At 68.4% G+C, this 54355-nt stretch carries 56 protein-coding genes (1 of these 56 cut by a window edge); 26 read left to right on the top strand and 30 right to left on the bottom strand.

Annotation, left to right across the window (positions count from 1 at the left end; translation table 11 throughout):
* The 4 genes from ACFPN9_RS24705 to ACFPN9_RS24690 all read right to left on the bottom strand — a co-directional run.
* Positions 1-670, bottom strand: the 5' portion of a protein-coding gene (locus ACFPN9_RS24705) for a 3-hydroxyacyl-CoA dehydrogenase (protein WP_066721268.1). The gene continues 272 nt to the left of window position 1, outside the view; the window shows 670 of its 942 coding nt (coding positions 1-670); it begins with the start codon at positions 668-670; its stop codon lies off the left edge, out of view.
* 175 nt (positions 671-845) lie between these two features.
* Positions 846-3371: a branched-chain amino acid ABC transporter ATP-binding protein/permease gene (locus ACFPN9_RS24700; RefSeq protein WP_377817805.1), complete on the bottom strand. Its 2526-nt coding sequence runs from the start codon at positions 3369-3371 to the stop codon at positions 846-848.
* 7 nt (positions 3372-3378) lie between these two features.
* Positions 3379-4254: a branched-chain amino acid ABC transporter permease gene (locus ACFPN9_RS24695; RefSeq protein ID WP_066721272.1), complete on the bottom strand. Its 876-nt coding sequence runs from the start codon at positions 4252-4254 to the stop codon at positions 3379-3381.
* A 157-nt stretch (positions 4255-4411) separates the two neighbouring features.
* Entirely contained in the window at positions 4412-5674 is a 1263-nt protein-coding gene (locus ACFPN9_RS24690; RefSeq protein ID WP_066721274.1) for an ABC transporter substrate-binding protein, read from the bottom strand.
* Positions 5675-5781: 107 nt separating this feature from the next.
* Between ACFPN9_RS24690 and ACFPN9_RS24685 the strand changes: the two genes are divergently transcribed.
* Both ACFPN9_RS24685 and ACFPN9_RS24680 read left to right on the top strand, forming a co-directional pair.
* The gene (locus tag ACFPN9_RS24685) at positions 5782-6537 is read left to right on the top strand and encodes a GntR family transcriptional regulator (RefSeq protein ID WP_082735101.1); all 756 of its coding nucleotides are present in this window, start codon (positions 5782-5784) and stop codon (positions 6535-6537) included.
* Positions 6538-6551: 14 nt separating this feature from the next.
* Entirely contained in the window at positions 6552-7328 is a 777-nt protein-coding gene (locus tag ACFPN9_RS24680; RefSeq protein ID WP_066721276.1) for an SDR family oxidoreductase, read from the top strand.
* Positions 7329-7349: 21 nt separating this feature from the next.
* Here ACFPN9_RS24680 and ACFPN9_RS24675 read toward each other — a convergent pair whose 3' ends face one another.
* Positions 7350-8672 (bottom strand): Zn-dependent hydrolase, encoded by a 1323-nt coding sequence (locus tag ACFPN9_RS24675; RefSeq protein ID WP_066721278.1) that lies wholly within the window; start codon positions 8670-8672, stop codon positions 7350-7352.
* Between the two features lie 376 nt (positions 8673-9048).
* Between ACFPN9_RS24675 and ACFPN9_RS24670 the strand changes: the two genes are divergently transcribed.
* The 7 genes from ACFPN9_RS24670 (at position 9049) to ACFPN9_RS24640 (ending at position 16548) form a co-directional block, all read left to right on the top strand.
* On the top strand, positions 9049-10155 hold the full coding sequence (locus tag ACFPN9_RS24670) for an ABC transporter ATP-binding protein (protein WP_066721280.1): 1107 nt from the start codon (positions 9049-9051) through the stop codon (positions 10153-10155).
* A gap of 16 nt (positions 10156-10171) precedes the next feature.
* The gene (locus ACFPN9_RS24665; protein WP_066721282.1) at positions 10172-11200 is read left to right on the top strand and encodes an extracellular solute-binding protein; all 1029 of its coding nucleotides are present in this window, start codon (positions 10172-10174) and stop codon (positions 11198-11200) included.
* A gap of 18 nt (positions 11201-11218) precedes the next feature.
* On the top strand, positions 11219-12082 hold the full coding sequence (locus tag ACFPN9_RS24660; protein WP_066721335.1) for an ABC transporter permease: 864 nt from the start codon (positions 11219-11221) through the stop codon (positions 12080-12082).
* A gap of 10 nt (positions 12083-12092) precedes the next feature.
* Positions 12093-12911, top strand: coding sequence for an ABC transporter permease (locus ACFPN9_RS24655; protein ID WP_066721285.1), 819 nt, complete (start codon positions 12093-12095; stop codon positions 12909-12911).
* A gap of 133 nt (positions 12912-13044) precedes the next feature.
* The gene (locus ACFPN9_RS24650; protein ID WP_066721291.1) at positions 13045-13953 is read left to right on the top strand and encodes an allantoinase PuuE; all 909 of its coding nucleotides are present in this window, start codon (positions 13045-13047) and stop codon (positions 13951-13953) included.
* A gap of 178 nt (positions 13954-14131) precedes the next feature.
* Complete coding sequence (locus ACFPN9_RS24645; RefSeq protein ID WP_066721293.1) at positions 14132-15007, top strand: NHL repeat-containing protein; 876 nt, start codon at positions 14132-14134, stop codon at positions 15005-15007.
* A 2-nt stretch (positions 15008-15009) separates the two neighbouring features.
* Positions 15010-16548: an amidohydrolase family protein gene (locus ACFPN9_RS24640; RefSeq protein WP_066721295.1), complete on the top strand. Its 1539-nt coding sequence runs from the start codon at positions 15010-15012 to the stop codon at positions 16546-16548.
* Positions 16549-16724: 176 nt separating this feature from the next.
* Here the strand turns inward: ACFPN9_RS24640 and ACFPN9_RS24635 are convergent, their stop codons facing one another.
* The 7 genes from ACFPN9_RS24635 to ACFPN9_RS24605 are packed head-to-tail and all read right to left on the bottom strand — an operon-like array spanning position 16725 to position 22981.
* On the bottom strand, positions 16725-17381 hold the full coding sequence (locus ACFPN9_RS24635) for an aspartate/glutamate racemase family protein (protein WP_066721297.1): 657 nt from the start codon (positions 17379-17381) through the stop codon (positions 16725-16727).
* A complete protein-coding gene (locus tag ACFPN9_RS24630; RefSeq protein ID WP_066721298.1) occupies positions 17381-18289 on the bottom strand; it encodes a polysaccharide deacetylase family protein in 909 nt (302 codons plus the stop codon). The genes ACFPN9_RS24635 and ACFPN9_RS24630 overlap by 1 nt, the downstream gene beginning before the upstream one ends.
* Before the next feature lie 34 nt (positions 18290-18323).
* Positions 18324-19229 carry an allantoinase PuuE gene (locus ACFPN9_RS24625; protein WP_082735100.1) on the bottom strand — a complete coding sequence of 302 codons (906 nt, stop codon included), beginning with the start codon at positions 19227-19229 and terminating at the stop codon, positions 18324-18326.
* Positions 19229-20029: an ABC transporter permease gene (locus ACFPN9_RS24620; protein ID WP_066721302.1), complete on the bottom strand. Its 801-nt coding sequence runs from the start codon at positions 20027-20029 to the stop codon at positions 19229-19231. Before ACFPN9_RS24620 ends, ACFPN9_RS24625 begins: the two co-directional genes overlap by 1 nt.
* Positions 20026-20862, bottom strand: coding sequence for an ABC transporter permease (locus ACFPN9_RS24615; protein WP_066721303.1), 837 nt, complete (start codon positions 20860-20862; stop codon positions 20026-20028). Before ACFPN9_RS24615 ends, ACFPN9_RS24620 begins: the two co-directional genes overlap by 4 nt.
* Positions 20859-21929 carry an ABC transporter ATP-binding protein gene (locus ACFPN9_RS24610; protein WP_377817804.1) on the bottom strand — a complete coding sequence of 357 codons (1071 nt, stop codon included), beginning with the start codon at positions 21927-21929 and terminating at the stop codon, positions 20859-20861. The genes ACFPN9_RS24615 and ACFPN9_RS24610 overlap by 4 nt, the downstream gene beginning before the upstream one ends.
* Positions 21930-21931: 2 nt before the next feature.
* Positions 21932-22981, bottom strand: coding sequence for an ABC transporter substrate-binding protein (locus ACFPN9_RS24605; protein WP_066721310.1), 1050 nt, complete (start codon positions 22979-22981; stop codon positions 21932-21934).
* Positions 22982-23283: 302 nt separating this feature from the next.
* Between ACFPN9_RS24605 and ACFPN9_RS24600 the strand changes: the two genes are divergently transcribed.
* The 6 genes from ACFPN9_RS24600 to ACFPN9_RS24575 all read left to right on the top strand — a co-directional run bounded on the left by ACFPN9_RS24600 (position 23284) and on the right by ACFPN9_RS24575 (position 28073).
* Entirely contained in the window at positions 23284-24024 is a 741-nt protein-coding gene (locus ACFPN9_RS24600) for a GntR family transcriptional regulator (RefSeq protein ID WP_066721312.1), read from the top strand.
* Between the two features lie 117 nt (positions 24025-24141).
* Entirely contained in the window at positions 24142-24849 is a 708-nt protein-coding gene (locus tag ACFPN9_RS24595; RefSeq protein ID WP_066721314.1) for a glutathione S-transferase N-terminal domain-containing protein, read from the top strand.
* 11 nt (positions 24850-24860) lie between these two features.
* Positions 24861-25217, top strand: a complete 357-nt coding sequence (locus ACFPN9_RS24590) for an ArsC family reductase (RefSeq protein ID WP_066721316.1) — start codon at positions 24861-24863, stop codon at positions 25215-25217.
* Positions 25218-25299: 82 nt separating this feature from the next.
* Positions 25300-26058, top strand: a complete 759-nt coding sequence (locus ACFPN9_RS24585; RefSeq protein ID WP_066721318.1) for a hypothetical protein — start codon at positions 25300-25302, stop codon at positions 26056-26058.
* 60 nt (positions 26059-26118) lie between these two features.
* Entirely contained in the window at positions 26119-27291 is a 1173-nt protein-coding gene (gene tgt / locus ACFPN9_RS24580; RefSeq protein ID WP_066721320.1) for a tRNA guanosine(34) transglycosylase Tgt, read from the top strand.
* The gene (locus ACFPN9_RS24575) at positions 27288-28073 is read left to right on the top strand and encodes a hypothetical protein (RefSeq protein ID WP_245289748.1); all 786 of its coding nucleotides are present in this window, start codon (positions 27288-27290) and stop codon (positions 28071-28073) included. The genes tgt and ACFPN9_RS24575 overlap by 4 nt, the downstream gene beginning before the upstream one ends.
* On the opposite strand, the gene ACFPN9_RS24570 is transcribed toward ACFPN9_RS24575, so the two are convergent.
* On the bottom strand, positions 28053-28985 hold the full coding sequence (locus ACFPN9_RS24570; RefSeq protein WP_066716583.1) for a DMT family transporter: 933 nt from the start codon (positions 28983-28985) through the stop codon (positions 28053-28055). The genes ACFPN9_RS24575 and ACFPN9_RS24570 overlap by 21 nt on opposite strands.
* 199 nt (positions 28986-29184) lie before the next feature.
* Here ACFPN9_RS24570 and ACFPN9_RS24565 point away from each other — a divergent pair, with 199 nt between their 5' ends.
* Positions 29185-29847 carry a hypothetical protein gene (locus tag ACFPN9_RS24565; protein ID WP_066716580.1) on the top strand — a complete coding sequence of 221 codons (663 nt, stop codon included), beginning with the start codon at positions 29185-29187 and terminating at the stop codon, positions 29845-29847.
* 4 nt (positions 29848-29851) lie between these two features.
* Here the strand turns inward: ACFPN9_RS24565 and eno are convergent, their stop codons facing one another.
* Positions 29852-31135, bottom strand: a complete 1284-nt coding sequence (gene eno / locus ACFPN9_RS24560; RefSeq protein ID WP_066716571.1) for a phosphopyruvate hydratase — start codon at positions 31133-31135, stop codon at positions 29852-29854.
* 196 nt (positions 31136-31331) lie between these two features.
* Here eno and ACFPN9_RS24555 point away from each other — a divergent pair, with 196 nt between their 5' ends.
* Together ACFPN9_RS24555 and queF are read left to right on the top strand one after the other, a co-directional pair.
* Entirely contained in the window at positions 31332-31457 is a 126-nt protein-coding gene (locus ACFPN9_RS24555) for a hypothetical protein (RefSeq protein ID WP_280939914.1), read from the top strand.
* An 84-nt stretch (positions 31458-31541) separates the two neighbouring features.
* The gene (gene queF / locus ACFPN9_RS24550) at positions 31542-31997 is read left to right on the top strand and encodes a preQ(1) synthase (protein ID WP_066716567.1); all 456 of its coding nucleotides are present in this window, start codon (positions 31542-31544) and stop codon (positions 31995-31997) included.
* A 28-nt stretch (positions 31998-32025) separates the two neighbouring features.
* On the opposite strand, the gene ACFPN9_RS24545 is transcribed toward queF, so the two are convergent.
* From ACFPN9_RS24545 to kdsA, 3 genes are all read right to left on the bottom strand, one after another.
* Positions 32026-33525 carry a vWA domain-containing protein gene (locus ACFPN9_RS24545; protein ID WP_066716564.1) on the bottom strand — a complete coding sequence of 500 codons (1500 nt, stop codon included), beginning with the start codon at positions 33523-33525 and terminating at the stop codon, positions 32026-32028.
* Positions 33526-33677: 152 nt separating this feature from the next.
* A complete protein-coding gene (locus ACFPN9_RS24540) occupies positions 33678-34892 on the bottom strand; it encodes an MFS transporter (RefSeq protein ID WP_066716562.1) in 1215 nt (404 codons plus the stop codon).
* Positions 34885-35757, bottom strand: coding sequence for a 3-deoxy-8-phosphooctulonate synthase (gene kdsA, locus ACFPN9_RS24535; protein WP_066716559.1), 873 nt, complete (start codon positions 35755-35757; stop codon positions 34885-34887). Before kdsA ends, ACFPN9_RS24540 begins: the two co-directional genes overlap by 8 nt.
* A 278-nt stretch (positions 35758-36035) precedes the next feature.
* Here kdsA and clpS point away from each other — a divergent pair, with 278 nt between their 5' ends.
* The 5 genes from clpS (at position 36036) to ACFPN9_RS24510 (ending at position 40516) form a co-directional block, all read left to right on the top strand.
* Positions 36036-36377: an ATP-dependent Clp protease adapter ClpS gene (gene clpS, locus ACFPN9_RS24530; RefSeq protein ID WP_066716606.1), complete on the top strand. Its 342-nt coding sequence runs from the start codon at positions 36036-36038 to the stop codon at positions 36375-36377.
* Positions 36378-36425: 48 nt separating this feature from the next.
* Complete coding sequence (gene clpA / locus ACFPN9_RS24525) at positions 36426-38978, top strand: ATP-dependent Clp protease ATP-binding subunit ClpA (RefSeq protein WP_066716550.1); 2553 nt, start codon at positions 36426-36428, stop codon at positions 38976-38978.
* A 7-nt stretch (positions 38979-38985) separates the two neighbouring features.
* Complete coding sequence (locus ACFPN9_RS24520) at positions 38986-39261, top strand: hypothetical protein (protein WP_066716547.1); 276 nt, start codon at positions 38986-38988, stop codon at positions 39259-39261.
* Positions 39262-39422: 161 nt separating this feature from the next.
* On the top strand, positions 39423-40145 hold the full coding sequence (locus ACFPN9_RS24515) for an AzlC family ABC transporter permease (protein WP_066716544.1): 723 nt from the start codon (positions 39423-39425) through the stop codon (positions 40143-40145).
* Positions 40142-40516 (top strand): AzlD domain-containing protein, encoded by a 375-nt coding sequence (locus tag ACFPN9_RS24510; protein WP_066716542.1) that lies wholly within the window; start codon positions 40142-40144, stop codon positions 40514-40516. Before ACFPN9_RS24515 ends, ACFPN9_RS24510 begins: the two co-directional genes overlap by 4 nt.
* Positions 40517-40525: 9 nt before the next feature.
* Here ACFPN9_RS24510 and ACFPN9_RS24505 read toward each other — a convergent pair whose 3' ends face one another.
* Genes ACFPN9_RS24505 through ACFPN9_RS24485 form a run of 5 tightly spaced genes read right to left on the bottom strand, consistent with a single transcriptional unit; the run spans position 40526 to position 44271 of the window.
* Positions 40526-40954, bottom strand: a complete 429-nt coding sequence (locus ACFPN9_RS24505; protein WP_066716540.1) for an HIT family protein — start codon at positions 40952-40954, stop codon at positions 40526-40528.
* 57 nt (positions 40955-41011) lie between these two features.
* Positions 41012-41821 carry a hypothetical protein gene (locus tag ACFPN9_RS24500; RefSeq protein ID WP_066716537.1) on the bottom strand — a complete coding sequence of 270 codons (810 nt, stop codon included), beginning with the start codon at positions 41819-41821 and terminating at the stop codon, positions 41012-41014.
* Positions 41814-43025: a GNAT family N-acetyltransferase gene (locus tag ACFPN9_RS24495; protein ID WP_066716527.1), complete on the bottom strand. Its 1212-nt coding sequence runs from the start codon at positions 43023-43025 to the stop codon at positions 41814-41816. Before ACFPN9_RS24495 ends, ACFPN9_RS24500 begins: the two co-directional genes overlap by 8 nt.
* Positions 43022-43798, bottom strand: a complete 777-nt coding sequence (locus ACFPN9_RS24490; RefSeq protein ID WP_066716525.1) for a glycerophosphodiester phosphodiesterase family protein — start codon at positions 43796-43798, stop codon at positions 43022-43024. Before ACFPN9_RS24490 ends, ACFPN9_RS24495 begins: the two co-directional genes overlap by 4 nt.
* On the bottom strand, positions 43798-44271 hold the full coding sequence (locus ACFPN9_RS24485; RefSeq protein ID WP_066716524.1) for a RidA family protein: 474 nt from the start codon (positions 44269-44271) through the stop codon (positions 43798-43800). Before ACFPN9_RS24485 ends, ACFPN9_RS24490 begins: the two co-directional genes overlap by 1 nt.
* Before the next feature lie 248 nt (positions 44272-44519).
* Between ACFPN9_RS24485 and ACFPN9_RS24480 the strand changes: the two genes are divergently transcribed.
* Positions 44520-45356 carry a cell envelope integrity EipB family protein gene (locus ACFPN9_RS24480; protein WP_066716522.1) on the top strand — a complete coding sequence of 279 codons (837 nt, stop codon included), beginning with the start codon at positions 44520-44522 and terminating at the stop codon, positions 45354-45356.
* On the opposite strand, the gene ACFPN9_RS24475 is transcribed toward ACFPN9_RS24480, so the two are convergent.
* Positions 45313-46671, bottom strand: coding sequence for a DNA polymerase IV (locus ACFPN9_RS24475; protein ID WP_377817803.1), 1359 nt, complete (start codon positions 46669-46671; stop codon positions 45313-45315). The two genes, ACFPN9_RS24480 and ACFPN9_RS24475, sit on opposite strands and share 44 nt — an antisense overlap.
* The gene (locus tag ACFPN9_RS24470) at positions 46668-46958 is read right to left on the bottom strand and encodes a DUF3572 domain-containing protein (protein WP_066716517.1); all 291 of its coding nucleotides are present in this window, start codon (positions 46956-46958) and stop codon (positions 46668-46670) included. The genes ACFPN9_RS24475 and ACFPN9_RS24470 overlap by 4 nt, the downstream gene beginning before the upstream one ends.
* A gap of 144 nt (positions 46959-47102) precedes the next feature.
* On the opposite strand from ACFPN9_RS24470, the gene ACFPN9_RS24465 reads away from it, so the two are divergent.
* Both ACFPN9_RS24465 and ACFPN9_RS24460 read left to right on the top strand, forming a co-directional pair.
* A complete protein-coding gene (locus ACFPN9_RS24465) occupies positions 47103-47474 on the top strand; it encodes a response regulator (RefSeq protein ID WP_066716603.1) in 372 nt (123 codons plus the stop codon).
* An 18-nt stretch (positions 47475-47492) separates the two neighbouring features.
* Positions 47493-48869 carry a PleD family two-component system response regulator gene (locus ACFPN9_RS24460; RefSeq protein ID WP_066716514.1) on the top strand — a complete coding sequence of 459 codons (1377 nt, stop codon included), beginning with the start codon at positions 47493-47495 and terminating at the stop codon, positions 48867-48869.
* A gap of 246 nt (positions 48870-49115) precedes the next feature.
* Here ACFPN9_RS24460 and ACFPN9_RS24455 read toward each other — a convergent pair whose 3' ends face one another.
* The 6 genes from ACFPN9_RS24455 to rnr form a co-directional block, all read right to left on the bottom strand.
* Positions 49116-49316 (bottom strand): hypothetical protein, encoded by a 201-nt coding sequence (locus tag ACFPN9_RS24455; RefSeq protein WP_066716511.1) that lies wholly within the window; start codon positions 49314-49316, stop codon positions 49116-49118.
* A 212-nt stretch (positions 49317-49528) separates the two neighbouring features.
* Positions 49529-49762: a BrnA antitoxin family protein gene (locus tag ACFPN9_RS24450; protein ID WP_066716498.1), complete on the bottom strand. Its 234-nt coding sequence runs from the start codon at positions 49760-49762 to the stop codon at positions 49529-49531.
* A gap of 151 nt (positions 49763-49913) precedes the next feature.
* On the bottom strand, positions 49914-50081 hold the full coding sequence (gene rpmG, locus ACFPN9_RS24445; RefSeq protein ID WP_066716495.1) for a 50S ribosomal protein L33: 168 nt from the start codon (positions 50079-50081) through the stop codon (positions 49914-49916).
* A gap of 154 nt (positions 50082-50235) precedes the next feature.
* A complete protein-coding gene (locus tag ACFPN9_RS24440) occupies positions 50236-50970 on the bottom strand; it encodes an NUDIX hydrolase (RefSeq protein ID WP_066716492.1) in 735 nt (244 codons plus the stop codon).
* Entirely contained in the window at positions 50967-51413 is a 447-nt protein-coding gene (locus ACFPN9_RS24435) for a DUF983 domain-containing protein (protein ID WP_066716491.1), read from the bottom strand. The genes ACFPN9_RS24440 and ACFPN9_RS24435 overlap by 4 nt, the downstream gene beginning before the upstream one ends.
* Positions 51413-53755, bottom strand: a complete 2343-nt coding sequence (gene rnr / locus ACFPN9_RS24430; RefSeq protein ID WP_377817802.1) for a ribonuclease R — start codon at positions 53753-53755, stop codon at positions 51413-51415. Before rnr ends, ACFPN9_RS24435 begins: the two co-directional genes overlap by 1 nt.
* Positions 53756-54355: the final 600 nt, after the last annotated feature.

The following is a 54355-nucleotide window of genomic DNA, read 5'->3' as shown; positions in this document are numbered from 1 at the left end:
AGCGCAGACCGAGGCCGTCGCGGATCGTCTTGTCGACATCCTCGGCGCTGGCGACCCCCTCGCCGACGATCCGGAAGGCCTCGGCCAGCAGCACGGCCTGCAGACGATTCAGCACGAAGCCGGGCTTTTCCTTGCGCAGCACGATCGGCACCTGGCCGGCCTGCTCGTAGATCGCCCGCGCCCGCTCGACCACCGCCGGGTCGGTCCAGGGCGCCGGCGCCAGCTCGACGATGGGCACGAGATGGGGCGGGTTGACCGGATGCGCGACGAGGCAGCGCGCCCGGCCTGCGAGAGCCTCGCTGAACACCGAGGCCATGATAAAGGAGGTCGAGGAGGCCAGGATGGTCGAGGGCGGACAGATCGCATCCATCTCGGCGAAGAGCTGCTGCTTCGCCGCGACGGTTTCAGGCCCGTTTTCCTGCACGAGGTCGGCACCCGTCAGGACATCGGCGAGGTCGCCGGCAACGCGGATGCGGGCCAGCGATCCCTTCGGGTCCTCGACCAGCCCATGGCCGGCAAGCTCATCGAGATTGGTGCCGATATGCGCTCGAGCGGCCTCCGCGGCGCCGGGCGCGACGTCATGCAGCGCGACCGAACAGCCATGGCTGGCGAAGACGGTGGCCCAGGCGCGGCCGATCAGGCCTGAACCGACGATGGCGATGTGGGTCATGACGCGGCGTTCCGTTGGACGATGCAAGGTCGGTCAAGTGATCCGTCATGCTCGCCCTTGTGGCGAGCATCCACGTCTTCGGCGTAGCGCTCGATGGCGGAAGATGTGGATGGTCGGGACAAGCCCGACCATGACGCGGAGGGTGCGGCGCTCCCGCCGAAAGGCCGGCGATCCATCACAGCCACAACACCTGCCGCCGGAGCGCGAGATCCTGGCTCAGCGCCCGCGACGGGCCGGTATGGACCACGCTGCCGCGCTCCAGCACCACGGCCCGGTCGGAGAGGGCGAGCGCGAGGTCGAGATGGTGGTCGACGATGACGATCCCGATCTCCTGGCGGAGCTTGTCGAAGGCCTCGAACAGCTCCTCGACGACGGCCGGCGCCAGCCCCTCGAAGGGCTCGTCGAGCAGCAGCACGCGGGTGTCGCCCGAGAGCGCGCGCGCCACCGCCACCATCTGCTGCTCCCCGCCCGAGAGATAATCGGCGGGCGAATGCCAGCGCTGCTTGATGCGCGGGAAGAAGGCGAAGATCTTCTCGTCGTCCCAATGCGTGCCGTTGCCGGTGACGCGCTTGAGCCGCCCGAGTTCCATATTGTCCTTGACGCTCATGCCCGCGAAAAGCCCGCGGCCCTGCGGCACATAGGCGATGCCGGCGCGCGCGATCGCGGCGGGCGGCTGCCCGGCGATGTCCCGGCCCGCGAGCGTGATCGTGCCGCTCGCCGGCGGGGCGATGCCGGTGATGGTCTTCAGTAGGGTCGACTTGCCGGCGCCGTTGCGGCCGAGCAGCGCGACGATCTCGTTCTCATGCACGTCGAGCGAGACCTGCCGCAGGATGTGGCTCTTGCCGTAGAAGGTATCGACCTTGTCGAGGCCGAGCAGGACGGGGCTGCGCGCGGCGCTCTGGCGCGGTTTCTCGGCCAGCGCATGCGCGCCCGAGCCGATATAGACCTCCTGCACCCGCGGCGAGGAGCGCGCATCCTCGACCGTGCCGTCGACCAGAACCGAGCCCTCGTTCATCACGGTGACATGGTCGGCGATGGCAAAAACGCGGTCGATATCGTGCTCGACCAGCAGCACCGGCAGGTCGGTCGAAATCGACTTGATCAGGTTGCCGACACGCTCGCGCTCGGCGGCCGCCAGACCCGCCAAGGGCTCGTCGAGCAGCAGCACGCGCGGCTTCGTCGCGAGTGCGAGGCTCATGTCGAGCAGGCGCTGGCCGCCATAGCTCAGCGATCCGGCCTCCGCCGTCTCGATGCCGCGCAGGCCCATCGTATCGATCACGGTCGCGGTCTGCGCGTTGACCTCGGCGAGCGCGCCGGCCGGCCACCAGAAGCCGAAGCGCGCCTCGGCACGGGCCTGGACGGCGAGCCGCACATTCTCCTCGACCGACAGGGTCGGGAAGAGGTTGGTGATCTGGAAGGCGCGGCCGATCCCGGCTTGCGTGATTGCCTCGGGCGACATCCCGCCGATCGCGCGCTCGCGCAGCCTGACCTCGCCGCGATCGGGCGGAAACAGCCCCGAGATCAGGTTGAAGGCCGTGGTCTTGCCCGCGCCATTGGGGCCGATCAGCGCATGCAGCTTGCGGTCGGCCATGGTGATGTCCACGCCCTCGACCGCCTTGATCCCCCCGAAGCTCTTCGCGAGACCGCGCGCCGTCAGGATCGTGCCATCGGTCGGGTCGGCCGGCCTCATGAAGGCGGGCAGCGTCACGGTGCCGGCCTTGCGCTCCGCCATCGCAGCATCGCCCACGACCGACTTGCGGAAGGGTCGCAGGAGCCGCTCGCCGAAGCCGACGATGCCGGTCGGCGAGAACACGATGAAGCCGACGAAGAGCAGGCCGAACCAGAACAGCCAGTTCGGCGTGAGGCTGGAGAGATAGTCGCGGAAGATCACGAAGAACAGCGCACCCAGCGCCGGCCCGAGAAACGAGCGCATGCCGCCGATCACGACCATCGCCAGCAATTCGCCGGAGAACGCGACCGAAATCGGCTCGGCCGAGGTCATCCGGTTGTTGAACAGCAGCAGCGAGCCGGCGAGTCCCGTCAGCGCCGCCGAGAGCGTGAAGGCGATCAGCTTGTAGCGGTCGGTGGCGTAGCCGAGGAAACGCGCCCGCTGCTCGTTCTCGCGGATCGCCACCAGCACGGTGCCGACAGGCGAGCGATGAAAGCGCCAGAGACCATAGACGACGGCCAAGCCGATCAGCGCGACGAGGACATAGAAGCGCGACGCCTCCTCGAAATCGATGCCGAGGAAGAGCGGCCGCGTGATGCCGCCGAGCCCGTCCTCGCCGCCCGTCACCGCCGTCCAGCGGAAGGCGACGGAGTAGGTCATCGCGGCGAGTGCCAGCGTCAGCAGCGAGAAATAGACGCCCTTGCGCCGCAGAATCAGCGCCCCGAAAGCAAACGCGATCAGCCCGACGAAGAGCACGGCCAGCAGGATCGGCAGGGCGAATTGGCCCGGCAGCCAGTTGCGCTGGATCAGCCCTGCGGCATAGGCGGCGAGCCCGAACCAGGCGCCATGGCCGAAGGAGACCAGACCCGTGGTGCCGACGAGGATGTTCAGCGCCATGCAGGCGATGGCGAAGACGACGATCTCGGTCGCCGAGGTCGTGCCGAGCCCGATGACATCCATCAGGAAGGGCAGGGCGACGAGGCCGGTCGCTGCGATGAGGAGAGGCGCGTGATCGCGCTGAAGGGGAGTCATCGCGGCCTCACTCGAAACGCTGGATGCGTTCGCCGAACAGGCCGCGGGGCCGGAACAGCAGGACGAGCAGCATCATCAGGTAGATCACGGCCGTCGACCACTGCGTGTAGCCAAGCCCGATGGTGATGCCCTTCACCAGCCCGACCATCAGCGCGGCCACCACCACGCCCCAGAAGGAGCCCAGGCCTCCGATGACGACGACGACGAAGGCCGGCGTGATGATCTCCTGCCCCATGGCGGGATGGATCGAATAGATCGGCGCCAGCAGCACGCCGGCCAGGCCCGCGAGCCCGATGCCGATGCCGGCGACCGCGACCATGTAGGGCTGCAAGGAGATCCCGAGCGCGCCGACCATGTCGGGGTTCTGCACGCCGGCGCGCACGACGCGGCCGAAGGCAGTGCGCTGCAGCAGGAACCACAGGCCCAGCACACAGCCGGCCGCGATCAGGAGCAGCATCGCCCGGTAGCGCGAATAGATGAAGTCGCCGATGAAGATCTGGCCGCGCAGCTCACGCGGGATCGAGAAGGAGAGCGGCGGCGCTCCGAAGATCATCCGCAGCGACTGCTCCGCCACCATGGCGAGCCCGAAAGTGAGCAGCAGCGAGAGAATTGGATCGGATCTGTAAAATCGCTGAAAGAGCCCGCGCTCGACGACGATGCCGATCAGCGCGACCAGCACGGGCGAGGCCACCATCGCGCCGCCGAAGCCGATATGCGGGGCCAGCACGATCGTGAGATAGGCGCCGATCGCGTAGAAGGCGCCATGCGCCAGGTTCACGATGCCGCCCAGCGAGAAGATCAGCGACAGGCCGAGCGCGATCAGGAGGTAATAGACCCCGTCGAGCAGCCCGTTCAGCACCTGCTGGATGAAGAGGGTGAGCAAGGATTGGCCTTTATCGGAATGCGCGCTGCAGGAAGAGGCCTTCAGCGTGGCGCGTCATGGTCGGGCTTGACCCGACCATCTCGGAGACCCGGAGCTTCTCTCGTCATGAGATTCCCGGGTCGGCGCTGCGCGCCGCCCGAGAATGACGGATGGACCCTCAGCTCATCTTGCAGACGGCCTCGTCGCCGCTGGTGGCGATGACCTCCATGTCCTCGTTCGGGCCGGGCACGGCGGGTGAGGAGGTGAAGAGGTCCCATGGGTTCTTGACCTGGGCCGGCGGCAGCGCGGTGATCGTGTACATCTCGCTGATGAGCTGGTGGTCCGAGGCGCGGAAATAGCCGGGCCGGCCCTTGAGCACGTCGAACTTGGCGCCCTTTTCCCAATGCTCCAGGATCTTGGCCGTCTCCGTCGATTTCAGCTCGTTCATCGACTGCGCCATGATCTTCACGGCCATGTAGTCGCCCCAGGCCTGGTTCTCGGGCGGCTTGCCGTACTTCTTGGTGAAGGCGGCGACAAAGGCCTTTGTGCCGGGGGTGTCGATCAGATGGTGCCAGACGCAGGGCCAGATGCCGGCGAAATTGTCCTTGCCCGCGGCCCAGGCCAGCGCCGTGTCGAAGCCGAAGCCGGCGACCGGGAAGGTCAGTCCGAACTCGGCATATTGCTTGAGGAAGTTGGTGATCTGGTTGCCGGCGAGGTTCGAGATCACGAGGTCGGGCTTGGCGGCGCGGATTTCCAGCAGCAGCGCCGAGAAGTCGGTCGCGTCCGTCGGCACCAGCTTGTCGGCGGCGAACTGGCCGCCATTGGCCTCCATGAAGCGCTTGGCGACCTTGAGCAGGTCATGGCCGAAGGCGTAGTCGGCGGTGAGCGAGAACCACTTCTTGCCCTTCACCAGCCCCTGCGCCATCAGCGAGCGGCCGCAGCTCTTCACATACATCGAGTTCTGGTGCTCGACATGGAACATGTAGCGGTTGCAGCTCTCGCCGCGCAGTGCGTCCGAATTGCCGCCGGTGTTGACGAAGAGCGTCTTGTTGCGCGCCGCGACCTGCGAGATCGTCAGGCAGGAGGCCGAGGAGATTTCGCCGAGGATGCAGGTGACCTTGTCGCGCTCGATCATGCGCTCGGCCTTGGTCGAGGCCGTCTGCGGATTGACCGAATCCTCCTTCAGCGCCTCGAGCTTGCGGCCGTTGACGCCGCCGGCCGCATTGATCTCCTCGACCGCGAGATCGACCGCCATGACGCCATACTCGCCGAGCGGGCCGAGAAAGCCCGTCCGTGGCGTCAGATGGCCGAAACGGATCGCGTCAGGCGTCTGCGCCAGGATGATCGAGGGGCTGGCGATCAGGCCGGCGGCGGTGCCGGCACCGAGGCCGGCGAGCGCCTGCCGGCGCGAGAGTCGGTTCGTCTTCGACAGGTCTGACATGAGCGTTCCTCCCAGAACGGATGCCGCACCGTTGGGGCGTCGGCGGATGTTGATCAGCGGTCTGACGCCGCTTGTCGTGATCTGTGATCACAGTTAGGTTGGCAGACATGACCGCCGCTGTCCAGCCCTTGCGAAGCGCCACCGAGCGCCCGGCTTCCCCGGGCGACGCAGACTCATCCGCGCTCGATGCCATCGGCGCCTTGGCGCGTGAGACGCTCGGCGAGCGCGTCACGGGCGAATTGCGTGCGCTGCTGGTTGCGGGCCGTCTGGCGCCCGGCGAGAAACTCTCGCTGCGCCGCGTCGCCGAAGCGCTCGGCGTCTCGATGATGCCGGTGCGCGAGGCGGTCAGCCGGCTCGCGGCCGATGGCGCGCTCGAAGTGTTGCCCGGGCGGGCGGTGCGCGTGCCCGTGCTCTCGCTGGCGCAGTTTCGCGAACTGACGCGGCTGCGCCTCGTCGTCGAGGGCTTTGCGGCTGAGGAGGCGGCGCGGCAGGCGAGGCCCGCCGACATAGACCGGATCGCAGCCTTCGATGCGGCTTTCCGCCAGGCGGCGAGCGCCGATCCGCCCGACAGCGCCGCGGCCGTCGCCGCCAATCGCGACCTGCATTTCGCGCTCTATGAGGCGGCCGCGATGCCGAGCCTGATCGAGATGATCGAGCGGCTCTGGCTCAAGGCCGGGCCGATCCTCAATCTCGACATGCGCCACGAGCCGCGGAGGCTCGAGGGCGGCAGCGCGATGCAGGCCCATGCCCGACTGCTGGAGGCCGTGCGCCGCCGGGACGCGCCGGCCGCCCGCGCGGCGCTGGAAGACGACATCGCGGCCGCCGCCGCCCATATCGAGGAAACGGGCCAGCTTCGGGCCTGACGGGGAGACACGGAATGGATCTGCAGATCGAGGGGCTGCGCGTGCTGGTGACGGCCGGCGCCAACGGCATCGGCCGCGCCACGGCGCGTGCCTTCGCGGCCGAGGGCGCGAAGGTCCATATCTGCGACGTCGACCATGCCGCGCTCGCCGACATGGCAAAGAGCGACCCGGCGATGACGCAGTCGGTCTGCGACGTCTCGGACCGGGCCGCCGTCGCGCGGTTGATGGAGGAGGCGCTGGCGGCGCTGGGCGGGCTCGACTGCCTGGTCAACAATGCCGGCATCGCGGGCCCGACGGGACGCGTCGACGAGATCGCGCCGGAAGACTGGGATTCGTGCGTCGCGATCGATCTGACCGGGCAGTTCAACTGCACGCGGCTCGCGGTCCCGCATCTCAAGCAGTCGAAGAACGCCTCGATCGTCAATCTCTCCAGCCAGGCCGGCAAGCACGGCTTCCCGCTGCGCTCGCCCTATGCGGCGGCGAAATGGGGCGTGATAGGCTTCACCAAGGCGCTCTCCGCCGAATTGGGCGAATTCGGCATCCGCGCCAATGCGATCTGCCCCGGCCTCGTCGAGGGGCCGCGCATCCAGAGCGTCATCGCCAACAAGGCGCGCAGCTTCAACGTCTCGCATGAGGAGATGACGCAGCGCCTCTTCGCCGGCGTCTCGATCAAGCAATTTGTCGATCCCGCCGACATCGCGAAGCAGATCGTCTTCCTCGCCTCGCCCTTCGCGAAGACGATCTCGGGGCAGGAGATCTCGGTCTGCGGCGACACGCGCATGCTGGCCTGACGGCCGGCCCGGCGCGGCCGCTCAGCCGGCGTTGTCGGCGACCCATTGCGCGAGCACGGTAGCCGCGGCCATGAAATCGTCGATCGCCATCGCCTCCAGCGGGTTGTGGCTGCCGTGCTCGTTGCGCACGAACAACATCGCCACGGGCACGCCCGCAGTGGCAAACGCGGCGGAATCATGCGAGGCCGGGCTGCCCAGCGGCATGGCGGGAATGCCGAGCCGCTCCGCCGCATCCGTCAGCGCCGTCCGGATACCGGGATCGACCGGCCCGACCGCAGCCGAGGCGCGCGTTCCCAGGTCGAACACGACGCTGCGCTCGGCCTCGATCCGCGCGATCGCCTCATGCATCCGCGCCTCCACGCGGGCGAGCACCGCCTCGTCATAGGCGCGCACGTCGAGGCTGAAGCGGAATTCGCCCGGAACGGTGGTCATGCCGTGCTTGTCGGCATCGGTGTGGAAGCGCCCGAAGGTCACGGCCATTCCCTCACCGCGCGCCTCGTGCTCGGCCCAGATCGCATCGAGTTCCGCCGCCAGCGCCATGCCGGCCATGGCCGCGTCGCGGCGGAAGCGCCGGGGCGTGCCGACATGATCGTAGCGGCCGAGAATGCGCGCATTCGGATGGCGGAAATTGCCGGGGATGCCGGTGCAGATCGCGATCGGGAATCCGGCCTCGACCAGGCTCGGTGCCTGCTCGATATGGACTTCCAGAAAGGCCCGGATCCGGCCGGGATCGAGGCTGCGCTCGCGGCGCCGCATCGCCTCGGGGTCGCCGCCGCAGTCCCGGATATGGTCGGCGAGGGGGCGGCCGGTATCGATGCGCTTGGCCTCCAGCGCGCCCTCGGGCAGCGTTCCGAGCGCGCCGCGGCTGCCGATATAGGACACCTGGAACCAGACGCTCTCCTCCGCGCGGACACCCATCACCGTCAGGTCGCGTCGCGGAGCCACGCCCAGAGTCCGGAGCGCAGCCAGCGTGACGAGACCCGCCACCACGCCGGCGGCGCCGTCGAAATTGCCGCCGTGGGGCACGCTGTCGAGATGCGATCCCATCAGGATCGCCGGGGCTGACGGATCGCTGCCGCGCCAGGTCGCATAGGTGTTGAGCGCGGCGTCGGTGGTCACCGCGAGCCCCGCCGCTGCGGCGGCCTCCGCGAAGACGCGATGGCCGAAATCCTCGCCCGCGCCATAGGTGTCGCGCATGATGCCGGGGTTTCCGGGGCTGCCCTCGGCCAGTCTCGCAAAGAGGCGCTCGGCGAGGCCGCGCTGCGCCGCGACGGCGGCCGCCAGTCGCTCCGGAGAGATCGCAAGCACCGGCTGCTCCGTCTCTGGCGCGGGGGTCAACGACATGGAGCCATCCTGGTAGGCGCTACGAGGTTCGTATCCGGCGGGACCGCCGGCTCGGGCGAGACAGTGCTGGAGCCGCCGGGCACAGGCAATGACCTCGGTCCGCCGGGGAGCGGCTGGGCCATTCACCGCGGGCATGCCCGCCATGTCGCGCTGCCCATCCGCACCGGCGCGCGGCGGGCGCCGGCCGCGACTGCCGCGCAAACAGGCAGATGGCGCGCAAGCATGCGCCGCCGCCGCAGAAGGCCGGCCCGCGTCCGCCCGCTGCACGAATCGGGGGGCGTCGGACGGCCGCGTTCGCCGGAACGAGGCCGGCTGCGGTTGGCACGGCTGTTGCTGGCTTGTGGCGCCCCACCGGCCGAGGAATGTCGTCATCACAATGGCTGCGCCTGCCTCCGACGCTTCGATCTCCGCCCAGCCGCTCACGCTGGACGGCATCACGCACAGCTATGGCGGCGGGCTGGCGGTCGACAACGTCACGCTCGAGGTCAAGGGCGGCGAACTCGTCGCGCTGCTCGGCCCCTCCGGCTGCGGCAAGACCACCCTGTTGCGGATCGTCGCCGGCTTCATCCAGCAGGGCAACGGCAAGGTCCTGATCGATGGCCGCCCGATCGACACCCTGCCGCCCAACCGCCGCGAGATCGGCATCGTCTTCCAGAACTACGCGCTGTTCCCGCACATGACGGTGGCCGAGAACATCGCCTATGGGCTGGCCGCCCGCGGCGAGAGCCGCAGCGTGCAGGCCCAGCGCGTCGAGGAGATGCTCGCCACCGTCCAGATGGCGGGCTTCGCCGACCGCAAGCCCAAGCAGCTCTCCGGCGGGCAGCAGCAGCGCGTTGCGCTGGCGCGGGCACTCGCCATGCGGCCGCGCATCCTGCTGCTCGACGAGCCCTTCGCGGCCCTCGACAAGAACCTGCGGCTCGACATGCAGATCGAGATCAAGCGGCTGCAGCGCCAATTCGCCCTGACCGCGATCATGGTCACGCACGACCAGGACGAAGCGATGGCGATCGCCGACCGCATCGCCGTGATGAGCCAGGGGAAGATCGAGCAGCTCGGCACGCCGGTTCAGGTCTATGACGAGCCCGCCACGCTGTTCGTCAACAGCTTCATCGGCTCCAGCAACCTCCTCAGCGGGCAGATCGCGGCGCCTGTCGAGGGCGGCTACGCGGTGACGCTCGGCAACGGTGCCGCCTGGACGGTGCCGTCCGCCGCCCGCTTCGCACCCGGCCAGCCGGTTCTCGTCTCGGTCCGCCCCGAGCAGATGCGGCTCGCCGACGAGGCCGGGGAGGGCCGCTTCCCGGTCGAGCTCAAGCTCAGCCTGCCGATCGGCGGTGAGCTGATCCACGACGTCACCAGTGCCGACGGCGCCTCGCTGAAGATCGCGATGCCGCGCCGTCCCGGCATGGCCTCGGGCCGCTCGGGCACGACCTTCTGCGGCCTCGCCGACCATGCCCGCCCCGTCCTCTTTGCCGCCCAACCCTGAACCGGAGCCCCTGCCGATGACACAGATGAACCGTCGAGATCTCCTGGCCGGCGCGGGCGCGCTCGGCCTGGCGTCGCTCCTGCCGCTGCGCGCCAGCGCCTCCGGCAGCCTCACCGCCGCGATCTATCCCGGCACCTGGGAAGAAGCCTATCGCGGCGTCGTCGCTCCGGCGCTCAAGAAGAACGCCGGCGTCGACGTCGCCTTCGACGCGCTGTTCGCCGTCGATCAGGTCGCCAAGGTGCGCGCGGCGCGCGGCGTGCCGCCCTTCGACTGCTTCGTGCTCGATCCCGGCCCGGCCGCGGCGGCGCAGGCCGCCGGCCTGTTCGAGCCGATCGATCCCGCCAAGCTGGCCAACGCCGCGAAGATCCCGACGGGCCTGATCAAGTCGCATGGCGTGACCTGCAACGCCCAGGTCGTCGGCATCGCCTACAACCCGAAGAAGTTCGCCACGCCTCCCAAGGGCTGGGCCGACCTGTTCAAGTCGCCTTATGTCGAGCGGCTGGGCCTGACCGGCTTCCAGACCACCTTCGGCACGGTCTCGATCATCGAGATGGCGAAGGTCTTCGGCGGCTCCGCCACCAATGTCGAGCCGGTCTTCGCCGAGCTGAAGAAGGCGGTGTCGAAGGCGGCCGCGGTCGCCGCGCCCGCCGCCATGCCCGGCCTGTTCCAGCAGGGCCAGATCGACATCATGTACACCAACACCAACACGGTCGCGACGCTGAAGGGTCGTGGCGTCGATATCGAGTTCATCAAGCCCGAGACCGGCGCGATCACCTTCCAGACCACGCTGCACATCGTGAAGGGCGCCGACAACGTCGCCAACGCCTACAAGTACATCGACACCGCGATCTCGTCGGATGTTCAGGCCGAGCTGCAGAAGCAGCCCTACAACATGGTCCCGATCAACAAGGACGTGAAGCTGGTCGAGACGCTCGACATCAAGTCGCTCGATGAACTGGCGACGATGGTCACGCATGACTGGACGGTGATCAACCCGCAGCGCGCCGCCTGGATCGAGCGATTCAACAAGGAAATCACCAAGTAGGATCCCACGATGGCGGGCATGGCTGCAGCGGCCGCCGGGAGCGGTGGCGTTCCGGGAGCCAGGGTCGACTGGCGCCTCGCGGCGCCGCTCGGCCTGACCTATCTCGCCTTCTTCGCCGCCCCCTTTGCGATCCTGCTCGGCATCAGCTTCTATGCCGATGCCGAGCAGACGCGGCTGGGGTTCGATTCCTGGACGAAGTTCTATGGCGATGCCTTCTACCGGAAGGTGATCTTCGACACGCTCAAGCTCGGCGTCTTCGCCGTGCTGGCGACGACGCTGCTGGCCTATCCGCTCGCGCTGGTCTTCCGGGCGTCGAGTCCGCGCGTGCAGCGGCTGCTGATCTTCATCATCCTGATGCCGCTGCTGACCTCGGTCGTGATCCGCACCTTCGCCTGGATCGTGATCCTGGCGCGCGAGGGCGTGCTCAACCAGACGCTGATCGGGCTCGGGCTGACCTCGACCCCGCTCAATCTGCTCCAGACCGAGCTCGGCCTCGTCATCGCGCTGACGCAGATCGAGATGCCGCTGATGTTGTTGCCACTCCTGACCATCATGAACCAGATGGACCAGAACCTGGTCGATGCCTCACGCGCGCTCGGCGCCTCGAAATGGCGAACCTTCTTCCGGGTGATCCTGCCGCTGACGCTGCCGGGCTGGATCGCCGGCGCGACGCTGGTCTTCGCCTCGGCGACGACCGCCTTCATCTCGCAATCGGTGATCGGCGGGGCGCGGCTGGTCTATCTGCCCTCGCTGATCTGGCAGCAGTCGATGGTGGTCTATAACTGGCCCTTCGCGGCAGTCGCCTCGCTGACGCTGCTCTTCACCGTGCTGGCGGGCATCATGGCGCTCGGCTGGCTCGGCCGCTTCGCCAGGACGAGCTGAGGAACAGGCCATGCAGCGGTCCACGCTCGGTGACATCGGCTATTCCTGGATCATCGGCCTGCTCGCGGGACTCGGCATCCTCATCCTGGTCGGGCCGGTGCTGGTCGTAATCGCGACCTCTTTTACCACCTCGCAGACGCTGAAATTCCCGCCGCCCGGCCTGTCGCTGCGCTGGTACGGCGAATTGTTCGACACCGCCCGCTCGGCCCAGATTCACACCGCCGCGCTGAACAGCCTCTGGGTCGCCGGTCTCGCCACCGCGATCGGCTGCGTGCTCGCCGTCTTCGCGGCGCTGGCGATCTCACGGGTCGCGCGGCCCTCGGCGCGCGTGCTGGAGGCGAGCTTCCTGTCGCCGCTGGTGCTGCCGACGCTGTCCTACGGCTTGGCCGCGCTGATGTTCTTCTCGGTGCTCGGCATCAGGCCCTCGCTCAACCTGCTGATCGCGGGCCATCTCGTCGTGATCGCGCCCTTCGTCTTCCGCACCACGCTGGCGAGCCTGTCGCAGCTCGATCCGGCCCTGCTCGAGGCCTCCGCCAATCTCGGTGCCAGCCGCCTCTACGGCTTCCGCCGCATCACCCTGCCGCTGATCGCGCCAGGGATCGCGGCAGGCTGCTTCCTCGCCTTCATCTCCTCGATGGACAATGTCCCGGTCTCGCTCTTCCTCTCGACCGCGCGCACGGCCATGCTGCCGATCCGGATGTGGGGGATGATGGAGACGACGCTCGACGTCCGCATCGCCGCCATCGCCGGCGTGCTGATCCTGGCGACGCTGATCCTGATGATCGTGATGGACCGCCTGACCGGCCTGACGCGGCGGATGAGCGGGTGAAGCTTCGCACGGCGATATGGCGCGTCATGCTCGGGCTCGACCCGAGCATCTCGTGCCGGAGATTCTCGGGTCTGCGCTTCGCTCCGCCCGAGAATGACGTGTTCGGCAGCATGCCTGCGGGATGGAGACTGACATGACCTACGACCGCGACCTGATCGGCTACGGCGCCAACCCGCCCAATCCGCAATGGCCGGGTGGCGCCCGCATCGCGATCAACTTCGTGATGAACTACGAGGAAGGTTCCGAGCCCTCCATCCAGGACGGCGAGGGCTACACCGAACTCGGCCTGACCGAGGCCAACGGCCTGCCGACCGGGGTCAAGGGCCGTGACCTCGCCGGCGAGGGCATGTTCGCCTATGGCAGCCGTGTCGGCTTCTGGCGGTTGATGCGGCTGTTCCAGGAGCGCGGCCTGCCCATGACGGTGTTCGGCTGCGCGCTCGCCATCGAGCGCAATCCGGAGGCGGCGGCCGCGATCCGGGCGTCCGGTTTCGACGTTTGCTGCCATGGCTGGCGCTGGATCAAGCATTACGATCTGACGGAGGCCGAGGAGCGCGAGCATATCCGCAAGGCCATCCTCTCGCTCGAAGCCACGGTCGGCGAGCGTCCGCTCGGGTGGTACTGCCGCTATGGGCCGAGCGTGAACACGCGCCGGCTCGTCGTGGAGGAGGGTGGTTTCCTCTATGATTCCGACGCGTATGACGACGAACTGCCCTACTGGAAGGTGGTCGACGGCAAGCCGCATCTCGTCGTGCCATATTCGCTCGTCAACAATGACGGCAAGTTCGGCTCGGGCTTCTTCGCCACCTCGAACGACTATTTCGACTGGCACAAGGACGCCTTCGACATGCTTTATGCGGAAGGGGCGACCCAGCCCAAGATGATGTCGGTCGGCCTGCATATGCGCCTGATCGGCCATCCGGCCCGCGCGGCCGGCCTCGCGCGCTTCCTCGACTATGTCCAGAAGCACGAGGGCGTCTGGGTGACCGGTCGGCTCGACATTGCGAAGCACTGGGCGAAGACGCATCCTTTCCAGCCAGCCTGACACGCGTCATGCTCAGCCCCCTCGGCCGTCATTCCGGACAAGCCGCCCCCGGGTCCTGCCTTCGGCAGGCCCGAGGACAGGCTCCACGGCGCCGATCCGGAATCCATCGTAGGGTACGGCGTTCTATGATGGATTCCGGGTCTGCGCTGCGCTGGCCCGGAATGACGATTGCTCTCTGATGGACGGAAAGACAAAAGCCTTGCCCAAGCCCGACCTCATCGTCGCCCTCGGCGATACGCGCTACCTGATCGAGCGGCCCTTCGGCTCCTGGCCGGAGAATGCCGGCTTCGTCACCGATGTGACGGTCGATGCCCGCGGGCATGTCTTCGTCATGCTGCGGCACGATCCTTTGACCCAACCCGACGATCCGCGCGTGGTCGAATTGTCGCCCGAGGGAGACTATCTCGGCGGCTGGGGCGGCGACCTGATCGCCGATTCCCACATGCTCACGGTCGATGCGCAGGGGCGTCTCCTCTGCGTCGATCGCGACATGCACGAGATCGTCATCTGCTCGGCGAGCGGCGAGCGCCTGGGCGGCCTTGGCCAGCGCGGCGAGCCGCTTTCGCCCTTCAACCACCCGACCGACGTGCATGTCTCGGCCTGGGGCGACATCTATGTCGCCGATGGCTATGCCGCGAGCCGCATCCATCGCTTTTCGGCCTATGGCGTCCATCTCCAGAGCTGGGGCGAGCACGGCTCGGGCGAAGGCCAGTTCGGATGGCCGCATGCGCTCTGGACCCATGCCGATGGACGCGTCGTCGTCGTCGACCGGACGCATAACCGCGTCCAGGTCTTCAACCGAAATGGCCAGCATCTCGCGACCTGGAGCCATTTCCGCGACCCCGTCGCGATCTGGGGCGACAAGGACGGCAACACCTACGTCACCGACACGCAGCCGACCCTGCAGAAGATCGGCCCCCATGGCGAGCGCCTCGGCCGCTGCCGCCCCTTCCTCAACGGCGCGCATGGAATCTACGGCATGCCGGGCGGCGACATCCTGCTGGCCGAGAGCAATCCCAGCCGTCTGACGCGGCTGCGGCTGCTGGACGAATAGGAATGGCGGTGCAGATCATCTGGGGCGGGACGCTCCTCACCGGCTTCGACGCCGCAGGCGAGCCGGTCCTGCTGCAGGATGCCGGCGTCGCCTGCGAGGCGGGGGCGATCCTCGCGACCGGGCCGCTCGCCGATCTGAAGGCGGCCTATCCCGAAGCGACCGTGACCGGCGGGCGCGACTTCGCGATCACGCCGGGCTTCGTCAACGCGCATCACCATGTCGGCCTGACGCCGCTGCAACTCGGCTCGCCGGACCACCCGCTGGAGCTCTGGTTCGCCAGCCGCATCGCGCTGCGCGATGTCGATCTCTATGCCGACACGCTGTTTTCCGCCTTCGAAATGATCGAGAGCGGCGTCACCACCGTTCAGCATCTCCACAGCCGCGCGCCGGGTACGCCGGCCGACATCCTTGCTGCCGCCGAGAAGGTCATCAGCGCCTATCGCGATATCGGCATGCGCGCCTCCTACTCGATGGCGCTGCGCGACCAGAACCGGCTCGTCTACGAGGCCGACCAGGATTTCGTCGCCCGCCTGCCGGAGGAGTTGCGTCCGGCGGCGAGTGCCTTCTTCCAGCGCTTCACCGTCCCGCTCGCCGACCAGGTCGCGGTTTTCGACGAATTGCTGGCGCGCCATGGCAACGGTGACCGCATCCGCATCCAGATCGCGCCCGCCAACCTGCACTGGCTCTCGGAGGAAGCCCTCGAGGTCACCGGCGAGCTGCAGCGCCGCACCGGGCTGCCGGTCCACATGCATGTGCTGGAGACGCCGTATCAGAAGGCCTATGCCCGCAAGCGCACGGGCGGCTCGGCGCTCGCTCATCTCGACCGGCTCGGCCTGCTCGGCCCGCATTTCACCATCGGCCATGGCGTCTGGATGAGCGAGGCCGATATCGAGCTCGCGGCCGATCGCGGCGTCTGCATCTGCCACAACTGCAGTTCGAATTTCCGGCTGAAGAGCGGCGTCGCCCCGGTCAACCGCTTTCTCGCCCGCAGCATTCCCGTCGCCATCGGCATCGACGAGGCCGGCATCAACGACGACCGCGACATGCTGCAGGAGATGCGGCTCGTCCTGCGCGCCCATCGCGAACCGGGCATCGACGCACCCCACCCCTCACCGGCGCAGGTGCTGCGCATGGCGACCGAAGGCGGCGCGCGCACGACGCCTTTTGCCGGCCGCATCGGCCGTCTGGAGCCGGGCATGGCGGCGGACCTCGTGATGTTCGACTGGCCGGCGGTGACCTTTCCCTATCAGGACGAGGGCCTCGGCTTCGTCGAGGTGCTGGTCCAGCGTGCCAAGGCGAAGGCAGTCCACAGCGTCATGATCGCCGGCGAATTCGTCTATCGCGAGCGCCGCTTCACCAGGCTCGACCGCGACGCTGTTCTGGCCGGCCTCGCCGAGGCGCTGGCGAAGCCGAAGACGCCGGCCGAGCGGGACCGCATCGCCCTGTCGCAGGCGCTGCTGCCGCATGTCCGGCGCTTCTACGACGGCTATCTCGACGGGCAGGGCGACGAGCCCTTCTATCGCCCGAGTGGGCGCTTCTGACGGGCTCACCTGCTGGATACCGGGCTCAGCGATCGCGGCCGTCATCCTGGGCGGCCGAAGGCCGACCGGGATCCATCATCGGGCGCAGTTGGAGCCCCCCGATGGATCCCGACCTGCGCCGCTGCGCGGCTGGTCCAAGATGACGGTGGAGGTTCATCGGTCTCCAGAAGCGACGCTCAATGCCCCCGCGAAACCCGCTTCTGCGCGAGCCGCACCGCCGCGGGGATCGGCGCGATCACCGGCACGGGGAAGCGCAGCGAGAGGGATTGCGCCGCCTGGCCGAGCGGGCCGCCGCCGATCACCAGCGCCTGCGCGCCCAGCGTCTCGATCGCTTCCTTGCAGGCCTCGGCCAGCGCCTCCACCAGCGTGGCGTGATCGGCCATGATCGCGTGGACGTCGCCCTTTGTCAGCGCTACGCCCCGGAACGTCTTCTCATGGCCATAGGCCTGGGCGAGCCCGGTGATCGAGGCGACGAGATCGGGCGTCGTCGTCACCACCGCGAAGGGCCGCCGGCCCGATCCCGCCTCGGCCATGCCGGCCTCGGCGATGCCTGTGACCGGGCAGGAGAGGCGAAGCCGCAGCGCCGCCAGGCCGGGATCACCGAAGGCGGCGATGATGACGCCGTCCGGCGGGGTGGTGGTGATCGTCCCCGTCAGCGCCTGCACCGCCTTGGCCGACTGGGCCAGTGCCTCCTCATTCGTGATCAGCGGCACGCCATAGGGCGCGCTCATGGCGTCGATCACGGTGCCGCCCGGTGCTGCCGCCTGGGCGATGGCACGCATCATGTTGGTCGTGGCGGCATTGGTGTTGGGGTTGATCAGCAGCAGGCGCATCAGGAACTCTCCGGCACGGCGGCGATGAACGCGCGCGCGATCTCGGCGCGGGTCGCGATCCAGAGTCGGTCGCGCCGGGCCGCCAGCAGGTTCATGATGTCGCGAAAGGCGGCGAAGCGCGCCGGGCGCCCGACGATCCGCAGGTGGAAGCCGAGATTGAGCAGCCGCGGCAGGCCCCGCGCGGCCTCGGCCTCGAGCACGTCGAGCGCGTCGGTGACGTACTCCACCATCTCGCGGGCACGGACGAAGCCGTTCGGGTGGAAGAACTTCATGTCGTTGCTGTCGAGCGCATAGGGCACGACGAGCAGGGGCGGGCGCCCCGGTGCGCGGTCCCAATAGGGCAAATCGTCGTCGAAGCCGTTGGAGGTGTAGAGAAAGCCGCGCTGCGCCAGAAGCTCCCGCGTCCAGGGGCTCTCCCCGCCGCGGCAGAAGAAGCCGACCGGCGCGACACCCGTCGCGGCGGTGATGGTGGCGACGCAGGCGTCGATGTCCGCAGCCTCCGCCTCTGCCGTCTCGTAATCGGCCTGGGGCCGCCAGCGCCAGCCATGCACCGCCGGCTCATGGCCGCGCGCCACCACCGCCTTCGCCAGCCCCGGCGAGCGTTCGACGGCGCGACCGCAGAAGAAGATCGTCGCGCGGATGTCGCTCTCGTCGAGCGCGTCGAGCATGCGCCAGAGCCCCGCGCGCGTGCCATAGCCGAAGATCTGCTCCTGGCCCTGGTCGCGCTTGCCGGCGGGAACGACGCTGATCACCTCGCCCATGCTTTCCGAGCGCGCATCGCCGTCGCCGACCTGAAGCTCCGCGCCCTCCTCGAAATTGATCACCACGGAGACGGCGAGCCGCCGGCCATTGGGCCAGGTGAAGTCCGGCCAGGCGCCGGCATAGCCTTCGAGGTCGCGCTGGGTCATGCGGCCATTCCTCGTTCAAGCCGTGCAAACGACGTCAACTCTTCCCCAGCTCCGCCAGCCAGTGCCGCGCGATCGCGTCGCGGCGCGCGAACCAGACACCGGGCTTCGACGCCGCATGCGCCAGGAAGCGCTCGAGCCCGCCGATCCGCCCGGGCCGGCCGATGATGCGCAGGTGCAGGCCGACCGACATCATCCGCGGCGCCGTGCCGCCTTCTGCGTAGAGTCGGTCGAAGGCGTCGATGCAGTAGCGCGCGAAATCGTCGCCGAAGACGAAGCCGCCGCCACGCTGGAAGCGCATGTCGTTGGTGTCGAAGGCATAGGGCAGCACCAGATGCGGTTCGCCCTCGACATCGACCAGAAAGGGAAGGTCGTCATTGTAGGCGTTGGAATCATAGAGAAAGCCGCCATGCTCCTTGAGCAGCCGGCGGGTGTTGATCGAGGTCGCCGAGCGCGTATGCCAGCCCACGGGGGGCGTGCCGGCGGCCTCCGTGATCGCCGCGACCGCGCGCGCGATCGCCTCGCGCTCCTGGGCCTCGTCCATATGGGCGTGCCGCTCCCAGCGCCAGCCATGGGCTGCGACCTCATGCCCGTCGGCCACCGCCTCCTGCACCAGCCAGGGCGAGAGCGCGACGGCGCGGCCATTGGCGTTCAGCGTCGCTGCCACGCCATATTGCTTCAGCAGCGCGCGGATGCGCGGCCAGCCGGCGCGCGGGCCGTATTCGAAATGCGATTCCATGCAGAGATCGCGCACGCCGGTGATCTCCTCGACCACCTCGTAGACGCTCTCGTTGCGCTCGTCGCCCTGGCCGATCGAGAGCTCCGCGCCCTCCTCGACATTGACGACGACGGAGACGGCGAGCCGCGCGTCGTTCGGCCAGCGGATCGCGGGCGGGGCGTCGCCATAGCCGCGGAAATCGCGGTCGCTTACCGGAGAAGCCATCAGAGATCGGCCATCCGGCGCAGGCCGACCAGCCGGTCGCCGATGACGAGCACGGCGGCGGCGAGCAGGATCAGGAGCGCGGAGATCGCCGCGATCGTCGGATCGGGGCTCTCCTCGACATATTGCAGCATCTGGATGGGCAATGTCTTGGTCCAGGCGTCGGTGAAGAAGATCGAGATCGGATAATTGTCCATCGACGCCAGGAAAGCGAACATTCCCGAGGTGAGGAAGGCCGGGGCGAGCGAGGGCACCAGCACCTTGAGAACAGCCTTGGGATAGGACAGGCCGAGCGTGCGGGCGGCGTCGATCAGCGTGAAGTCGAACAGCGAGAGCGCCGCATAGACGGTGCGCACCACGTAAGGCAGCGTGATCACGACATGGGCCAGGATCAGGCTCAGCCACACGTCGCGCAGGCCCGCCGCCCGGAAGCTCTCCAGCATCGCGATGCCGATGACGAGGCCGGGCAGCATCAGCGGCGAGACCAGGAAGGTGACGATGCCGTCGCGGCCGCGGAACTGGCCGCGCAGCAGGCCGATGGCGCAGAGCGTTCCGAGCAGAAGCGCAATCGCAGTCGACGCCGCCGCGAGCTGGACCGAGGTGGCGACCACCGGCCAGAGCTCGCGCGAACGGCCGAGCGCCTGGTACCAGCGCAGCGACCAGCTCGGCGCCGGCAGGGTGAAGACGGCGCTAGAGCCGAAGGACACCAGCACGGTGACGACGAGCGGCGTCAGCAGGAAGACCACCGTGAAGGCGGCCAGACCCCAGACGACGGCCGAGGCGATGCGCTCGATGGCCGTCACGACGCGCCTCCCAGCCGCTTCGAGAGCGCGGCGCTGCCGACCACGACGGCCACCGTCAGCACGAGCAGGACGACCGCCGTCGTCGATCCCAGCTGCTCGTTGCGCATGAACAGGAAGGATCGCCCGGTCAGCGTCGCCAGCGTCTGGAAACGGTCGCCGATCAGCAGGTTGGGGATGACATACATCGAGGCCGCCATCGAGAAGACGAAGGCGACGCCGGTGACGATGCCGGGCAGCGAGAGGGGCAGGGCGACCTTGAAGAAGCGGTAGAGCGGCGAGGCGCCCAGCGTCGCCGCCGCCTCGCCGAGCCGGGGATCGACCAGCTTCAGGACGGAATAGATCGGCAGGATCATGAAGGGCACGAAGACATTGGCCGCGCCGATCACGAGGCCGGCCTCGGTGAAGAGCAGGCGCTGCGGCTCGCTCCACAGGCCCAGCCCCATCATCAGTTGCGAGACCACGCCGTCGCGCCGCAGCACGATCTGCCAGGCGAAGGCCTTGACCGCGACGCCGACCGAGAGCGGCAGGATGATCGCCACCAGGATCAGCGCCTGAGCCGCGCCGCGTGCCCGCGCCAGGGCGAGCGCCGTCGGATAGCCGATCAGCAGGCACAGCAGCGTCACCAGCACCGCGATGCGCAGCGTGTTGCCGATCACGGTCCAGCTGAAGGGGTCGGACAGGAAGGCCACGAAGGGGGCGAGCGACGGCGCGCCGCCACTGAGCACGCTGCGGCCGAGCAGCATCAGCAGCGGCACGCCGTAGACGAGGGCGAGATAAAGCACTGCCGGCAGGGCCAGCAGCAGCACGGGATCGACGCGTCGCGAGGCGCTCATGCCGCGGCGCTCGGTGCTGGGTAGACCAGCGTGTCGTCGATCGCCCAGGACATCTTCAGCGACGTGCCGGGACCCGCTGCAGCCGGCAGGGACGGCGTCTCGACCAGGATCTGCCCGTCGGGCGGAGCCTGGAAATGCAGCTGCACCCGCGCCCCCTGGAAGGCGGCGTCGGCGAGGGGCGCCTCGATCCGGTTGGCGGCGCCATGGTCGAGCGCGATCCGCTCGGGCCTGACTCCGAGCAGGACCGGGCTGCCGGGCAGGAAGTTGCCCGGGCCGCGCAGCGGCCCGGCCGGCGTCGCAACGGTGACGATGCCGTTGGTGGAATCGGTGACGGTGCCGGGAAGCCGCGTCGAGAGGCCGACGAAGCCGAGCGCGAAGGGCGTCGCCGGTCTGGCATAGATGGCGGCCGGCGTATCGAGCTGCTCGATCCGGCCGCGATGCATCACCGCGATCCGGTCCGACATCGTCAGCGCCTCGTCCTGGTCGTGTGTGACGAAGATCGCGGTGGTGCCGACCTCGCGCAGCAGGCGCTTCAGGTCGATCTGCATGGTCTCGCGCAGCTTGCGGTCGAGCGCCGAGAAGGGCTCGTCGAGCAGCAGAAGCTTCGGCCCGACGACGAGCGCACGCGCCACCGCCACGCGCTGCTGCTGGCCCCCCGAGAGCGCCTTGATCGAGCGCTCGGCATAGGCGCCCATCTGCACGAGATCGAGGAAGCGCTTCACGGCCGGCGCGATCTCGCCCGATGGCGCGCCGCGCGCCTTGAGGCCGAAGGCGACATTCTCCGCCACGGTGAGATGCGGAAACAGCGCATAGCTCTGGAACACGACGCTGACGTCGCGCTTGTGCGGCGGCAGCCTCGTGATGTCCTGCCCGTCGAGCGCGACGCGGCCCTGATCAGGCCGCATCAGCCCGGCGACGATCCGCAGCAGCGTGGTCTTGCCGCAGCCCGAGGGACCGAGCAGCGAGACGAACTCGCCGCGGGCCATCGACAGATCGACGCCGTCGAGCACGGTGGCGGCGCCGAAGGTCTTGGCTGCTCCCGCGACGGACAGGAAACCGGGGCTCATGCTCAGATCGCCATCTCGCGATCCCAGCGCTTGATCCACTCGCCGCGCTGGGCGGCGACATTGGCCCAGTCGATCTGGTGGATCTTCACGTCGGCGCCCAGCCCCGCCGGCTTCGGCACCGCCTTGTTGGTGCCGATCGAGAAGGTCGGCCCCGCCAGCTTGTTCTGCAGCTCGGCGCCGAGCAGCTCGTTGACATAGGCGAAGGCGAGCTCCTGCTGCGGCGAGCCCTTCACGACCGCGATGCCCGACGGCATGGCGAAGACGCCTTCCTTCGGCGCGGCGAGGTCGATCGGCGCACCGGCCGCCTTGCGCTCCAGCGCATAGGAGGACATCGCCGGCCCGATCATCCAGGCCTCGCCCTGCTCGAGCAGATTGAAGGCCTGCGGCTGCTGCGTGTAGATCGTCAGCAGGTTGGGCTTCAGCGAGGCGAGCTTCTTGAAGCCGGCATCGGTGTCCTTCTGGACGCTCTCCATCGTCCCGCCCGCGAGCAGGCCGGCGACGAAGAGCGAGGGCAGGCCTTCTGTGTTCTGCAGCGAGGGAATGACGATGCGGCCCTTGTATTTCGGGTCGAACATCTCGGCCCAGGAGGAGGGCGGGGTCTTCATCGCGGTCTTGCTGTAGGCGACGCCGAGCCAGGGCTGGAGATAATTGGCCCACATGCCGTCCATATGGGTCGAGCCGGGCAGGAGATCGGCCATGTTCGGCGCCTTGGCCACGGTGAGCGGCTCGAGTAGCCCTTCCTTGACCGCCAGGATCATGACCGGATCGTCCATCTGGACGACGGACATGTAGGGCTTGTCCTTGTTTTTCTGCATCTTCTCGAGGTTCACAAGCGAGCGCGTGCCCTCGAAGATCACCTTGCAGTTATATTTCTTCTCGAACATCGGCACGACGGTCTGCTCGACCCAGGGCTTGTGCCCGGCGGCGCCGCCGACGACGAGTTCCTTCGTTTGGGCCCGCAGCACGGACGGGGCGGCGATCAGCGCCGTGGCGCCCAGGCCCGCTTTGAGGAGTGCGCGGCGGTTCGGCTTGCCTGCGGACAGCATATCCATGGTCGGACCTCTCGAATGCGGCGCGCTCCCGACGGCGCGAACATTGGGAGAGGTCAGCAACCGTCGTGCCAAGAGCGTGTTACAGTAGCAAGGCGCAAATAAAAATAATGATATCAGTCTTTTAGGCGGAGAGGCGGAATCGATCTCTGCGCCCCGGTTGAGCCCGTTGCGAGCGGCATTGGCGTGATTTTTGTGCACAATCGCTTCCCGAATGTGCATAAAAATAGGCCCGGTCGATGCTAGGATGGACCGATGGCGGGCGGTCGGTGCGCGGGCGGAGCAATGCTGTCGAGACGAGTGGGATGAACGAAGCGGCGATCCATACGATCCTCTCGCGCCTGCTGCTGGGAGGCTCGCTGCCGGGAGGCATGAAGCTCGGCGAGCACCGGCTCGCCGAGCTCTTCGGCGTCAGCCGCGAGCGCATCCGCAAGGTGCTGCACCGGCTCGGCCATGAGCGGCTGCTGGAGATCGTCAAGAACCGCGGCGCCTTCACCATCGAGCCGGATCTGCGCGAGGGCAGGGTCGTCTACGAGGCCCGCCGCATTCTGGAAAGCGGCATGGTCGCCCATCTCGCCGACCATCTGACCGAGGCGCAGATCGAGCGGCTGCGCGATCATGTCGATGCGGAGGCCGACGCCCTGCGCCGCGGCGACCAGGCGACATGGCAAAAACTCTCGGCCGAGTTCCATTTCCTGCTGGCGGAGATGATCGGCAACCCGATCGTCCAGCGCCAGGCGCACGAGCTGATCGGGCGGACGATCATGCTGGTGAAGCGCTATGAGACGACGCTCGGCTCGGCCTGCGGCTGCGAGGAGCACCGGCTGATCTTCAAGGCGCTGGCGGGCCGCGAGCGCGGCAGGGCGGTCAAGGCGATGAGCAGCCATCTTTCGCTGGTCGAGACCAGGCTGCGCCCGATCGTCTGCGACGATGCCGGCCCCTCGCTGGAGACGCTTCTGGAAGAGGCCATCGCCGCCTTCCGGACGGAGCAGGGTGAGGGGGCGAGCGCGCGCCGTGCGGCGGATGCGGCAACCGCCCCGCGCTGAGCGCGCGGCCCGGATGCGCCCCGTGCGGCGCGGATGCGATTGCGCAGCCGGACGGGGCGACTATCTCCCGACCACCCGGCGCCCATGAGCGGCACCGGCTCAGCCCCGGAGCCCGCCATGGCAGACCTCTCCGCCTTCAAGATCACGCAGCGCTGGCCGGCCCAGCACCCCGATCGCATCCAGCTCTACTCGTTGCCGACGCCGAACGGCGTGAAGGTCTCGATCGCGCTGGAGGAACTCGGCCTTCCCTACGAGCCGCACACCATCAATATCGGCCAGAACGAGACCTGGGGGCCGGAGTTCCTGTCGCTCAACCCCAACGGCAAGATCCCCGCGATCATCGACCCCGACGGTCCGGGCGGAAAGCCTTTCGGCCTGTGGGAGTCCGGCGCGATCCTGATCTATCTCGCCGAGAAGACCGGCAAGCTGCTGCCCGCCGATCCCGCCGCCCGCTACGAGACGATCCAGTGGGTGATGTTCCAGATGGCCGCTGTCGGCCCGATGTTCGGCCAGCTCGGCTTCTTCCACAAATTCGCCGGTAAGGACTACGAGGACAAGCGCCCGCGCGACCGCTATGCGAATGAGAGCAAGCGGCTGCTCGGCGTGCTGGAGGAGCGGCTGACCGGGCGCGACTGGATCATGGGTGCCGACTATACGATCGCCGACATCGCGCTGCTCGGCTGGGTGCGCAATCTCGTCGGCTTCTATGGCGCGGGCGAACTGGTCGATTACGCCAGTCTGAAGGCCGTGCCGGCCTGGCTCGAGCGCGGCCTGGCGCGACCCGCCGTCCAGCGCGGGCTCGAAATCCCCAAGCGGCCGGGTTGAGGGGCCGCGCCATGGCGATCACCCTCTACGGCATCAAGAACTGCGACACGATGAAGAAGGCGCGCGCCTGGCTGGACGGGCAGGGCGTCGCCTACGCCTTCCATGACTACAAGGCGAGCGGGATCGACCGGGCCTCGCTGATGCGCTGGGTCGGGGAGCATGGCTGGGAGACGGTGCTGAACCGCGCCGGCACCACCTTCCGCGCCCTGCCCGAGGCCGAAAAGCGGGGCCTCGACGCCGACAGGGCGATCGCGCTGATGCTGGCTCAGCCCTCGATGATCAAGCGCCCGGTCCTCGACCTCGGCGACCGGACGCTCGTCGGCTTCAAGCCGGAGATCTATGAGGCGAGTGTGAAACCGGCGGCGTGAATCGGCCGGATCGGCCTCAACGTCGGACATTTGAAGCGTCGGAGCAACGCGGGCTTGAGAATCCGCAATTATGGTCCGACGCATGATCGCTCCGTCTGCCGCAGCACGCCCCGCCTTCCCGAACGTCTCCTTCGGCCCTTTCCGCCTGCTGGAGGCAGTGCCCTGGCTGCTGGTCGCGGCGACGATGCGGGTCATCGCCTTCGCCGGCGGGCTGATTGCGCTGCCCGCCATCATGCTGGCCAACATCGCGCTCCTGCTCGCCTTCGTGATCGTGACCTGGCGGATGGTGCTGGCCACCGACGGACGCAGCGGGCTGGGGCTGCTCGGCCTGAGCCAGCAGATCGGGATGGCACGCGCCGTGCTGCCGCCGATCTTCGGGGTGCTCATGGCGGCGACGGTGGTGGCAGCGGTGACCGGCCTGACCGGCCGGCCGGGCGAGTTCATGCTCGGCTTCGATGGGATCGCTTTCGACCAGGCCAGCCATGCCGGCCGCCTCTGGAGCGCCTTGGTCGCCGCACTCGTGCTGCTGATGGTGCTGCAGGTTGACGAAGCGAAGAAGCCCAGCCTCCTCACGGCCATGCGGCGCTTCCGGGACCATGCGCGCTGGCTCGTCCCCGGTGTCCTGCTCGTGGCCGCGCTCGCTGTCTTGTTGCATCCCCTTCAGGGCTATGTGCGGGGCCTTGTCGTGCAGATGTGGCAGCAGTCGGAGCTGCCCATATCGGTCAAGAGCCTGCTGTCGATGGTCTTCATTTTCTCGTTCGCGACAGTGCGCCTGTGGCTGACGGTCGCCATCCTGGTCTTCGCGTTGCGCCAGTCCTATCGCGCGCGGGCCTGCAGCTGATGTTGCGGCAGGTGGTGCGGCCTCTTCCCTATTGACGCCCGCTGCTCTACCTCGCGGGCCATGACCGCATCGCCCCCGTCCGCGCCGGCCGCCCCCGTTCCCGCGACCGACTTCACCTTCCACCTCCACGCCCGCGACGGCGCCGCCCGGACGGGTGAGATCCGCATGCCGCGCGGGGTCATCCGCACGCCGGCCTTCATGCCGGTGGGCACGGCCGCAACCGTCAAGGGCATGTATCCCGACCAAGTGAGGGCGCTCGGCGCCGATGTCGTGCTCGGCAACACCTACCACCTGATGCTGCGGCCGGGCGCCGAGCGGATCGCGGGGCTTGGTGGCCTGCACCGCTTCATGAATTGGCCGCACCCGATCCTGACCGATTCCGGCGGTTTCCAGGTGATGTCGCTCGCCAATCTGCGCAAGCTGACCGAGGAGGGCGTCGCCTTCCGCTCTCATATCGACGGCTCGAAGCACATGCTCTCGCCGGAGCGTTCGGTCGAAATCCAGAACCTGCTCGGCTCCGACATCGTCATGCAGCTCGACGAATGCGTCTCGCTGCCCTGCGAGGACAAGGTGGCCGAGAAGGCGATGCGCCTGTCGCTGCGCTGGGCGCAGCGCTGCAAGGACGCCTTCGGCCACCATCCCGGCCGGGCGCTCTTCGGGATCGTCCAGGGCGGGGCGGTGCCGCATCTGCGCGTCGAGAGCGCGCGCGAGCTCGCGGCGATGGACCTCAAGGGCTATGCCGTCGGCGGTCTGGCGGTCGGCGAGCCGCAGGAGATCATGCTGGCGATGATCGAGACGGTCGAGCCGCATCTGCCGGTCGGGAAGCCGCGCTATCTGATGGGCGTCGGCACGCCCGACGACATCGTCGAGGCGGTGCGCCGCGGCATCGACATGTTCGACTGCGTGATGCCGACGCGGGCCGGCCGCCACGGTCAGATCTTCACCCGTTTCGGCCGGATGAACCTGAAGAATGCCAGACACGCGGACGATCCGCGCCCGGTCGACGAGGGTTCCTCCTGCCCGGCCGCCAATGGCTGGTCGCGCGCCTATCTCCACCACCTCGTCAAGGCGGAGGAGATGCTCGGCAAGATGCTGCTGACCTGGATCAACCTCGCCTATTACCAGGAGCTGATGGCCGGGCTGCGTGGCGCCATCGCCGAGGGGCGGCTGGAAGACTTCGTCGCGCAGACCAAGGAAGGCTGGGCGAGGGGCGACATCCCCGCCGCGCCGTGATCGACCCCTGGTTCCTGATGCTGGCGGCGAAGATGGCGACCGCCGCCGCCATCGTCGTCGGCTGCTCGCTGCTGGCCGAGCGCAGCGGGCCGCTGATCGCAGCGCTCATCGCCACCCTGCCGATTTCGGCCGGGCCGGTCCTGGTCTTCCTCGCGCTCGAGCACGACGCGGCCTTCATGGCGGTGAGCGCGCTCGGGGCCATGACCTCCAACGTCGCCAATGCCGGGCTGAGCTGCGCCTATGTGCTGCTGGCGCAGCGCTTCGGCACGCTGCTCTGCCTTGCCGCCGCGCTGGCCGCCTGGTGCGCCACGCTACTGCTGATGCGCGGGCTCGAGCCCTCCTTCCCGGTGATGACGGTCGCCACCATCGCCATCTATGGCGCGCTGCACCGGCTGTTCCGACCCTATCTTTCGGCGCGTCCCGACCGGCCGCCGGGGCGGCCCTGGTATCTCATCCCGATGCGGGCCGGCTTCGTCGCGGTTCTCGCCGGCGCGGTGACGACGCTGAGCGCCCATGTCGGGCCGGGCTGGTCGGGCTCGCTCGCCGCCCTGCCGGTCGTTCTCAGCAGCATGATCGCGATGCTGCAGCCCCGCATCGGCGGGCCCGCCACGGCCGCCGTTCTCGCCAATGGCGCGCTCCCGCTGATCGGCTTCGGTCTCGCGCTGGCGGCGCTGCATCTGACGGCCGTCCCGCTCGGCTCGGCCGCCGCGCTCAGTCTCGCGCTCGCCATCGCGATCGGCTGGAATCTCGGCGTGATGCGGCTAAGCCGCCGGGCGCGGTGAGCGCCGCCAGGATGCCACGAACAGGCCCGCGATGATCAGGCCGATGCCGGCGACCTGAAGCCCGCTCGGAATTTCGCCCAGCACGGGGATGGCGAGCAGCGTGCCGATGATCGGGATCGTCGGCGGGAAGCGCCCGGCTACCGCCGGCCCCATCCGCCGCGCTGCGACGCTCCACAGCCAGAGCCCGAGGATGACGTTCAGCACGCCCTGGTTGATGCCGTGCAGCACGATGACCCACCAGGGCGCGACGTCGAAGCCGCGGAAGAAGAACAGCGCGTAGAACGGCAGATAGGCCATCGACAGCACCGCGACGACGCTCGTCGCCTTCAAGGGGTCGAGCCGCCAGAGCTGGACCAGCAGCGGATACATCCCCCAGATCAGCCCGACGCCGACGAAGCAGAGATCACCGAACAGGATCGAGGGGTTGGTGTGGGTCGTGCCGGCAATGCCGAGGCAGGTCAGGCCGAGCAGCACGGCGACGATGCCGACGATGAGCTGGCGCGTGATGATGGCGCCGAACAGGGCGACGCTGCCGATGATCGAGATCACCGTCACGAGGCCGGGCCCGATGGTCGCGCCATGGGCGGCCGGCGCATAGGTCACGCCGGTCAGCAGCAGATAGCTCATCGGGAAGCCGCTCATCACCGCGAGCAGCACGCCGCGACCCCAGCCGATCTCGTTGCAGCTCTTCAGGCCTCCGGCGACGAAGCCCGGCAGCAGCAGCAGGCCCGCGATGCCGAAGCGCAGGGCGAGGAGATCATGTGAGGTCAGGCCGTTCAGCACCGCATGCCGGCTGACCACGAAATTCGAGCCGAAGATCAGCATCGCCAGAACCATGCCGGCGAAGGCCAGCCGCCACAGGCGCCGGTCTCGCAGGCGGGCGGCTTCCGACAGGGGCGCGGTCTGGTGCATCAGCCGGTATCGCCCGGTTCAGCCCCCCGGCGATAGCGCATGGGCCGCATGGCCCCCGCGCGAAATCCGCGTTGCCGCGTGCCCGGCGCATGGGTCCGGAAACAATACGAGACGAAACGCCGCAATTGCTCCCTGCTTCGGCCCCGTGGGTGCCAGGCGCCGGTGGTCTTGTGGCTCCGTTCACGGAGGAAAGTCGGACATGACGGATTCGGTCTTCACGGCCACGGCCAAATTCCTGCGCGGCGTCGGAACCCAGGCGACCGTCTCGGTCGCCGCCTCAGCGCTGGCGGCGGTCGTGCTGGCCCTGCCGTCGGGCACTCCGCTGCCGTTCTTCGGCGCCTCCGCGCAGACGGATACGGCGGTTGCGCGGCAGGAACGCTGGGTCTCGCCGGTGGCGTCGGACGGCAAGATCCGCGAGCGCCATCAGGATGCGGCGGGAAGCGAGGCGCCGCTGCGGGCGTCACAGGGGCTGATCAGCCCGGCGGCGATCGTCATGCCGATGTCGCTCGACTGGAAGCAGCCCGCGACCCCGGTCACCGCTCTGCGGCAGGAGCGGCCTGTCACCGCCGAGCCGCGGCTGCATGTTGCGCAGGCGCAGGCAGCGGTGACGGTTCCGCCGTCCCCGCCGCGTCGCCCCGTCGTCGAGCGTGCGGTGGTGACCGCGGAGGCCGCTCCCCTCCCGATCACACCGGCCGTTCAGGCCGCGGCAGCCCCGTCCCAGTCCTCATTGAAGGTTCTGGGGGTGGCGCTGCCCACCCCGGTCGCCCGCGTCGGCGACGCGATGTCCGGGGCGGTCGGTGTCGTCGGCGCGGCCGGCATCTGGACGCTGTCGCGCGCCTCCAGCCTGCTGCCGCGCCTGTGACGGCTCAGGCGAGGGCCTTCAGCGCGCTGCGGCCAGCATAGATCGCCTGCGCGCCGAGTTCCTCCTCGATGCGCAGGAGCTGGTTGTACTTGGCGGTCCGGTCCGAACGGGCGAGCGAGCCGGTCTTGATCTGCCCGCAATTCGTCGCGACCGAGAGGTCGGCGATGGTCGAATCCTCGGTCTCGCCCGAGCGGTGGGACATCACGGCGGTGTAGCCGGCGCGCTGCGCCATCTCGACGGCCGCCAGCGTCTCGGTCAGCGAGCCGATCTGGTTGACCTTGACCAGGATCGAGTTGGCCGTCTTGCCCTTGATGCCCTGCGACAGGCGGGTGACGTTGGTCACGAAGAGATCGTCGCCGACGAGCTGGCACTTGGAGCCGACGAGGTCGGTCAGCGCCTTCCAGCCCTCCCAGTCGTCCTCGGACATGCCGTCCTCGATCGAGACGATCGGATAGTTGCCGACGAGCTTGGCGAGATACTTCGCCTGCGCCTTGGGATCGCGCGTCTTGCGCTCGCCCTCATAGACGTAAGACCCGTCCTTGAAGAACTCGGTCGCGGCACAGTCGAGTGCGAGCGCGATGTCCTCGCCCGGCTTGTAGCCGGCGGCCTCGATCGCGGACATGACGAAGTCGAGCGCGGCTTCCGCCGACTTGATGTTGGGGGCGAAGCCGCCCTCGTCGCCGACATTGGTGTTGTGGCCGGCGTCGTGCAGCTTCTTCTTCAGCGTGTGGAAGATCTCCGAGCCCATCCGCAGCCCCTCCGAAAAGGAGGGCGCGCCGATCGGCATGATCATGAATTCCTGGAAGTCGATCGGGTTGTCGGCATGGGCGCCGCCATTGACGATGTTCATCATCGGCACGGGCAGGACGCGGGCCGAGGTGCCGCCGACATAGCGGTAGAGCGGCAGGCCGGCCGCCTCGGCCGCGGCCTTGGCGACGGCGAGCGAGACGCCGAGGATAGCGTTGGCGCCGAGCTTGCTCTTGTTGGGGGTGCCGTCGAGCGCGATCATCGCCTCGTCGATCGCGACCTGGTCCTCGGCGTCCATCGCGACGAGCTGTTCGGCGATGGCGACGTTGACGGCCTCGACCGCCTTGAGCACGCCCTTGCCGAGATAGCGGCTCTTGTCGCCGTCACGCAGTTCGACGGCCTCATGTGCGCCGGTCGACGCGCCTGACGGCACCGCGGCGCGGCCCATCGAGCCGTCCTCCAGCACGACATCGACCTCGACCGTCGGGTTGCCGCGGGAATCGAGAATCTGGCGGCCGATGATGTCGATAATCGCGGTCATGGAAGGGCTCCGTGGCGGGCACAGGGGAGGGCGTCGGCCGTGCTTCTAGCCAAGCGCCCGGCTCGCGGGAAGCCCCGATCGCCCGAGAGAGTCGTCCGGTTGCCGCCTGCGACCGTCGACTTTGCCTCCCCGGAACGGCCTGCCGCTTGCGGTCCTGACGGTGCCGACAACGGCGCTGTTCCATCGGGAGACGACAATGTTCCAGATCTGGTCCGACAACCGCCGGCCCTCAGGCGCGATCGTGCTGGCCTCGATCACCGTCACGGTCCTCTACTGGAGCGGCCTATGCCTCGTCGCCGGCCGCCCGATCTGGTTCTGGTGAGGGCTGCGGCACCGGCGCCCGCGAAAACCGGTTCCCACCCGGCCTGACCTTGCTCTAGAAGGCGGCCAACCTCAGGAGCCTTCCATGTCCCTCGATGCCGCGACCCTGCAACTCGGTCAGCAGACCGGTCTGCCCGCCTCGCCCGAGGAGGCGCGCCTCGACCGCGTGCCCAATCCCCATGCCGGGACCGCCTATCTCGCCCGCTTCACCTGCCCGGAATTCACCTCGATCTGCCCGGTCACCGGCCAGCCGGATTTCGGCATCCTCGTCATCGACTATCTGCCAGGGAAATGGCTGGTCGAGTCGAAGTCGCTGAAGCTCTATCTCGGCGCCTTCCGCAATCACGGCGCCTTCCACGAGGACTGCACCATCGGCATCGGCAAGACGCTCGTCGAGCTGCTCGAGCCGGAATGGTTCCGCATCGGCGGCTACTGGTATCCGCGCGGCGGGATCCCGATCGACGTCTTCTGGCAGACCGGCGAGCCGCCCAAGGGCCTTTGGCTGCCCGATCAGGGCGTCGCGCCCTATCGCGGGCGCTGACGTCCTGACCGAGGGCCGGCGCTGAGCCTCACTGCGAGAGGCGCAGGCTGGTCAGCGACTGGCCGATCGACTGGAAGGCGGCGGTGAGGGCTGCCGAGTCCGTCGCGTCGTAGTAGTGACCCGAACTGCTCGCGCAGCCCTGCAGCATCGTCTTGGCTGCGACGTCCGTCACCGCGAAGGCGACGGTGAACACCTCGATCTTCTTCGACTTGGCGTATTCGCAGATCTTCGAGGTGTCGTTGTTGGTCGTCGTGACGTGCCCGTTGTTGGTCGCATTCTGGTGAGTGCCGTCCGAGGCGCGGAAGTACATCGTGTTTGCCCCATCGGTCATCAGCACGAGTGCCTTGCGCGGCATCTTGTTCGCGGTGTCGTAAGCCTTGCCCTCGGAGAAGGGCGCGGTCGGGGACAGTACATTGACGCCCCAGATGAGCCCACCGGGAATATAGGTGGAGGGCTTATAGCCACCGATATTGATGATCAGGCTGTCGATCGCAGCCGTCAGCACGGTCTTGTCGGACGTGAGGGGAACGATCGGGTTGAGGCAGCGCTGGCTGGTGCCGAGGAACCCCGGATAGGGCGAGGTGGGCTCGCTGTCGTTCAGGCGGAGCTCGCCTGTCTTCCGCGACTGGACGCAGCCAAACCACTTGTAGTTGGTGACCGTGGTCTTTGCCGGCGTGCCGCCACTGCAGGACTGATAGGGCGTGACGGGCTGCTGGACGCAGGTCTGCGGCGTGCAGTCATAAGTCGACACGACGCCATCGGTGGTCGATGTGCAGGTCTTGGGGGCGCCCTTCGTGCAGACCTGTTTGGTCGTCACGGTGGTGCAGGTGTAAGGCACGGCGGGGGTGGTGTTGGTGACGGAGTAATCGGCCGGCACCGAAACCCAATTCTGGTTGCGGTTACCGACGCCCACGTTCACATAGTCGGCAAAGGGCACGATCCCGATCTTCACATTGCTGCCGCCCTGCGTGAGGATCGTGTTGATCAGGTTTTTGGCGGCTGATTTCAGCACGGTGATCTTCGAGCCGCCGCCGCCGGCGCTGTCCGACATGGACCAGGTGTTGTCGAGGACGAGCGCCATCTCGACCGTGCCCGTGACCTCCTTCAGCGCCGCGGCGCGCGTGCTGTAGGCCATGGTCTTGATGCCGGCGATCGCCATCAGCGACGTGTCGAGGACGCCGCTGCTTTCGATCGTCACAGTCCCCGTCGATTCCTGGAAATCGAACTTCGTGATCTGAATGTTCTGGCCGCCCAGTCCCGCTGTGTTGGCGACGAAGAATTTCTCGGCCGCTGCGCGCATCGTCGCGGCGTCCTTGCTGGGCAGCCTCGCGGCGGCCAGCGCGGCGGAATCCGTTGCTGCTTGCAGACCGGAATGCGCCTTGGTCAGGCGTCCGTAGTCCATCACCACCCCGGCCATGCAGATCAGCACGACGCCGGCGAAGGCGAACATGGTCACGGTGGCGCCCGCCTCGTCGCGGCGAAAGCAGGAAGCGACTCCGAGCAGGGCATCGCGGTAGGACTGGCGCATCGCAGCCTCTCATCTCTGGCGGCGGCCCACAGATGCAACCGCAAGGTCGCGAGCCTGGAGCCGATCAAGATGCCTGCGTTATGCGGCCGAGAGGTTGCGATTCCGTTCCGTCAATCGTCGAAACTCGACGATGTCCGGCATTTAAGCGAAATTCAGGTTCGGCTGCTCGGCACCGGCAGGATCCGCGGCGTGAGATAGCCGAACAGGACGATCGCGGCGGCGAAGAGCAGGATCGCCGCAGGCGCGCCCAGCGCATGCATGGCCGCGCCCATCGCCAGTGGCCCCGTCGCCTGGCCCAGGAAGAAGCAGCAGGCGAAGAGCGCCATGGCCGATCCGCGTGCCGCCGGCGCGAGCTCCGTGGCCTGTGCCTGAAAGGTGCCGTGCAGGAGGAAGAAGCCGAAACCCTGCAGCGCGAAGAGCGGGATCGCGCTCCACCAGGGCCAGTCGAAGGCGAAAAGGGCAAGCCCGATCGCACAGACCACGCCGCCCGTCCGCGTCATCCGCGTCGGGCCGAGGCGCTCGACGAGGATACGCGTCAGCAACCCGTAGACCAGGCAACCGAATCCCATGCCGGCGATGGCGAGCCCGGCCTCGCCCGGCCCGACGCCCGAGCGCTCAAACAGGATCGCCGCGACATAGGCCGGAATGCCGAAGAGCAGGATGCCCTCGATCACGACGAGGCCGTAGAGCAGCTTGGTGCGCGGATTGGCGAAGACGATCCTGTAATTCGCCAGCGCACCCGCGACGCTCAGCGCCTGTCGGGTCACGTTCCGGCGCGGCTTCAGCACGATCGCGACCAGCACCGCCGCCAGCGCCGCGACGCCCGCTGCCGAGAGGAAGGCGGCGCGCCAGCCGAGATGGGTCGCGATCAGCCCGGAACAGGCCGAGCCCGACATCTGGCCGATGATCATCAGCACCAGGAAGCGGCCGAGCGCGACCTGGCGCTCCTGCATCGGCGCCCGGTCGCCGATGGCCGCCATCGCGATCGGGATGATCCCGCCCGAGGCGATGCCGGTGACGCCGCGGACCACGGCCATGATCTCGTAGGACTGCGACAGCGCCGCCACCGTCGAGAACAGGGCGAGCGCCAGCAGGCAGGTCAGGATCGTGCGGATCTTGCCGACCGCATCCGCGACGGGGCCGAGAAAGGGCTGGCCCAGCGCATAGGCCAGCGAGAACCCGGTCACCATCATCACGATCTGCGGCACGCTACGCCCGAACTCGCCGGCGAGCGTCGGGATCAGCGGATCGATGATCCGCATCGTGAAGGTCGAGGCGAAGCCGCAGGCTCCGAGGACGAGAATGAGGGCGGGCAGTGGGGTGGGAGCCGGCGCGGCGGCCGGCGCCGGGGGCGGTGTGTCAGACATAAGCCAGCGTAGGCTTGGCCCGTGCCTTGGCAAGTCGATCGAAGCCTTGCAGCTCTGCAATCAGCGCAGGGAAGGCCGAGAGCGGCACCATGTTTGGCCCGTCGCTGGGGGCGCTGTCGGGGTCCTCATGCGTCTCGATGAAGACGCCGGCGACGCCGACGGCGACCGCAGCACGCGCCAGTACGGGCACGAATTCGCGCTGCCCGCCGCTCGATGAGCCCTTGCCACCGGGCTGCTGGACGGAGTGGGTGGCGTCGAAGATCACCGGCGCACCGATCGTCTGCGCCATGATCGGCAGGGCGCGCATGTCGGAGATGAGCGTGTTGTAGCCGAAGGAGGCGCCCCGTTCCGTCACCATGACATTGGGGTTGCCGCTCTCGGTGATCTTGGCGGCGACGTTGACCATGTCCCAGGGGGCGAGGAACTGGCCCTTCTTGACGTTGACGACGCGGCCGGTCCGGGCCGCCGCCACCAGCAGGTCCGTCTGCCGGCAGAGGAAGGCGGGGATCTGCAGCACATCGACGCATTCCGCCACGGCGGCGCACTGGCTCGCCTCATGGACGTCGGTCAGCACCGGCAGGCCGGTCTGCTCGCGGATCTCGGCGAAGACAGGCAGCGCCGCCTCCAGCCCCATGCCGCGCGCAGCCTTGACGCTGGTCCGGTTCGCCTTGTCGAAGGACGTCTTGAAGACGAGCCCGATCCCGAGCTCCTCCGCGATCTCCTTCAGCGCGAAGGCCGTTTCCAGCGCGTGGTCGCGACTTTCCATCTGGCAGGGGCCGGCGATCACGGCGAGCGGCAGGGCATTGCCGAAGCGCACCGGTGAGGCGAGATCCGCTCCTACGGTCACGATGGCGTTGGCGGTCATGATCGACGTCTCCCGTCCTGTCAGGCGCCGGGCTTTGGACCCTCCGCCCCGGCGGGTCAACCCGCCGCGCCGAGACGCCGCAGCTGCGCGGCTGCCGTGCGAACGCACTGGCGAAGCAGTCGCGAGGTCTGTAAATTCAGTCGCGACGCATTATGTCGGTCAGGTCAGGACAGGGATCGATCTTGGGAACGACGGCTGCGAGCACGATGCGGGGGAGGGCTGCCAGGGGCGCCGGAAACGGTCCCGCTTGGCCCGTGACCGCCCGCACCCCCCTGGTGATGGCCGATCGGCCGCGCCGCGCGGGCCCGCCCGCCGATGGTGGCCGGGAAGGCGCCGGCACCGCGGTCCTGACGCGGACGCGGACCCGCAAGCCCAACCTCTATCGGGTCCTGCTTCTGAACGACGACTACACCCCGATGGAGTTCGTCGTTCACGTCCTCGAGCGGTTCTTCCAGAAGGACCGCGCCGCGGCCACGCAGATCATGATGCATGTGCATCAGAACGGCGTCGGCGAATGCGGCGTCTTCACCTACGAGGTCGCCGAGACGAAGGTGACCCTCGTGATGGACCTTGCACGCAAGCACATGCATCCGCTCCAATGCGTGATGGAGAAGAAGTAGCGTCTTGAGTCCGTTCGCACCCCTTGAATCGGAATAGGAGCGCAATCCGTGCCGAGTTTCTCGCGCAGTCTCGAACAGGCGCTTCACCGGGCTCTGGCGCTCGCCAATGAGCGCCACCACGAATACGCCACCCTGGAACATCTGCTGCTGGCGCTGGTCGACGACCAGGACGCGGCTGCGGTCATGCGCGCCTGCAGCGTCGATCTCGACACGCTGCGGCGCAGCCTCGTCGACTATATCGACGCCGAGCTCGCCAATCTGGTCACCGACGGGCGCGACGATTCCAAGCCGACCGCCGGCTTCCAGCGCGTGATCCAGCGCGCCGTCATCCATGTCCAGTCCTCGGGCCGCGAGGAGGTGACCGGCGCCAATGTGCTCGTCGCCATGTTCGCCGAGCGCGAGAGCCATGCCGCCTACTTCCTGCAGGAGCAGGACATGACGCGCTACGACGCGGTGAACTACATCAGCCACGGCATCGCCAAGCGCCCCGGTGCGAGCGAGTCGCGGCCTGTCCGCGGTGTCGAGGAGGAGCCCGAGCAGCAGCGGGATTCGCGCGCCGCCGATTCCGGCAACGACGCCGACAAGGACAAGAAGAAGAAGGAAAGCGCCCTCGACGCCTATTGCGTCAATCTCAACCGCAAGGCGCGCGACGGCCGGATCGACCCGCTGATCGGCCGCGAGGCCGAGGTCCAGCGCACGATCCAGATCCTCTGCCGCCGGCAGAAGAACAATCCGCTGCTCGTCGGTGATCCCGGCGTCGGCAAGACTGCCATCGCCGAAGGACTTGCGCTCAAGATCACCCGCGGCCAGGTGCCCGAGGTGCTTGAGGACGCCACCGTCTTCTCGCTCGACATGGGCACGCTGCTCGCCGGCACCCGCTATCGCGGCGATTTCGAGGAGCGCCTCAAGCAGGTGATGAAGGAGATCGAGGCCCATCCCAAGGCGATCATGTTCATCGACGAGATCCACACGGTGATCGGCGCTGGTGCGACCTCGGGCGGCGCGATGGACGCCTCGAATCTGCTCAAGCCGGCGCTCGCCTCGGGCAGCCTGCGCTGCATCGGCTCGACCACCTACAAGGAGTACCGCCAGTACTTCGAGAAGGACCGGGCGCTGGTTCGCCGCTTCCAGAAGATCGACGTGAGCGAGCCCTCGATCCCGGATGCGGTCGAGATCCTGAAGGGGCTGAAGCCCTATTTCGAGGAGTTTCACAAGCTTCGCTACACCAACGACGCCATCAAGGCTGCGGTGGAGCTGTCCGCGCGCTACATTCATGACCGGAAGCTGCCGGACAAGGCGATCGACGTCATCGACGAGACCGGCGCCTCGCAGATGCTGGTGCCCGAGAACAAGCGCAAGAAGACCATCGGCGTGAAGGAGATCGAGGCGGCCATCGCTACCATGGCGCGCATCCCCGCCAAGACCGTCTCCAAGGACGATGCCGAGGTGCTGCGCAATCTCGAGACGACGCTGAAGCGCACCGTCTACGGGCAGGAAAAGGCGATCGAGGCGCTGTCCTCCTCGATCAAGCTCGCCCGCGCCGGCCTGCGCGACGGCGAGAAGCCGATCGGGTGCTATCTGTTCGCGGGGCCCACCGGCGTCGGCAAGACCGAGGTCGCTCGCCAGCTCGCCACCTCGCTCGGCGTCGAGCTGATCCGCTTCGACATGTCGGAATATATGGAGCGCCACACCGTCTCGCGGCTGATCGGCGCGCCTCCGGGCTATGTCGGCTTCGACCAGGGCGGGCTCCTGACCGACCAGATCGACCAGCATCCGCACAGCGTGCTGCTGCTCGACGAGATCGAGAAGGCCCATCCCGACCTTTTCAACATCCTCCTGCAGGTGATGGACCACGGCAAGCTGACCGACAACAACGGCAAGCAGGTCGATTTCAGGAACGTCATCCTGATCATGACGACCAATGCCGGCGCCGCCGACATGGCCCGCAACGCCTATGGCTTCACCCGGCAGAAGCGCGAGGGCGACGACACGGAGGCGATCAACAAGCTCTTCGCGCCGGAATTCCGCAACCGGCTCGACGCGGTCGTCTCCTTCGGCCATCTGCCCAAGACGGTCGTCGCCCGGGTCGTCGACAAGTTTGTGCTGCAGCTCGAGGCCCAGCTCGCCGACCGCAACGTCACGATCGAGCTGTCGGACGAGGCCCGCGAGTGGCTGGTCGAGAACGGCTATGACGAGGCCATGGGCGCCCGCCCGATGGCCCGCCTGATCCAGCAGACGATCAAGACGCCGCTCGCCGACGAGGTGCTGTTCGGTCGGCTGAAGAATGGCGGCGCGGTCCGCGTCGTGGTCGTGCAGTCCGAAACCGGCATCAAGGTGCTCGGCCTCGAATTCCCCGACGGCCCGGTCAAGCCGAAGCCGGAGAAGGACGTGGCCGCCGCAGCCGAGAAGCGCGAGCGCAAGCCGCGTGCCAAGGCCGCCGCCGCCAAGCCGGCTCCCGCTGCGCCGCGTCGCAGCGGTCCCGCCGGCAAGGCGGGCAAGGGCGACGGTGGCGGCAAGGGCGATGGTGGGAAAGGACCGGAGGCTCCCAAGGCCCAGCGTTCGGTCCGCACCGTCCCGAAAGTCCCGCTGACCAAGGCTTGAGACCGTGTTGTTCAGGCGCAAGACCGATACGCTGCTGGCTCATGCGGCCGAGCCGGCGCCGGAGCAGTCCGCTCCGGCGCGCAAGGAAAAGTTGAGCTGGTTCGAGAAGCGGGACCGGCGCCGACGCCGGCGCAAGGTGTTCGAGGAGATCCTGGGCTGGATCCTCGTCCCCGCCTTCATCTACCTGATCTATCTCGGCGTGCAGGCGATCGGCGGCATCCCGAAGGAAATCATCGACTTCGGCAACGAACTGTTCGGGTTCGTGATGAAGGGCGGTCGCTGAGAGGCGCAGGTGGCCGGCGCCCCTGCAGCCGGCGCAATCCCCGCTGCTCATCGCAGTGGCTCGGCGGGCCGGGCCGGGTCGTCTAGAAGGCGGGTACCGTCCCCGCCAGCGGGGCCGGCCCGATCTCCCGCCCTCCGAGCCGCCTGCGTGCTGACATCCTCATGACCGTATCCGCCGAGTGGAGCTGGTGGCGCGTCGCGCTGGCCGGCATGCGCGATGCGCTGTCGCTGCCGGCCTGGGTCGTCGGCTTCGGCTTGGTCGGCATCGGCTCGCTGGCGCGCGATGTCGGCTATCCGGTCGAGGTCGCGGTGCTCTCGACCATGCTGGTCTGGGCCGGCCCCTCGCAGGTCATCTTCTTCGCCTCGATCGCGGCCGGCGCGGCCTGGAGCGCGATCGCGATCGCGGTCGGCTTCGCCTCGCTGCGCTTCCTGCCGATGACGGTGGCGATCCTGCCCTTGCTGCGCCGCCCGGGGCAGGGTGTCTGGATGCAGCTCCTCCTCGCGCATTACGTCGCGGTGACGGCCTGGACGGAAGGGCTTCGCCGCTTGCCGCATGTGCCGCCGGCCCAGCGCGTCGCCTATTTCCTCGGCTTTGCCAACACCTGCATGGCGACGAGCTCGGTCGGCACCTTCCTCGGCTACTATCTGATCGGCGCCCTGCCGATCCCCTTCGCCGCCGGCCTGCTCTGCCTGACGCCGATCTTCTTTCTCGCCTCGCTCACGGCGGGGCTGCGCCACCGCGGCGACGCCGCCGCCATCGTTCTCGGTCTCGCGCTGGCGCCGATCTGCGACCGCTTTATCGGCGGCGGCTTCGATCTCATCGTCGCCGGGCTGATCGCGGGTACGATCGCTTTCGCCCTGCGGCCGAAGCGGGCGGCGCCATGACCGGGACGATCACGCAGCCGATTGCCTGGCTAGACGGGCCGTGGTGGCCCTATCTCGCCCTCATCCTCTTCGCGGTGCTGCCGACCGAGATCTGGCGCTGGCTCGCCGTGGCCTTCTCGCGCCGGATCGACGCCGACTCGCCCGCGCTCGAATGGGTGAGGGCGGTGGCGACGGCGCTGCTCGCCGGCATCGTCGCCAAGCTGATCGTCGCGCCGCCGGGGGCGCTGGCCGCCGTGCCGCTCGCGCTGCGGGTCGGCGCGCTCTCGGTCACGCTCGCGATCATGCTGTTCGACCGCCGCCGGGTCCTGCTCGCGGTGCTGGCGGGCGAGGCGACGCTGATCGGCGGCGCCTATGTGCTGCTGGCGCTGTGACCCGGCCGCTCAGCGCGCCGACAGCGCCGACCGGATCTTCTCCGCATTCGCCTTGAGCACTTCGGCATCCGCCATGGCGCCCGTATGCGGACGCAGCGCCACGCCGTCGTGACGCGGCATGACATGGACATGCAGGTGGAAAACGACCTGCCCGCCGGCCGCCTCGTTGAACTGCTGGATCGTCACGCCGTCGGCGGCGAAGGCGGCCTTCACCGCGCGCGCCATGCGCTGCGTCGTCAGCGCCACGGCCTGCAGCGCCTCGGACGGCGCGTCCAGCACATTGCGGCAGGCCGCCTTGGGCAGCACCAGCACATGCCCGTCGGCACGCGGCATGATGTCCATGATCGCGACCGTCGCCTCGTCCTCATAGACGGTGTGGGAGGGCAGCTCGCCGCGCAGGATCCGGGCGAAGACGTTGTCGGTGTCGTAAGCGGTCATGGAGCATCCGGACGGCGTTGAAACAAGGCGTCAGCCTGTGGGGGCGGGCCGTCGGCGTCAAGGCCGGAGCGCCTGGGGAGGGGGACGCTCGTCGGCGCCCAATGACAGGGTCTCGCTGATCTGCGACTCGAGCACGAGATCGTCGCTGGCGCCGAGCACCCAGAGGTCGGTCACCTCGAAGCGCAGCAGCGAGACGTCCCACCAGCGCGCCACGATCTCCGCCAGCGCCGCCGTCTCGCCCGCGTCGAGATCCTCGGTCAGGTTGTAGAGCCCGACGAGATAGAGACCGCCCGGCGGGCGCCCGAAAGCGGCCTGGACCTCATGGATCGGGTTCAGCCCGCGCCGCTTCTCCGGATAGACCCGCAGATAGAACCGCCCGCGATTGACATTGCCCGAGAAGGGCCCGCGCAGATCCACCGCGAAGGGCTCGATCCGGGCGAGGGCGCGGCGGGCGCTGTCCGAGATCACCGGCGCGTCGCCGGTGGCGAGCGTGCCGCACAGCGTCGCATGCAGCCGTCCCGCGCGTCGCGGCAGGATGTCCCAGGCGATCTTGGGGGCGAAGGGCGCCGCGCGCATCTGCGCGTCGAGCCGCTGGAACGGCTCGGAAGCCGCGAGCCGCGCGCCATCGATCGGCAGGACGAGCGAAAACACCGGCGGATGCCGGCCCATCTCATACGCGCGCCCCTCCTGCCGGGGAATGACGCGGGGATGATCGGGCGCCACCAGCGGCAGATGCGCCAGCCGGTAGGACTCGTCCAGAAGCAGCGGCTCGCTCTGGAAATCGCTCAGGCTGCGGCGGTAGCCCAGTTCGCCATCGGTACAGAAGGTCGGCCCGGCCGTTGCCGGGTGAGCCTGCCGGTCAGCCATCGTGATCCCCGGTCTTGCGGAACGGGCTCTCGGCCGCGAGCGCCGCCTGGGCTTCCGCGATCTGAGCCCGCTCGCGGGGCAGGTAATGCGCGACGGCGCGCTTCAGGCCCGGATCGGCGAGATGGTGCAGCGAGCGCGTCACCACGGGGCGGTATCCGCGCGCGAGCTTGTGCTCGCCCTGGGCACCGGCCTCGACGCGGGCGAGCCCGTTCGCGATCGCATAGTCGATGGCCTGATGGTAGCAGATCTCGAAATGCAGGAAGGGGTGGTCCTCGATGCAGCCCCAGTTGCGGCCATAGAGCGTGTCGGCGCCGCGGAAATTGATCGCGCCAGCGATGTAGCGCCCGGCGCGCTTCGCCATCACCAGAACGATCCGCTCGCCCATCGCCGCGCCGACGCAGGAGAAGAAGGCGCGGTTCAGATAGGGGCGCCCCCATTTGCGCGAGCCGGTGTCCTCGTAGAAGGCGTGGAAATCATCCCAGACCGTCTCGGTCAGGTCGCTGCCGCTGAGCACCTCGACGCTGATCCCCGCCGCCAGCGCCTCGCGGCGTTCCCGCTTCAGCGCCTTGCGTTTGCGCGAGGCGAGCGTCGCCAGGAAGTCGTCGTAAGAGCCGAAGCCCTCGTTGAACCAGTGGAACTGGAGATCGTGCCGCTCGAGATAGCCGGCCTCCCGCAGGGCCATGACATCCGGCTCCTGCGCGAAGGTGACATGGACGGAAGACGCCTCGGTCTGCTCGCACAGAGCCTCCAGCCCGGCGATCAGCCCGGCGCGGGCCTCGTCCGCCCGCGGCCCCGGCGCGACCAGCAGCCGCGGGCCGGTGGCGGGCGTGAAGGGCGCCGCGACCTGGATCTTCGGGTAATAACGCCCGCCCGCGCGCTGATAGGCGTCGGCCCAGCTGTGGTCGAAGACGTATTCGCCCTGGCTGTGGCTCTTCAGAAAGCTCGGCGCGGCGGCGAGCAGCCGGTCCTCGCCGTCCTCGACGAGGAGATAGGCCGGCGACCAGCCCGAGCGACCGCCGACGCAGCCGCTTTCCTCGAGCGCGCGCAGGAACGCGTACGAAATGAACGGGTTTTCGCGGTCGAGCCCGCTCGGCAGTCCGTCCGGAGGAGCGGGATGGGCGCAGGCATCCCAGGCTGCGGCCGGAACCGCCTTCAGCGAGGTCGCGACGCGTACCCTGAGGTCGCCGGCCCCGCTCTCGCTCAAGGCGTGAAGCCCTCGAACACCATCTGGTCGGCGAGGCGCGAGGCCTTCTCCCGATCCTCCGGCGTGCGCACCGTCCAGCTCATCAGCGGCATGCCGACGACATTGCGGCAGAGATAGGGGGCCGCGCTGTCGAGATCCACCACCTTCCAGGAGAGGAAATCCGGCCGGCTTCGCTCGAAATGCAGCAGATTGGCCATGGCGCGGCGCGTTCCGGCATCGAGATGGGCATAATCCGGATAGGAATAGTCGTTCATCGCGACGATCCCGCGCGGGACGGCTGGCGCGATCTCGCGCAGCGCGGCGACGATCTCGGGATCGAAGGATTTGAACACGATCGGTTGGCCGGCGCGGCCGGCGACGATCTCGGCCGCGCGCCGCGTCAGGCGCAGATCGCCGTCGAAGCGGCTCTTGATCTCGATGACGAGGGGCACGCGCCCGCCGATCAGGTCGAGGAAGCCGGAGAGCGTCGGGATCGGCGCTCCGCTGCCGCGCAACGGGATGGCGGCGAGCGCCTGCGCCGTCTGCGCCGAAACCGCGCCCTGGCGCTCGGTCAGCCGGTCCAGCACGAAGTCATGGAACACCATCGCCTCGCCGTCGGCGCTGAGCTGGACGTCGCATTCGATGCCGAAGCCGTGGGCGATGGCCGCCTCAGCCGCCGGGCCGCTGTTCTCGATCACGCCGGCGGCGGCGTCGTGCAGCCCGCGATGGGCGATCGGGCGGGCGATCAGCCAGCCGAGATCGGGGCGGGTTCCGCCAAGGAGAGGGCCGCGCATCAGGCGATCTCGAACATCGCCTCGACCTCGACCGCCGCATCGGCCGGCAACTGGGCGACGCCGATCGTCGAGCGGGCATGGCGCCCCTTGTCGCCCAGAACCTCCACCATCAGGTCCGACGCGCCGTTCATGATCGCGGGCAGGGCGGCGAAATGCGGCGCGGCGTTGATGAAGCCGCCGAGGCGGACGCAGCGCGTGATCCGGCTGAGATCGCCGTTCAGTGCCGCCTTGGCCTGGGCGAGCACGTTGATGGCGCAGAGCCGCGCCGCCTCGAGACCGGCCTCGTTGAAGATCTCGACGCCGAGCTTGCCCTTGTGCTTGTCGGAGAGCTTGCCGTCGAGGCCGAAGCAGAGCTGGCCGGAGATCACCAGCAGGTTGCCGGTGATGACAGCCGGTACGTAGTTCGCGATCGGCGCGGCCGGCGTGGGCAGGGTGATGCCGAGTTCGGCGAGCTTGGTATCGACGGCATTCATCGGAAAAACTCCACCGGAGCGGCTGATGTGAAGCGGGCCCGGCGCGAGGCGGCGCGACGAAAACACGAGCCGGGCGAGGGCCTCCCTTCATGGCCGATGCCCGGCCCGCCCGCAAGCGCGAGGCCATGCGCCATCCGGCCGCCCGCCGCGCGCGACGCGGCCGCCTCTCGCGCGCTGACCGCCTTGTTTGCGCCATTGCGGCAATGCACCTAGCTTCGAGAGTGTTCAGCACAGGAAGCGGCGCGACCATGACGACGAACGCAGCAGGCCTCACGGGATTTCTCGCAGTCGCGGCGCTCTGGAGCGGCGCGGCGGCAGCCCAGCCGAGCCCTACTGAGCGTGTCGTTCTGGCGCCGCATCGCGCGGTCTACGATCTGGTTCTCGACGCCGGCAAGGCGGCCAAGAACGTCGACTCGGCCCGCGGACGCATCGCCTTCGACTTCACCGGCGATGCCTGCGAGGGCTATGCGCTCTCCTTCCGCCAGGTGACGCAGCTGCAGAGCGGCGAGGGCGGCCCGCGCCTGATCGATGCGCGAACAACCAGCTTCGAGGCCGGCGACGGCGCGAGCTATCGCTTCAAGACCGAAAGCTCCGCCAGTGGCACGCCGAAGGAAATCGTCGACGGCACGGCCACCCGCACCGGGGAGGGCTATGAGGTCAAGCTCACGGCGCCCAAACCCGAGACTCATCGCGAGCCGGTGGCAGCGCTGTTTCCCAACGCGCAGATGAAGGCCGTCATCCAGGCGGCGCGCGAGGGTCGCAACACCCTGAACGTCCGGCTCTATGACGGCGCCAATGGCGGCAAGGACGTCTACGAGACGCTGTCCGTCATCGGCCGCAAGCTGGACAGCAAGCCGACGGAAGAACCGCTGCAGCGGCCGGAGTTCGAGAAGCTCGCCCGTTGGCCCGTGACCATGTCCTATTTCAAGGTCGGCTCGGGCGAGACGACGCCGAGCTATACCATCTCCTTCGAGCTGTACGAGAACGGCGTCACCGGCGCGGTCCGGCTCGACTATGGCAGCTTCGCCCTGCGCGGCACGCTCACGCGTCTGGATCTTCTGCCTCAGGCGGATTGCGCGAAATAGCGCTCTCGCCCCCGGCCCGCTGCGGCAGGCGCAGGCTCAGCCCCTTGCCGATGGCGGCGTCGCCGAAGCGGGCCCGCAGCGCATCGAGCGCGCCCTCCATGGCCTTCAGCCGCGGCGTCGCGACATCGGCGAGGTCGCCATGGTCGGCATCTTCCGGGCCGGTCAGGTCGCTCGCCCCGATCCCGATCAGCCGGTAGCGCGGGCCGGTGCATTCGCGCCGCAGCAGCTCGCGCCCGGCCGCGAAGAGCCGCGCGGCGAGCTGCGTCGGCTCGGGCAGCCGCGTCGCCCGCGTGATGGAGTGGAAATCCGCGGTCTTCAGCTTCAGCGTGATCGTCCGTCCGGCCAGCTCCTGATGCTTCAGGCGCTTCGAGGTCTTCTCACACAGGCGCCACAGCACGGGCTCCAGCTCCTCGAAGCGCGAGAGATCGACATCGAGCGTGGTCTCGCTGGAGACGCTCTTCGTCTCGCGCTCCGGCGTGACGCGGCGCGGGTCGATGCCGTTGGCGAGATTCTTCAGCCGAGGCCCGTCCTTGCCCGCCAGCCGGAACAGCTTGTCGACCGGCGCCTCGCGCAGGTCCCCGATCAGCCTGAACCCGGCTCCAGCCAGCTTTGCCGCGCTCGCCTGGCCGATGCCCGGAATCAGGCCGACCGGCTTGGAGGCGAGGAAGGAGACCGCTTCCGCCCGCCCGATCACCGAGAAGCCGCGCGGCTTGTCCATGTCGGAGGCGACCTTGGCCAGGAACTTCGCATAGGACAGGCCGACCGAGACGGTGATGCCGATCTCCTGTTCGATGCGCCGGGCGAAGCGCGCCAGGGTCACGGCCGGGCTGGCATGGTGCAGCAGCTCGGTCCCCGCGAGGTCGAGAAAGGCCTCGTCGATCGAGATGGGCTCGACCAGCGGCGTGAGCTCCTGCATCAGCCGGCGCACCTGCCGGCCGACCGCGACGTATTTCGCCATGTCGGGCTTCACCACCACCGCTTCGGGGCAGGCCTTCAACGCCTTGAACATCGGCATGGCCGAGCGGACGCCATAGGTCCGCGCGATGTAGCAGGCGGTCGAGACGACGCCGCGCTTGCCGCCACCGATGATCACCGGCTTGTCGATCAGCGAGGGATCGTCACGCTTTTCCACCGCCGCATAGAAAGCGTCGCAATCGATATGGGCGAGGCTGAGACTGTCGCGCTCGGGGTGGCGCAGCAGGCGCGGCGAGCCGCAGGCGGGGCAGCGCCGCGGCTCGGCCTCGTCGCCGTCATGGTCGCGCAGGCAGTCGCGGCACAGGACGCGCCGCGCCAGGCCCCGCGACGGCGCGGTCAAGCGAAGTCGCCGGCGGGTGGCCCGCCCAGACGCTCCCGGGCCCGCGCCACCGCTTCCGGGTTTACCCCCGCATTGGCGGCGAATTCGAGCAGCAGCGAATCGCTGCCGCCGACATGGTCCAGCACCGCCGCCAGGAAGCCGGGGTCGCCCGCGGCGGCGCGCAATGTCGCCGGGCCCAGCCCCGTCGTGGCCAGGAAGGGCTCGAGCCGCTCGGGCTCGGCGGCGAGAAATCCCAGCGCGCGCAGGGCCAGCATCTCGGCGTCGTCTTGGCTCGGGGGGCTCGCCATGGCTGTCGGAAGGCTCCTGCCGGAATTGGTCGGGGGATTTGCGTTTCGTCAACGGCTTACATGCTAGGCAGTGATCATGGAACGAGGCTGCCAGCTTGGGCAATCGGGATCGGCCCCCGGTCCGCGGCGCAAAGGAAGGGCGGCATCATGAAGACGGTTCTGATCGTCGAGGATAACGAGCTCAACATGAAGCTCTTCAACGATCTCCTCGAGGCGCATGGCTATGCGACGCTGAAGACCGCCGATGGTATCGAGGCGATCGAGCTCGCGCGCACGCATCGTCCCGACCTGATCCTGATGGACATCCAGCTGCCCGAGGTCTCGGGGCTCGAGGTCACCAAATGGATCAAGGAGGACGACGACCTCAAGGCGATTCCCGTGATCGCGGTCACGGCCTTCGCGATGAAGGGCGACGAGGAGCGCATCCGGGAGGGCGGCTGCGAGGCCTATCTCTCCAAGCCGATTTCCGTCGCGAAATTCCTGGAGACCGTCCGCGCCTATGCCGGCGCGGCCTGAACGTTCGAGGGGCTTCCCATGTCAGCGCGCGTTCTGGTCGTCGACGACATCATCACCAACGTGAAGCTGCTCGAGGCGAAGCTCTCCTCGGAATATTTCGACGTCGTCACGGCACTGAACGGCCCCGATGCCATCGCGATCTGCGAGCGCGGCGAGGCCGACATCGTGCTGCTCGACGTGATGATGCCGGGCATGAACGGCTTCGACGTCTGCCGCCGCCTCAAGAGCGAGGCGATCACGGCGCATATCCCGGTCGTGATGGTCACCGCGCTCGACCAGCCGGGCGATCGGCTCAAGGGGCTGGATGCCGGCGCCGACGACTTCCTGACCAAGCCGCTCGACGACACCGCGCTCTTCGCCCGCGTGCGCAGCCTTGTACGGCTGAAGTCGATGACGGACGAGCTGCGCAACCGGGCACTCGCCTCGCGCCGCCTTGGCATTGCCGATCCGCTCGCCGCCGCCGCCTCCGAAACCGGGCTGAACGGCCGCATCCTGATCATCGAGGACCGGCCGCGCGTGATCGAGCGGCTCGAAAGCGCGCTCTCGGCCTTCCATGTCGTGGAAACCGAGCCGGATCCGCAGCAGGCGCTGCTGCGGGCGGTCGAGGGCGAATTCGACAGCGTGCTGGTCAGCCTCGACCTGCAGGGTTTCGACGGGCTGCGCCTGTGCAGCCAGCTGCGCTCGCTGGAGCGCACCCGCAACGTCTCCGTGCTGATGATGGGCGAGGCGGAGGACCGCACCCGTATCCTGCGCGGCCTCGAGATCGGTGCGCATGACTTCCTGATCCGGCCGATCGATCGCAACGAGCTGCTGGCGCGCGTCCGCACCCAGGTGCGCCGCAAGCGCTTCACCGAGAAACTGCGCGACAGCGTGCAGACCTCGATGGAAATGGCGGTGATGGATCAGCTCACCGGGCTGCATAACCGCCGCTACATGGATACGCGCATGGCGGCGCTCTTCGACGAGTCCGCGCTGCGCGCTCGCTCGCTGGCGCTGCTCGTGCTCGACATCGACCACTTCAAGAGCGTCAACGACAGCTACGGCCACGATGCCGGCGACGAGGTGCTGCGCGAATTCGCCGACCGCGTGCGCGCCTGCACCCGCGGCATCGACCTGGTCGCCCGCATGGGCGGCGAGGAGATCGTCGTCGTGCTGCCGGATACCGCGCTGGACGCCGCCTATGCGGTGGCCGAGCGCATCCGCGAGCGCGTGGTCTCCGAGCCCTTCGGCATCCAGGGTGCGACCCGCACGATTCCCGTGACCGTGTCGATCGGCGTCTCGAGCCGGCGTGCCGGCGATGCCTCGCCCGCCGAGATCATGAAGCGCGCGGACGACGCGCTCTATCTGGCCAAGGCGAACGGCCGGAACCGCGTCATCGCGGCCAACGCCGCCTGAAACGCGGCGGATCTGGTTATCAGGTAAGGTTAAGCCCCGACAAAGATTGGTGAATCGCGGTCCGGCTGTTGATTCGGCTGCGCTCCGGCGGCAAGTGTTGTGCGACGCAGCGTCATGCGCTGCCTCGCCACGCCCCTCGGCTCTCAGGTCCGCCGCATCTCCTGGGATCCCGGAGGGCTCGGCCGGTCGGTTGCGGACATTCTGGCCTCCTCAGAACCGCCGCCGGCCGGCCACCTCTTTCCCGCTTCAGAAATACTGGGAAAGCACGGCCGGCACGACATAACCGAGCCCGGCGAAGATCGCGAGGATGGCGACGAGCGCGACCGCCGCGACGACGCGGTTGCCGAGGAAGCGCGAGGAATCGATTTCGACGAGCAGCTTGAGCAGGCGACGCCCGGCGCCATGCGGCGTGCTGCGGGGGGCGGGATCGGGATCTGCGGCGTTCACGGGTCGATCTTCCGGTAACCAAGGGACGAACCCTGCGCAGCGCGCGCCGCCAGCGCAGATGGTCGTCGCCCCCGACCGATCGCCAGCGTGACATCATTCTGCGTTCCGTGGCGTGACAATTGCGCCGCAGCCGCCCAAAAACCGCCTTCAGATGTCTGTCGGCATGCTTAGCCTCGCGCCGATGACGTCCGGCGCCCGGCGGGGAGGGGATCTCAGAGCCCGGTCGCGCGCCGCAGCGCCGCGTTGATGCGATCCTGCCAGCCGGGTCCGTCGATCTGGAAATGTTCGAGCACATCGCTGTCGATGCGCAGCGAGACCAGTTCGCGCGCACCGGGCAGGGCGGTCCGCTGTGTCACGGGCTCGGGCGCCGGTGGCTTCGGGGCGGCGAACAGGGCTTCCGCCTTGTCGCGCGCGCTGAGGGGGCGGCGTGGCCGATCGTTGCTCATGGCGCGAGATCCTTTGGCGCAGACATCTTTCAGGGGCCGCTGGGCGACGAGGGAAGGCCGCGGCCATGGAGGGCGACAGGTCGGGCGCAACAAAAAAACCGCCCGGAAGGGGCGGTTTTCGTGAAAGACCGATCTCAGTGGGGCCAAAGCCTCACTTGATCTTGGTCTCCTTGAACTCGACGTGCTTGCGCGCGATCGGGTCGTACTTCTTCTTCGACATCTTCTCGGTCATCGTGCGCGAGTTCTTCTTCGTCACGTAGAAGAAGCCGGTGTCGGCGGTCGAAAGCAGCTTGATCTTGATGGTCACGGCCTTGGCCATGGGGATATCCTCGAACCATGCGGGGCGGTGAGGCCCACGGAAAATCAGAAAGGCCGGGCGAGCCCGGCAAACCGTCGGGCGTGGGAATGCCGGAAAGGGGCGCCGAAGTCAAGGCGGATCGGTGCGGCGACCGCCCGGCGGGACGGAGGACGCGTCAAAGCTCCTCGCGCACGAAGCGGCCGTTCTTCTCCCAATAGAACGGCACCGGCAGCCAGGGCGCAAAACCGCCGGCGATCCGCGCTTCCACCTCCTGGATGATGACCTTGGTGATGGTCGGCAGGTCGAGTTCCTTGGCCTCGTCGAAGTCGACCCAGACGAGGTCGATCAGTTCCGAATCGGGCCCGACGACGTTCTCGATGCGCTTGGCGCTCGCCGTGGCGTCGACCGTGAAGAAACGGGTGTCAAAGCGCTTCGGGCGCCGCGGCGGCGTGATCGCACGCGCGACGAAGGTCACCGCCGACAGATCCGGAAAGATGCCGTGGCCGGCGAAATCGGCCCAGCTTCCGGCCGGGGCCTTCTCCGGCGCGCCGAATTCGGTGGAGCCGAAGAGCAGGCCGGTCTCCTCGAAGGTCTCTCGGATCGCGGCGAGCGCCAGAGCCCGCGCCTTGCCGGCGCTCGGGCGCAGGGTCCGCTTCAGCAGCCGGTCCTCGCAGATCTGGGGGAGCGCCCCCGTTGCAGCCATCCGCCGGTCGCCGGGATCGACCCGGCCACCCGGGAAGACGTACTTCCCCGGCATGAATTTATGGCCGGGATGGCGCTTGCCCATCAGGATCCGCGGCTTCGCCGCCGCGCGGTCGAGGATCATCATCGTCGCCGCGTCGCGCGGCCGCTGGTTGACGGCGACGCGGACGCGTTCGGCATTGGTCAGGGTGACGGCATGGTCGTTCATGGCTGCTGCACCGCAGGCGGAAGGGGTTGGCGCTCGGCCGTGTCGGGCCGGCCGCCGAAGCCGTGCATGCGCAGGGCCCATTGCAGGCCGATGACGCCGCCCTTGACCGGCTGCATCAGCAATAGCGAGAGGATGACGGTCAGCGCCGGCCAGACCGCCATATGCAGGCCCATCGACCAGTCGGCATACTTCTCCGCCAGCAGCAGCCCGCCGACGACGACATGGCCGACGATGGTGATGACGACATAGGGCGGCAGATCGTCGGCGCGCTGGTGATGCAGCGCCTCGCCGCAGGCCTCGCAACTGTCGACCGGCTTCAGGAAGCCCTTGAACAGCCGTCCCTGGCCGCAATGCGGACAGCGTCCGCGCAGGCCGTTGCCGATCGCCCGGCGCCAGTCCCGTGCCTGCGGTTGAGGGTTCGCCGTGTGGATCTGGACCGCCATCACCGCCTCTTTCCCGATTTGGGCTTGCCCGCCTTGCCCTTGGCGAAGCGCCCCGGGCCGCTGCGGCCGCCGGGCGGACCGCCGAAGGCGCCGCCCTTGCCGCGACGAGGCGCGGGGCCACGTCCGCCCAGGCCGCCTCCCGTTGCCGCCCGGCCGGCCGAGAGCAGCTCGAAGCGCAGCGCACCCGCGACGGGTGCGGCCTCGACCAGCTTGACATGGACGCGGTCGCCGAGGCGGAAGCTCTCGCCCGTGCGCTCGCCGATCAGCGCATGCGCCGCCTCGTCGTAACGGTAATAGTCCGCCCCCAGCGTCGAGGCGGGAATGAAGCCGTCGGCGCCCGTGCCGTCGAGCTTGACGAAAAGCCCGGCCTTGTTGACGCCGCCGATGCGCCCGTCGAAGGAGGCACCGATCTGATCGGCGAGGAAATGCGCGATCAGCCGGTCGGCCGTTTCGCGCTCGGCCGCCATGGCGCGCCGCTCGGCGGCGGAAATCCGCGTCGAGACCTCGCGCAGTGCTTCCAGCGTCGTGCCCTTCGGCAGGCCGTCCTCGCCGAAGCGCTGGGCGGCGATCAGCGCGCGGTGGACGACGAGATCGGCATAGCGCCGGATCGGCGAGGTGAAATGGGCGTAGCGGCGCAGGTTGAGCCCGAAATGCCCGTAATTTTCGGCGACATACTCCGCCTGTGCCTGGCTGCGCAGCACCACCTCGTTGATGAAGATCTCGTTCTCCGAGCCCTTGATCATGCCGAGAATGCGGTTGAACAGCGCCGGCCGCAACACGCCTTCCTTCGGCAGCTTGATGCCGATCAAGGCCAGCACCTCGCCGAGTGCGCGCATCTTCTCGAGCGAAGGCTCGTCATGGCAGCGATAGACCAGGAGGCTCCCGGCCTTTTCCAGCGTCTCCGCCGCCGCGACATTGGCGAGGATCATGAACTCCTCGATCAGCTTGTGGGCCGCCAGCCGCTCCGGGACGATGACGCGGTCGACCGAGCCGTCGGGCTTCAGGATCAGCTTGCGCTCGGGCAGGTCGAGATCGAGCGGCTGGCGCGCATCGCGGGCGCGGGCCGCCACGCCATAGGCCGCCCAGAGCGGCATCAGGATGGTGTCGCGGACGGCCGCGCCCTTCTCGTCGCCCTGTCCGTCGATCGCGGCCTGCGCCTGCTGGTAGGAGAGCTTGGCGGCGGAGCGCATCAAGATGCGGTGGAAGGAATGGCTCTTCTTCGAGCCATCGGCCTTCAGCACGAGCCGCACGGCCAGCGCCGGCCGGTCCTCGCCCTCACGCAGCGAGCAGAGATCGTTGGAAATCCGCTCCGGCAGCATCGGCACGACGCGGTCGGGGAAATAGACCGAGTTGCCGCGCTCCAGCGCCTCGCGATCGAGCGCCGAGCCCGGCCGGACATAGGCCGCGACATCGGCGATGGCGACGGTGACGACATGGCCACCGGGATTGTCCGGGTCGGCGTCGGGCGCGGCATGGACCGCGTCGTCATGGTCCTTGGCATCGGCGGGGTCGATCGTGATCAGCGGCAGCGCGCGCCAGTCCTCGCGTCCCGCCGGGCCGGCCGGCCGCACGGCTTCGGCTTCCGCGATCGTGGCGGGCTGGAAGACATGGGGAATGCCATGGGCGTGGATTGCGATCAGGCTGACCGCCCGCTCGGATTTCAGCGAGCCCAGACGCTCATTGACCTGCGCCTCCGGCGGCCCGAAGCGCGTTTCGCGTCGCAGCGCCACCGAGACGAGATCGCCGTCCTGCGCATCGCCGGTCTGGCCCTTCGGGATCAGCGCCTCGCGGCCCTGCGCCTTCTTGTCGATCGGGATCAGCCGGCCCGAACCGTCCGGCATGGCGCGGAAGATGCCGAGCACCTGCGCCTTGCCCTTGCCCATGACCTTGAGCACGCGGCCGGAATACCCATAGCCCTCGATGCCCTTCAGCCGAGTCAGCTTCAGCAGCACCTGGTCGCCAAAAGCCGGAGCCGGCGCGGCATGGCGCTTGGCCCGGAATTCGCGCGGCCGCTCGACCAGAATGCGCGGCGCGACACCCTGCTCGGCCTCGTTCCACTCGAGCGGCAGGGCATAGGCGTCGCCGTCGCGATCCTTGCCCTTGATCTCGCAGAGCAGCACGGGGGGCAGGGCGCCACGCGGATGCACCGGCCGGGCGACGCCGTCGCCGCCGGTCTCGCCCTCTTCCTCGAGCTCCTTGAGCAGGCGCTTGAGCCAGATCTTGCCGCCACCCGACAGCCCGAAGGCCTTGGCGATCTCGCGGCGGCCAACCTCGCGGCCGGCCTCGCGCTCCGCCTCGATGAAGTCGAGGATCGCCTCGCGGCTGGGGTCAGGAGCGGACAAGGCCGAGGCTCTCGGGATGGGGCGGGAACTGCGTCATCCGCCTGATGTGGCATGCGAGGGCGGGCGATACCAGAACCCGCAGCGGATTCCGCCCCTGCAACGGAAGAAGGGCCGCCCTCGCGGACAGCCCTTCCATTGCCGAACCGCAGCCCCGGTAACCGGGCCTGAAGGTCCAAAACTCAGGCGGAACAAGACCCCCACGGAGAGAGAGACCCTGTCTGCCCGCCTTGAACCAGCGGTTGATGACAATGAGACACTGGATCACCTCCTTTCATTTGTTACCGGCAGGGAGAGGCTAGGGCGATTCCCGACGGGTCGTAAATGTCAAAAAGCAAGCGGGCTTCCGTGGCGCCCATCCCGGTGCTGCCGGGCCTCTCGGCAATACGACAGCCGAATGCCTGTCCGATAGGCAGATGAGTTGCCTACAGATCAGGCAAATCAGCCATATCCGCATGAACATTGCGTGGCTAAGGGAGGGCGTCGCAGGAAATGCTGTCGGGCGGGGTCGTGTCCCTGCTGGTGGTGTAGCTTCGCAGAGCCACCGCGTGCCGGCTTTGGTCGGGCTGGTCAGGCGGCCACGGCTGGCAGGCTGACGATGGG

The sequence above is a fragment of the Allobosea massiliensis genome (assembly GCF_042655245.1).
In the GTDB taxonomy this organism is placed as follows: domain Bacteria; phylum Pseudomonadota; class Alphaproteobacteria; order Rhizobiales; family Beijerinckiaceae; genus Allobosea; species Allobosea massiliensis.
The sequence above is the reverse complement of the archived record's forward strand: the minus strand, read 5'-3'. Positions and strand labels throughout refer to the sequence as shown.

Coding starts and splice junctions, on each gene's coding strand:
- ACFPN9_RS24700 (WP_377817805.1), bottom strand. CDS start 3,371: ATGACTCCCCTTCAGCGCGATCACGCGCCTCTCCTCATCGCAGCGACC.
- ACFPN9_RS24690 (WP_066721274.1), bottom strand. CDS start 5,674: ATGTCAGACCTGTCGAAGACGAACCGACTCTCGCGCCGGCAGGCGCTC.
- ACFPN9_RS24685 (WP_082735101.1), top strand. CDS start 5,782: ATGACCGCCGCTGTCCAGCCCTTGCGAAGCGCCACCGAGCGCCCGGCT.
- ACFPN9_RS24680 (WP_066721276.1), top strand. CDS start 6,552: ATGGATCTGCAGATCGAGGGGCTGCGCGTGCTGGTGACGGCCGGCGCC.
- ACFPN9_RS24675 (WP_066721278.1), bottom strand. CDS start 8,672: ATGTCGTTGACCCCCGCGCCAGAGACGGAGCAGCCGGTGCTTGCGATC.
- ACFPN9_RS24670 (WP_066721280.1), top strand. CDS start 9,049: ATGGCTGCGCCTGCCTCCGACGCTTCGATCTCCGCCCAGCCGCTCACG.
- ACFPN9_RS24665 (WP_066721282.1), top strand. CDS start 10,172: ATGACACAGATGAACCGTCGAGATCTCCTGGCCGGCGCGGGCGCGCTC.
- ACFPN9_RS24660 (WP_066721335.1), top strand. CDS start 11,219: ATGGCTGCAGCGGCCGCCGGGAGCGGTGGCGTTCCGGGAGCCAGGGTC.
- ACFPN9_RS24655 (WP_066721285.1), top strand. CDS start 12,093: ATGCAGCGGTCCACGCTCGGTGACATCGGCTATTCCTGGATCATCGGC.
- ACFPN9_RS24650 (WP_066721291.1), top strand. CDS start 13,045: ATGACCTACGACCGCGACCTGATCGGCTACGGCGCCAACCCGCCCAAT.
- ACFPN9_RS24645 (WP_066721293.1), top strand. CDS start 14,132: ATGGACGGAAAGACAAAAGCCTTGCCCAAGCCCGACCTCATCGTCGCC.
- ACFPN9_RS24640 (WP_066721295.1), top strand. CDS start 15,010: ATGGCGGTGCAGATCATCTGGGGCGGGACGCTCCTCACCGGCTTCGAC.
- ACFPN9_RS24635 (WP_066721297.1), bottom strand. CDS start 17,381: ATGCGCCTGCTGCTGATCAACCCCAACACCAATGCCGCCACGACCAAC.
- ACFPN9_RS24630 (WP_066721298.1), bottom strand. CDS start 18,289: ATGACCCAGCGCGACCTCGAAGGCTATGCCGGCGCCTGGCCGGACTTC.
- ACFPN9_RS24625 (WP_082735100.1), bottom strand. CDS start 19,229: ATGGCTTCTCCGGTAAGCGACCGCGATTTCCGCGGCTATGGCGACGCC.
- ACFPN9_RS24615 (WP_066721303.1), bottom strand. CDS start 20,862: ATGAGCGCCTCGCGACGCGTCGATCCCGTGCTGCTGCTGGCCCTGCCG.
- ACFPN9_RS24610 (WP_377817804.1), bottom strand. CDS start 21,929: ATGAGCCCCGGTTTCCTGTCCGTCGCGGGAGCAGCCAAGACCTTCGGC.
- ACFPN9_RS24605 (WP_066721310.1), bottom strand. CDS start 22,981: ATGGATATGCTGTCCGCAGGCAAGCCGAACCGCCGCGCACTCCTCAAA.
- ACFPN9_RS24600 (WP_066721312.1), top strand. CDS start 23,284: ATGAACGAAGCGGCGATCCATACGATCCTCTCGCGCCTGCTGCTGGGA.
- ACFPN9_RS24595 (WP_066721314.1), top strand. CDS start 24,142: ATGGCAGACCTCTCCGCCTTCAAGATCACGCAGCGCTGGCCGGCCCAG.
- ACFPN9_RS24590 (WP_066721316.1), top strand. CDS start 24,861: ATGGCGATCACCCTCTACGGCATCAAGAACTGCGACACGATGAAGAAG.
- ACFPN9_RS24585 (WP_066721318.1), top strand. CDS start 25,300: ATGATCGCTCCGTCTGCCGCAGCACGCCCCGCCTTCCCGAACGTCTCC.
- tgt (WP_066721320.1), top strand. CDS start 26,119: ATGACCGCATCGCCCCCGTCCGCGCCGGCCGCCCCCGTTCCCGCGACC.
- ACFPN9_RS24570 (WP_066716583.1), bottom strand. CDS start 28,985: ATGCACCAGACCGCGCCCCTGTCGGAAGCCGCCCGCCTGCGAGACCGG.
- ACFPN9_RS24565 (WP_066716580.1), top strand. CDS start 29,185: ATGACGGATTCGGTCTTCACGGCCACGGCCAAATTCCTGCGCGGCGTC.
- eno (WP_066716571.1), bottom strand. CDS start 31,135: ATGACCGCGATTATCGACATCATCGGCCGCCAGATTCTCGATTCCCGC.
- ACFPN9_RS24555 (WP_280939914.1), top strand. CDS start 31,332: ATGTTCCAGATCTGGTCCGACAACCGCCGGCCCTCAGGCGCGATCGTG.
- queF (WP_066716567.1), top strand. CDS start 31,542: ATGTCCCTCGATGCCGCGACCCTGCAACTCGGTCAGCAGACCGGTCTG.
- ACFPN9_RS24545 (WP_066716564.1), bottom strand. CDS start 33,525: ATGCGCCAGTCCTACCGCGATGCCCTGCTCGGAGTCGCTTCCTGCTTT.
- ACFPN9_RS24540 (WP_066716562.1), bottom strand. CDS start 34,892: ATGTCTGACACACCGCCCCCGGCGCCGGCCGCCGCGCCGGCTCCCACC.
- kdsA (WP_066716559.1), bottom strand. CDS start 35,757: ATGACCGCCAACGCCATCGTGACCGTAGGAGCGGATCTCGCCTCACCG.
- clpS (WP_066716606.1), top strand. CDS start 36,036: ATGGCCGATCGGCCGCGCCGCGCGGGCCCGCCCGCCGATGGTGGCCGG.
- ACFPN9_RS24515 (WP_066716544.1), top strand. CDS start 39,423: ATGACCGTATCCGCCGAGTGGAGCTGGTGGCGCGTCGCGCTGGCCGGC.
- ACFPN9_RS24510 (WP_066716542.1), top strand. CDS start 40,142: ATGACCGGGACGATCACGCAGCCGATTGCCTGGCTAGACGGGCCGTGG.
- ACFPN9_RS24505 (WP_066716540.1), bottom strand. CDS start 40,954: ATGACCGCTTACGACACCGACAACGTCTTCGCCCGGATCCTGCGCGGC.
- ACFPN9_RS24500 (WP_066716537.1), bottom strand. CDS start 41,821: ATGGCTGACCGGCAGGCTCACCCGGCAACGGCCGGGCCGACCTTCTGT.
- ACFPN9_RS24490 (WP_066716525.1), bottom strand. CDS start 43,798: ATGCGCGGCCCTCTCCTTGGCGGAACCCGCCCCGATCTCGGCTGGCTG.
- ACFPN9_RS24485 (WP_066716524.1), bottom strand. CDS start 44,271: ATGAATGCCGTCGATACCAAGCTCGCCGAACTCGGCATCACCCTGCCC.
- ACFPN9_RS24480 (WP_066716522.1), top strand. CDS start 44,520: ATGACGACGAACGCAGCAGGCCTCACGGGATTTCTCGCAGTCGCGGCG.
- ACFPN9_RS24470 (WP_066716517.1), bottom strand. CDS start 46,958: ATGGCGAGCCCCCCGAGCCAAGACGACGCCGAGATGCTGGCCCTGCGC.
- ACFPN9_RS24460 (WP_066716514.1), top strand. CDS start 47,493: ATGTCAGCGCGCGTTCTGGTCGTCGACGACATCATCACCAACGTGAAG.
- ACFPN9_RS24450 (WP_066716498.1), bottom strand. CDS start 49,762: ATGAGCAACGATCGGCCACGCCGCCCCCTCAGCGCGCGCGACAAGGCG.
- rpmG (WP_066716495.1), bottom strand. CDS start 50,081: ATGGCCAAGGCCGTGACCATCAAGATCAAGCTGCTTTCGACCGCCGAC.
- ACFPN9_RS24440 (WP_066716492.1), bottom strand. CDS start 50,970: ATGAACGACCATGCCGTCACCCTGACCAATGCCGAACGCGTCCGCGTC.
- ACFPN9_RS24435 (WP_066716491.1), bottom strand. CDS start 51,413: ATGGCGGTCCAGATCCACACGGCGAACCCTCAACCGCAGGCACGGGAC.